Origin of the sequence: Enterobacter cloacae complex sp. SYL003, from assembly GCF_049236925.1 — a bacterium.
GTDB lineage: Bacteria > Pseudomonadota > Gammaproteobacteria > Enterobacterales > Enterobacteriaceae > Enterobacter > Enterobacter intestinihominis.
Genome location: NZ_JBMKJK010000013.1, coordinates 56,147 through 113,817 on the forward strand (window position 1 = coordinate 56,147; position 57,671 = coordinate 113,817).

Here is a 57,671-nt window from a genome sequence, read left to right on the forward strand (position 1 = left end):
TGATATGCGTGTTAATGGTTTAACCCCGCAAGATCTCAAGGCTTATGGTATTCACGACGTCCAGGAAGTGGTCTACAACCCCGATTACGATACGCTGTATCAGGAAGAGCTCAATCCGGCACTGGAAGGATACGAGCGAGGTGTGTTGACGAATCTTGGTGCTATCGCCGTCGATACCGGTATTTTTACCGGCCGTTCGCCGAAAGATAAATACATCGTCCGAGATGATACCACCCGCGATACGCTGTGGTGGGCCGATAAAGGCAAAGGGAAGAACGATAACAAACCGCTCTCTCCTGAAACCTGGCAGCATCTGAAAGGGCTCGTCACCCATCAGCTTTCCGGCAAGCGTCTGTTCATCGTCGATGCTTTCTGCGGCGCTAACGCCGACACCCGTCTCTCCGTTCGGTTTATCACTGAAGTGGCCTGGCAGGCGCATTTCGTGAAGAACATGTTCATTCGTCCGACCGATGAAGAACTGCAAAACTTCACCCCTGACTTTATCGTGATGAACGGCGCGAAATGCACCAACCCGCAGTGGAAAGAGCAGGGTCTGAACTCCGAAAACTTCATCGCCTTCAACCTGACCGAGCGTATCCAGCTGATCGGCGGTACCTGGTACGGCGGCGAAATGAAGAAAGGGATGTTCTCGGTCATGAACTACCTGCTGCCGCTGCGCGGTATCGCCTCCATGCACTGCTCGGCGAACGTCGGTGAAAAAGGTGACGTGGCGGTGTTCTTCGGCCTTTCCGGCACCGGTAAAACGACGCTGTCCACCGATCCAAAACGTCGTCTGATTGGCGACGACGAGCACGGCTGGGACGACGACGGTGTGTTTAACTTTGAAGGCGGCTGCTACGCGAAAACCATTCGCCTGTCTGAAGAGGCAGAGCCGGATATCTATCACGCGATTCGCCGCGATGCGCTGCTGGAAAACGTCACCGTGCGTGCCGATGGCTCTGTCGACTTCGACGATGCGTCCAAAACCGAAAACACCCGCGTCTCTTACCCGATCTACCACATCGACAACATCGTGAAGCCGGTGTCGAAGGCGGGCCACGCCACGAAGGTGATTTTCCTTACCGCAGACGCGTTCGGCGTGTTGCCGCCAGTTTCCCGCCTGACCGCCAGCCAGACGCAGTACCACTTCCTCTCTGGCTTTACCGCTAAACTGGCGGGTACCGAGCGCGGTGTGACCGAGCCAACCCCAACCTTCTCCGCCTGCTTCGGCGCGGCGTTCCTGTCGCTACACCCAACGCAGTATGCGGAAGTGCTGGTGAAACGCATGCAGGCATCCGGCGCACAGGCATACCTGGTGAACACCGGCTGGAACGGGACGGGCAAACGTATCTCCATCAAAGATACCCGCGCCATCATCGACGCGATTCTGGATGGTTCATTGGATAACGCCGAGACCTTTACGCTGCCGATGTTCGATCTGGCGATCCCAACCGAGCTGCCGGGCGTGGATACGCGTATCCTTGACCCGCGCAACACCTACGGTTCACCGGAACAGTGGCGCGAGAAGGCAGAATCGCTGGCGAAACTGTTTATCGAAAACTTCGAGAAGTATACCGACACCCCGGCGGGTGCTGCGCTGGTGAGTGCGGGACCAAGGTAAAAGCAAAAAGGCAACGAAAGTTGCCTTTTTTAATGTTTTCTCCCTCTCCCCGTGGGAGAGGGCCGGGGTGAGGGCATCAGGCCCCCCCTTTTTTAACTCTCTTTCACCTGCCCCCGTAAAACCGGCACCGGTAACCATGCGCGAATGCTCAAACCACCCCGTTCGCTGGTGCCAATTTCCAGCAGTCCGTTATGGTTATCAACAATACGCTGCACAATCGCCAGGCCTAAGCCGGTTCCGCTGGTGCTACGCGCGCTGTCGCCGCGCACAAACGGCTGGAACAAGTGCTTACGCTGCTCAGGCTTGATGCCCGGGCCATCGTCTTCCACCTGGAACCAGGCGCGGTTGAGTTCCGTACCGCTGCTGACTTTGATCCAACCGTTGCCATAGCGCGCCGCGTTGACCACCATATTCGCCACCGCGCGTTTGATGGAGAGCGGGTGCATACGTACCTGAATCTCGCCCGCCTGAAGGTCGGTCGCAATTTCACGTTCATAACCGCTTTCGGCGGCAACAACTTCGCCCAGAACCGCGTTCAGATCCGCCATCTCCATCGGCATCTCCTGCCCGGTGCGCAGGTAGTCGATAAACTGCTCGATGATGGCGTTACACTCTTCGATATCCTTGTTAATGGACTCTGCAAGATAACCATCCTGCTCGCCCATCATCTCTGTTGCCAGGCGGATACGTGTCAGCGGGGTGCGAAGGTCATGGCTAACCCCCGCCATCAGCAGCGTACGGTCGTCAGCCAGCTGTTTAACGCCTGCCGCCATGTGGTTAAAAGCACGCGTTACCGAGCGCACTTCCGATGCGCCATACTCGCGCAGCGGCGGTGGGATAATACCTTTACCAACCTGCAATGCCGCATGCTCCAGGTCGACCAGCGGTCGGTTCTGGATACGAATAAACAGCCATGCGCCACCGATGGCCAGCAGCATGATCGCCAGGGTGTATCGGAACAGCGGTGAGAAGTCGCCCTGATGAATCTCGGTGAGCGGAACACGCACCCAGATGTTGGGTGACAGCCAGGTTTTCAGCCAGACAACCGGCGAGCTTTTATTGACCTCAACGCGCACTTCCGTCGGGCCGCCAAGCTGCTGCGCCATCTGCTGGCTAAGGAATTCATAGTGCTGCGCCCAGCGCAGGCCGGCATCTTCCGCCGCTTCGTTCGAGTAGAGAGAAATGCCCAACTCACGGTAGATTTCCCGACGGAACGCCGGGGGGACAACCAACTGCGTGCCGTCCTCCAGTTGCAGTTTGTCGGTCATCAGCATACGCACTTCGTATGCCAGCACCTTATTAAACTGCTGAAGGCTCGGCAGGATCGCAAAGTTCAGCACCACCAGGTAGGTCGTCACCAGGCTGACAAACAGCAGGGTGACGATCAATAACAGCGTGCGGGCAAACGAACTTCGCGGCGAGAAGCGCATTCGCCTCATGCTTTAGAGCCGTCCGGGACAAACACGTAGCCCAGACCCCACACGGTCTGAATATAACGAGGATGCGCCGGATCTTCTTCCACCATGCGGCGCAGACGAGAGATCTGCACGTCGATAGAACGTTCCATTGCGGAGTATTCACGGCCGCGCGCCAGGTTCATCAGCTTGTCACGTGAAAGCGGTTCACGCGGGTGGCTGACCAGCGCTTTCAGTACCGCAAACTCGCCGCTGGTGAGCGGCATTGGCTCATCTTCACGAAACATTTCACGGGTGCCGAGGTTCAGCTTGAACTTACCGAATGCAATGACGGCCTCTTCCTGAGACGGCGCGCCCGGCAGCTCGTTCGCCTGACGACGCAGCACAGCGCGAATACGCGCCAGCAGTTCACGCGGGTTGAACGGCTTAGGAATGTAGTCATCAGCGCCAATCTCAAGGCCGACGATACGGTCAACTTCTTCACCCTTCGCCGTCACCATGATGATTGGCATCGGGTTGCTCTGGCTACGCAGACGACGGCAAATAGAGAGCCCATCTTCGCCAGGCAGCATCAGGTCCAACACCATCAGGTGGAAGGATTCACGCGTCAGCAGACGATCCATCTGTTCCGCGTTCGCGACGCTACGAACCTGGAAGCCCTGCTCGGTCAGATAACGTTCCAGCAGCGCACGCAGGCGCATGTCGTCATCTACGACCAGAATTTTGTAGTTCTCTTGCATTGTGTGTACTCCCAAAGGTTCGGATAAGCCTGGAACAGCGTATTCTAAAAAAGTGCACGGGTTCGACCAGCAAATTCTGGTATAAATTCTAGACGAAATTGTTACAAAGCATATTTAACAGCAGCTTATCTGTTCATTTCATCACATAAATCATTATTAATCTTGTCTGTTACACTGTGCGCTACGTATTGTGCGCAAAGACAGTTAACCGGCATTAAAGGCAGCACCATGAAAACGCCTCTGATCACCCGCGAAGGGTATGAGAAACTCAAAAAAGAGATGGATTACCTGTGGCGCGAAGAGCGTCCGGAAGTGACCAAAAAAGTCACCTGGGCCGCAAGTCTGGGCGACCGCAGCGAGAATGCGGACTATCAGTACAATAAAAAGCGACTGCGCGAAATCGATCGCCGGGTACGCTACCTGACGAAGTGCCTCGAGAATCTCAAAATTGTCGATTACTCCCCGCAGCAGGAAGGTAAAGTGTTTTTCGGCGCGTGGGTCGAAATTGAAAACGACAACGGCGACACCCTGCGTTTTCGTATCGTTGGCTATGATGAAATTTTCGGTCGTAAGGATTACATTTCTATCGATTCACCCATGGCCCGCGCCCTGCTGAAAAAAGAGGTGGGCGATTTAGCCGTTGTCCAGACGCCCGCGGGTGAAGCAAGCTGGTACGTCAACGAAATCGAGTATGTTAAATAGTCCGAGAGCGCCCTCCCCGGCTGGCATTTTTTGGTGTCAGCCCGTATAACTATCCCCCTGATTTTCGATCCACAAGATGAACTGACCATGATGAAAGAGTCGCTCTGCCGCATTATTGCGGGTGATATTCAGGCCAGAGCCGAACAGGTAGAAGCTGCCGTTCGTCTGCTTGATGAAGGGAACACCGTGCCGTTTATTGCACGTTATCGTAAGGAAGTCACCGGCGGTCTGGATGACACGCAGCTGCGTAACCTTGAGACCCGTCTGGGCTATCTGCGCGAGCTGGAAGACCGACGTCAGGCGATCCTCAAATCTATCGGCGAGCAGGGCAAGCTGACCAGTGACCTGGAAAAAGCCATTAACGGTACCCTGAGCAAAACCGAACTTGAAGACCTCTATCTGCCGTACAAACCGAAGCGCCGCACGCGCGGGCAAATTGCGATCGAAGCCGGCCTTGAGCCGCTGGCCGACCTGCTGTGGAACGAGCCGTCTCACGATCCGGAAACCGAAGCCGCCAGATTTATCGACGCCGAAAAAGGCGTAGCGGACACCAAAGCCGCGCTGGACGGCGCTCGCTACATTCTGATGGAGCGCTTCGCCGAAGACGCGGCACTGCTGGCCAAAGTGCGTGATTACCTGTGGAAGAACGCCCATATCGTCTCCACCGTGGTGTCCGGCAAAGAGGACGAAGGCGCGAAATTCCGCGACTACTTCGATCACCACGAACCCATTTCTACCGCGCCGTCTCACCGCGCGCTGGCGATGTTCCGCGGTCGTAACGAAGGCGTGCTGCAGCTCTCCCTGAATACCGATCCGCAGTTTGACGAGCCGCCTAAAGAGAGCCACTGTGAGCAGATCATTATGGATCACCTCGGTCTGCGCCTGAACAACGCCCCGGCGGACAGCTGGCGCAAAGGCGTGGTGAGCTGGACCTGGCGCATCAAGGTGCTCATGCACCTCGAAACCGAGCTGATGGGCACCGTGCGCGAGCGCGCCGAAGACGAAGCGATCAACGTCTTCGCCCGTAACCTGCACGACCTGCTGATGGCTGCGCCGGCTGGCCTGCGCGCCACCATGGGTCTCGATCCGGGTCTGCGCACCGGCGTGAAGGTGGCCGTGGTTGACGGCACCGGCAAGCTGGTTGCCACCGACACCATTTACCCGCACACCGGTCAGGCAGCGAAAGCGGCTGTCGTGGTCGCCGCGCTGTGCGAGAAGTACAACGTTGAGCTGGTTGCCATCGGTAACGGTACGGCGTCCCGCGAAACCGAACGTTTCTATCTCGACGTGCAGAAGCAGTTCCCGAAAGTGACGGCGCAGAAAGTGATCGTCAGCGAAGCGGGGGCATCTGTCTATTCCGCCTCTGAGCTGGCAGCGCAGGAGTTCCCGGAACTGGACGTTTCCTTGCGCGGTGCGGTCTCTATCGCCCGTCGTTTGCAGGATCCGCTGGCGGAGCTGGTGAAAATTGACCCGAAATCCATCGGCGTGGGCCAGTATCAGCACGACGTGAGCCAGACGCAGCTGGCGCGCAAGCTGGATGCGGTGGTGGAAGACTGCGTTAACGCCGTCGGCGTGGACCTGAATACCGCTTCCGTTCCGCTGCTGACCCGCGTAGCAGGCCTGACCCGTATGATGGCGCAGAATATCGTCGCCTGGCGTGATGAGAACGGTCAGTTCCAGAACCGCCAGCAGCTGCTGAAGGTGAGCCGTCTGGGGCCGAAAGCTTTTGAGCAGTGCGCGGGCTTCCTGCGCATCAACCACGGCGATAACCCGCTGGATGCCTCTACCGTTCACCCGGAAGCCTATCCGGTTGTCGAGCGTATCCTGGCCGCCACCCAGCAGGCGCTGAAAGACCTGATGGGCGACAGCAGCGCGCTGCGTAACCTGAAAGCGGTGGATTTTACCGACGAACAGTTCGGCGTGCCGACGGTCACTGACATCATCAAAGAGCTGGAAAAACCGGGCCGCGATCCGCGTCCTGAGTTTAAAACCGCGACCTTTGCTGACGGCGTGGAAACCATGAACGACCTGCTGCCGGGCATGGTGCTGGAAGGGGCGGTAACCAACGTCACCAACTTTGGCGCGTTTGTGGATATCGGCGTGCATCAGGACGGTCTGGTGCATATCTCTTCCCTCGCCGACAAGTTCGTTGAAGATCCGCACACCGTGGTCAAAGCGGGCGACATCGTGAAGGTGAAAGTGCTGGAAGTGGATCTTCAGCGCAAGCGTATCGCCCTGACCATGCGTCTGGACGAGCAGCCGGGCGACACTAACGCGCGCCGTGGCGGTAATGGCGGTGGCCGTGAACAGCAGCGTCCGGCAGCGAAAGCCGCGAAGCCACGCGGACGTGACGCACAGCCAGCAGGCAACAGCGCGATGATGGATGCTCTGGCAGCGGCGATGGGTAAGAAACGCTAATCCTGTAAATGCCCCTCACCCTAACCCTCTCCCCAAAGGGGAGAGGGAACTTGAACACCCTCGCCCCTTTGGGGAGAGGGCCGGGGTGAGGGGAAAAATTATATCGTAAAATATGAAACCGATTGCATATCCATATTTAAACCGCTATTTATCACTCCATTAACAAATACGCTTTTTATTCCTTCCCGGGTATTCCCGCAAATATTGAGCAAGGTCAAGCAGACCGCAAATTAATACGATTAACAACATCCCGTCACATTTTTATTATTGCTGATAAAAACTATTCTCATTATCATCGCAGTGTTGATTATTTAACCTCTCGTGGAATCAGGCGCTATGCAATTCACTCCAGAAAGTGCGTGGAAAATTATCGGTTTTACCCGTGAGATAAGCCCGGCCTATCGGCAGAAGCTACTGTCACTGGGCATGCTTCCCGGCTCATCATTCCAGGTGGTGCGCGTGGCGCCGTTGGGCGATCCTGTTCATATCGAAACCCGACGCGTTAATCTGGTTCTGCGTAAAAAAGACCTCGCATTAATTGACGTTGAATCTTTATCCCGTTAACAAGCCAGCGGTTTCAGTGAGTCTAAAACAATGAAAAAATTAACTATTGGCTTAATTGGCAATCCTAATTCCGGCAAGACAACCTTATTTAATCAGTTAACCGGCGCACGCCAGCGTGTGGGAAATTGGGCAGGCGTAACGGTTGAACGCAAAGAAGGCCAGTTCACAACGACAGATAATCAGGTCACGCTGGTTGATTTACCGGGGACCTATTCACTCACAACAATTTCATCTCAGACCTCTCTCGATGAGCAAATTGCCTGCCACTATATTCTGAGCGGCGACGCGGATCTGCTCATCAATGTGGTGGATGCCTCCAATCTCGAACGAAATCTTTACCTCACGCTACAGCTGCTGGAGCTGGGGATCCCCTGCATCGTAGCGCTTAACATGCTCGACATCGCCGAGAAGCAAAAGCTGCGCATCGACGTCGACGCCCTCTCCGCCCGTCTGGGCTGCCCGGTGGTTCCGCTGGTTTCTACCCGCGCGCGCGGCATTGACGCCCTGAAGCTGGCAATTGACCGCCACACGGGCAATGCCGACGTCGAACTGGTGCACTACGCCCAGCCGCTGCTGCGCGAGGCCGGGCAGCTGGCGCAGGAGATGGACAACGCCATGCCCACCAGACAGCGCCTGTGGCTTGGCCTGCAAATGCTGGAAGGCGATATCTACAGCCGCGCCTACGCAGGCGATGCGGCGGATAAACTGAGCGTTGCACAGGCTCGCTTGAGCGACGAGCTCGACGACCCGGCCCTGCACATTGCGGATGCGCGCTATCAGGCCATCGCCGCTATCTGTGACGTGGTCAGCAATGCATTAACCGCTGAACCCAGCCGCTTCACCGCCGCCGTGGATAAGATTGTGCTCAACCGCTTCCTCGGTTTGCCAATCTTTTTACTGGTGATGTACGTAATGTTCCTGCTCGCTATAAACATCGGCGGTGCATTACAACCCATCTTTGATGGCGGCTCTGTCGCTATCTTCGTGCACGGTATTCAGTGGCTGGGCTACACCCTCCACTTCCCGGAATGGTTGACCATCTTCCTTGCGCAGGGGATCGGCGGCGGGATCAACACCGTCCTGCCGCTGGTGCCGCAGATCGGCATGATGTACCTGTTCCTCTCCTTCCTTGAGGATTCCGGTTACATGGCACGCGCCGCCTTCGTGATGGACCGCCTGATGCAGGCGCTGGGGCTGCCGGGGAAATCCTTTGTGCCGCTGATTGTCGGTTTTGGCTGTAACGTGCCGTCAGTCATGGGCGCGCGTACGCTGGACGCACCGCGCGAACGCCTGATGACCATCATGATGGCGCCGTTCATGTCCTGCGGCGCACGTCTGGCGATCTTCGCGGTCTTTGCCGCGGCGTTCTTTGGTCAGGAAGGGGCGCTGGCCGTCTTCTCCCTGTATGTGCTGGGTATCGTGATGGCTATTCTCACCGGCCTGATGCTGAAGCACACCATCATGCGTGGCGAAGCGTCGCCGTTCGTGATGGAACTGCCGGTTTATCACGTTCCGCACCTGAAAAGCCTGATTATTCAAACATGGCAGCGCCTGAAAGGCTTTGTTCTGCGCGCCGGTAAGGTGATTGTAGTGGTCAGCATTTTCCTGAGCGCCCTGAACAGCTTCACCCTGAGCGGCCAGGCAGCGGACAACATTAATGACTCTGCCCTTGCCTCCGTCAGCCGGATCATTACGCCGATCTTCAAACCGATTGGCGTACAGGAAGACAACTGGCAGGCAACCGTGGGCCTGTTCACCGGCGCGATGGCAAAAGAGGTGGTTGTCGGCACCCTGAACACGCTCTACACCGCGGAAAACATCCAGGAAGAGGAGTTCAACCCGGCAGAGTTCAGCCTCGGTGACGAACTTCTGGGTGCAGTAGAAGAGACCTGGCAGAGCCTGAAAGACACCTTCAGCCTGAGCGTGCTGGCGAACCCGATTGAAGCCAGCAAAGGCGACGGCGTAATGGCGACCGGAGCAATGGGCGTGATGGGCCAGAAATTTGGCAGCGCGTCGGCGGCCTACAGCTACCTGATCTTCGTCCTGCTCTATATTCCGTGCATCTCGGTCATGGGCGCCATTGCCCGTGAGTCCAGCCGCGGCTGGATGGGCTTCTCCATTCTGTGGGGGCTGAACATTGCCTACTCGCTGGCGACCGTGTTTTATCAGGCCGTCAATTACAGCCAGCATCCGCGCTACAGCCTGGTCTGTATCCTCGCGGTGATCCTGTTTAACGTGATGGTGATTGGCCTGCTGCGCCGGGCGCGTAGCCGCGTTGACGTTAACCTGCTGGCAACGCGCAAAACCCCAACGACCTGCTGTAGTAGCCCTGCGGGCGACTGTCACTGAGGGGAAAAAAGATGGCATCGTTGATTCAGGTCCGTGACTTACTGGCGTTACAGGGACGAATGGAGGCGAAGCAGCTCAGCCTCAGCCTGCATACGCCGCAGCCGATGATCGATGCCATGCTGGAAAGGCTGGAGGCGATGGGGAAAGCCGTGCGCATTCAGGAAGAGCCGGACAGTTGTCTGTCCGGCAGTTGTAAAAGTTGTCCGGAAGGTAAAGCCTGCCTCAGGGAGTGGTGGACGCTTCGCTGATAAAATTGGACAGCGCCGAACAAAACTCAGCAGGATGAGAGATGAACGGCGCATGTGCCGCTTTGGCAACCACCATTGATTCACTCTCCAGCCACAGCGCATCCAGCAGCGGAACCACCTTGCGCGGAACCAGCCCATCCAGATAGCCATAAATACGCAGATGCGGCACCGTCAGTGACGCCAGCGGCTCACGCAGATCGGCCGTTTTCAGGATCTCCAGTCCACCGTTCAGCACCTCAACCTCCGGCATCGGCAGGGAAAGCACCGTCTGCTTCAGCATCCGCGCGTCCTGACGGGCGGTTTCAGTTCCCATCGTCTGCAACGCCAGGAAACGCTCCACCGTCCGCTGAAAATCTTCGCTCAACTGGTGCTGGAACCCGGCCAGCACCTCGGGTTTGATGCCCGGCCACGCCTCGCGGGCGCTGAAACAGGGTGATGAGGCAACGGTGATCAGCGCCTGCACCCGCTCAGGATGGCGCAGCGCAATCTGGCTTGCCACCAGCCCGCCCAGGCTCCAGCCGAGCCAGACGGCTTTTTGCGGCGCCGCTTCCAGAACCTGCTCCGCCATGTCCTCGAGCGTCATCGCGCCGTAGCCGTGGCTACGGCCATACCCCGGCAGATCCACCAGGTGTACCGTAAATTGCGAGGCCAGTTCCTCACTTATGCAACGCCACACTTCGGCGTTCAGTCCCCATCCGTGCAGCAGCACAAGATGACAATTTCCCGTCCCAACGGTCTGCCACCACAGCGTCTTCATCAGTTAACGTTCTCTTTTTTCACATGGAGGTTGCGTATGCTAACAGTGCCCGGCTTGTGCTGGCTATGCCGAATGCCACTTGCGCTGAGCGCGTGGGGCGTCTGTTCCGTTTGCACGGGAGCGCTGGGTTACCTGAAGGGCTGTCCGCAATGCGGCTTGCCTGCCGTAAGCCAGACGCTCCCCTGTGGTCGATGCCTGAAAAAAGCGCCGCCGTGGAGCGCGCTGGTGGCGGTGGATGATTACGTTTTGCCGCTGAGTCGTCTGGTTCATCAGTTTAAGTTTTCCAGCCAGTTCGCGCTGGCGCAGCCACTGGCACGCCTGTTATTACTGGCGGTATTGCAGGCGCGAAGAACGCGTGGGCTACCGTCGGTCGACACGCTCGTGAACGTGCCACTCTTTCAGCGTCGGCACTGGCGGCGGGGATACAATCAGAGCGACCTGCTGTGCCGTCCGCTCGCCCGCTGGCTGGGTTGCCGGTACCCCGCCTCTGCGCTGAAACGTATTCATGCCACTGCCGTTCAGCACCGGCTCAACGCCCGGTCGCGCAAAAGAAACCTGAAAAACGCCTTTCGCCTTGAATTGCCGGTCAACGGTCTCCATATCGCGATTGTGGATGATGTCGTCACCACGGGCAGTACCGTGGCTGAACTTTCCCGACTGCTTTTGCAAAGCGGCGCCGCGTCAGTTCAGGTATGGTGTCTGTGCCGTACCTTGTAGCCCTTCTTCAATGGGCGTATGATTATACCCAGGTAATTTAGTCAACTATTAGGCCAAAGCTATGATCCGTATTTCCGATTCTGCACAAGCGCACTTTGCCAAACTGCTGGCAAATCAGGAAGAAGGGACGCAGATCCGCGTGTTTGTGATCAATCCAGGCACTCCGAATGCAGAATGTGGTGTCTCTTATTGTCCTCCGGATGCTGTGGAAGCAACTGACACTGCCCTTAAATTTGAACAGCTCACCGCATACGTTGATGAGCTGAGCGCGCCGTATCTTGAAGATGCGGAGATTGATTTCGTCACCGACCAGTTGGGTTCTCAGCTGACGCTGAAGGCGCCAAACGCGAAGATGCGTAAAGTCTCTGACGATGCCCCGCTGATGGAGCGTGTGGAATATCTGCTGCAATCGCAGATCAACCCGCAGCTGGCCGGCCACGGTGGACGTGTTTCCCTGATGGAAATCACCGAAGATGGTCTGGCGATCCTGCAATTCGGCGGCGGCTGTAACGGCTGCTCCATGGTCGATGTAACCCTGAAAGAAGGGATCGAGAAGCAGCTGCTGAACGAATTCCCGGAACTGAAAGGCGTGCGCGATCTGACCGAACACCAGCGCGGCGAGCACTCTTACTACTAATTCAGTGCCCGTCTGTATTGCCCGGTGGCGCTGCGCTTACCGGGCCTGCTTTTTCTTGCCTCCCCCTCTATATGTTGACCTGCGTCTCATAATTCAAATTTTGCCTCCCTGGGTGATTCTCAATCACGTCATGTTACCCGTATCATTCCCATGGGCACTCAACACCCTTATAACAGCCGACTAAACTTATCGTTTTCGCAGGCATCAGTATGAGTGCCGTTAATACTCTGTTCCCAGTTGGGACAACCGGAATTTGTCGTTGAAACAATGACGTTACCCATAACAATTCAAAGGCCAGGTCAATCATGCCATTAGTCATCGTCGCTATCGGTGTTGTGTTATTACTGCTCTTGATGATCCGCTTCAAAATGAACGGATTTATCGCTCTGGTTCTGGTGGCACTTGCAGTCGGTCTGATGCAGGGAATGCCGCTGGTTAAAGTTATCAGCTCCATAAAAGCCGGTGTCGGCGGTACGCTCGGCAGCCTGGCGCTGATCATGGGCTTCGGCGCCATGCTCGGTAAAATGCTCGCGGACTGCGGTGGCGCGCAGCGTATTGCCACTACCCTTATCGATAAATTTGGCAAGCAGCACATCCAGTGGGCGGTGGTGTTAACCGGTTTTACCGTCGGTTTCGCACTGTTCTATGAAGTGGGCTTCGTCCTGATGCTGCCGCTGGTGTTCACCATCGCCGCTGCCGCCAACATCCCGCTGCTGTTCGTGGGCGTGCCGATGGCTGCGGCGCTGTCCGTCACCCACGGCTTCCTGCCGCCGCATCCGGGTCCAACGGCTATCGCCACCATCTTCCATGCCGACATGGGTAAAACCCTGCTGTTCGGTACGATTCTGGCGATCCCAACGGTTATCCTGGCCGGTCCTGTTTATGCGCGCTTCCTGAAAGGCATTGATAAGCCCATCCCGGAAGGCCTGTACAGCGCCAAAACCTTCACAGATGCAGAGATGCCTGGCTTTGGCGTCAGCGTCTGGACCTCTCTGGTGCCGGTGATCCTGATGGCAATGCGTGCCGTAGCAGAGATGGTTCTGCCGAAAGGTCACGCGTTCCTGTCCGTTGCGGAGTTCCTGGGCGACCCGGTGATGGCAACGCTGATTGCGGTCCTGATCGCCATGTTCACCTTCGGTCTTAACCGTGGTCGTTCCATGGATCAGATCAACGACACGCTGACCTCTTCCATCAAAATCATTGCTATGATGCTGCTGATCATCGGCGGTGGCGGCGCGTTTAAGCAGGTGCTGGTCGACAGCGGCGTGGATAAATACATTGCTGCCATGATGCATGAAACCAACGTATCGCCGCTCCTGATGGCATGGTCTATTGCCGCGGTGCTGCGTATCGCGCTGGGCTCTGCAACCGTTGCGGCGATTACCGCGGGTGGTATCGTTGCGCCGCTGATTGCGACCACGGGCGTAAGCCCTGAGCTGATGGTTATCGCGGTCGGTTCGGGCAGCGTGATTTTCTCCCACGTGAACGATCCGGGCTTCTGGCTGTTCAAGGAGTACTTCAACCTGACCATCGGTGAAACCATCAAGTCCTGGTCCGCGCTGGAGACCATTATTTCGGTGTGTGGCCTGGTCGGGGTGCTGCTGTTGAATATGGTGGTCTGATGCCCTAAGTCGGGTGGCGGCTACGCCTTACCCGACCTACATGAGCACGACCTGATAATAAAAAACCCGCCACTGGCGGGTTTTTAATTATTTCTTCGCGGCTGCTTTTCGCCGTTTATCCAAATCCTTAATCAGCCTGTTCACCCCGTCATCGGCGAACATCGCTTCAAGCGTAGTGGACAGCTTGCGACGCCAGTTTTTGTACTGATAGCTGGTACCGGGTATGTTTACCGGCTCCGCCATATCAATCCAGTCTTCCGGTTGCAGACCGAGCAACGCGCTGTTGCTGTCGGCAATATAGCGCTGTAAGCCACGTTTAAGCGTTGGCGTCATCGACATCAGCGACGCCTTATGCCCGGCGCGCTTCGGCAGACAGCCATGCTTATGCAGCGCATCCAGCAGCCCCTGTTTCGCCAGCTCGCGATCCTGATACAACCCACGCAGAACCTCTTCATCCGGGTAGAGACCCAGCGTTTTGCCGAGCGTCAGGTCGCCGCTTTCCCAGTAGCCTCTGAGCGTAGGAAGATCATGCGTCGTCGCGACTGCCATTGACTGTTCAGGGTACGCTTTCGGCGCGCGGAAGGTTTTCTCATGGTCGTTTTCAAAATAGAGCACTTTGTAGGAGTAAACCCCGCTGTCGCGGAGCTTGCTGACAATCTCAACCGGCACGGTACCGAGATCTTCGCCAATCACCATGCACTGATGACGTTTACTCTCCAGCGCGAGGATTGAGAGCAGATCGTCCACCGGATACTGCACGTACGCCCCGTGATCGGCCGTTTCACCGTACGGGATCCACCACAGACGCAGCACGGACATCACATGGTCGATACGCAACGCGCCGCAGTTCTGCATGTTAGCGCGCAGCAGATCGATAAACGGCTCGTAGGCACGCGCCGCCATCACGTGTGGATCCATCGGCGGCAAGCCCCAGTTCTGACCAAGCGGGCCCAGAATATCCGGCGGCGCACCGACGGAGGCTTTCAGACAGTAAAGTTCACGGTCACACCAGGTCTCCGCCCCACCTTCCGCCACGCCGACGGCCAGATCGCGATACAGACCGATCGGCATGTTATAGCCCTGGCTCACCTGCCAGCAGGCAGCAAACTGGCTGTACGCCAGCCACTGCAACCAGAGATAGAAATCCACCTCGTCGGCATGCGTCTCACAGAACGCCTTCACTTCCGGGGTATCCACGGACTGATACGCTTCCGGCCACACCGGCCAGCCCCAGCGCATCTCATCCTCCTGGACCTGATACGCATGCAGCGCATCAAACGCCGCCTGCCAGTAAAGGCTCTCGCCTTCCTGCATCACAAACTGGCGGAAGGCTGCCATCTGCTCGTCGTCACGCTTCGCAAAGCCCTTCCAGGCCAGACGCAGCGCCGCCATTTTCAGCGCGGTCACGGAGGCATAATCGACCCAGTCCGCATCGCGGGCCTGTTTCAGCATCTGTTGGGTGGTGTCCAGCTTCCACCACGCCTGCGCCTCTTTGCTGTTTTTGAAATCGTCTAACGCGTTAACGTCGATGTAGATCACGTTCAGCCAGCGGCGGGAAGACGGGCTGTACGGGCTCGCGCTTTCCGGATTCGCCGGATAGAGGGCGTGGATCGGGTTGAGGCCGATAAATGCCCCGCCGCGCTCACCAACAGATGCCAGCATCTTTTTCAGGTCGCCAAAATCGCCAATGCCCCAGTTGCTGTCTGAACGCAAGGTGTAAAGCTGCACACAGGCGCCCCACAGCTTTTTGCCTTCGAGTAGCGCCTGCGGCTCATAGCAGCGCTTCGGCGCGACGATCACCCGACAGTGGAAGCGGCTGTCATTCTGGGTGAGCGTCAGGCTGTGATAGCCCTCCGGCAGCTTCGCCGGAAGGGTGAGGGTTTTGCCGCCGGTGGCATGGCCTTTATGCTGATGCCCCTCTTCGGTGGTGAGCAGCCAGCTGAACTCGCCGCGTCCTTCCACCGCCAGCGGCATCTTTTTGCCCGCGGTAAAGACCTTCACGTTCGGCACCGGCGCTCCCGACGCTTTCGCGTCGGTTTTGTGCATGGCATCCAGCAAACGTCTTTTGGTGTCCGCACCAATAGACTGCGGTTTGCCGTGCGCATTGATGTAACTGAGGCTAATTCCCGCCGCCTGCGCGGCACTGTCCAGACGTTTACTCTCCATCGCGCTTCCTTAGCGTTTTGCCTGCCAGATACGAGCCTGATAATCACGGATTGAGCGGTCAGAGCTGAACATACCGCAGCGCGCGGTGTTCAGGATACATGCGCGAGTCCAGGCATCCTGGTCACGGTACAGCACGTCGACCTGCTTCTGCGCTTCAACGTAAGCGGTAAAGTCCGCCATTACCAGGTACGGGTCGCCGCCCTGTTTGTCCATGCTGTGCAGCATCTGGTCAAACGCGTGCTTGTCGCCGTCGCTGTACTTCCCGCTTTCCAGCTCTTTCAACACCGCATCCAGCACTTTGTCTTTTTTACGCCATTTCACCGGGTCGTACCCTTTGGCTTTGATGGCTTTCACTTCTTCAACAGTATGGCCGAAGATAAAGATGTTCTCTTCACCGACCTTCTCGGCAATTTCGACGTTCGCACCGTCCAGCGTGCCGACGGTCAGCGCGCCGTTCAGGGCCAGCTTCATGTTGCCGGTGCCGGACGCTTCTTTACCGGCGGTAGAGATCTGCTCGGAAATATCCGCCGCCGGGATCAGCATTTCAGCCGCAGAGACGCAGTAGTCCGGCAGGAACACCACCTTCAGCTTGTCGCCCACTTTCGGATCGTTGTTGACCGCCGCCGCCACTTTATTAATGGCAAGGATAATGTTTTTCGCCAGGTAGTAGCCCGGCGCCGCTTTCGCACCGAACAGGAACACGCGCGGGACGCGGTCGGCCTGAGGGTTCTCGCGGATCTCTTTGTACAGCGCCAGAATGTGCAGCAGGTTCAGGTGCTGACGTTTGTACTCGTGCAGGCGTTTGATCTGGATATCGAAAATCGCATTTGGGTTAATTTCAATTCCGGTACGCATTTTCACGAACTCGGCCAGACGTACCTTGTTCTCCAGCTTAATGGCGCGGTACTGCTCGCGGAACTTCGCGTCGTCAGCGTATTTTTCCAGGTTGATGAGCTGGTCCAGATCGTTGGCCCACTCTTTCTTCAGGGTCTTGTCCAGCAGACCGGCCAGCAGCGGGTTGCACTGTTTGATCCAGCGACGCGGCGTAATGCCGTTGGTCACGTTGTGGAATTTGGTCGGCCACAGCTGGTGGTATTCCGGGAAGAGGTCTTTCACCACCAGATCCGAGTGCAGCGCGGCCACGCCGTTCACCGCAAAGCCGCTTACCACGCACATGTTTGCCATGCGCACCTGTTTGTTGTGTACCACGGCCAGCTTCGCCCAGACGGCTTTGTCGCCCGGCCAGGTTTTCTCCACCAGCACGTTAAACTGGTCGTTAATTTTATTGATGATCTGCATATGGCGCGGCAGCAGCGTTTTCACCAGCTTCTCATCCCAGCACTCCAGCGCTTCCGGCATCAGGGTGTGGTTGGTGTAGGCGAAGGTGCGGCTGGTGATGGCCCAGGCGTCGTCCCAGCTCAGCTGATGCTCGTCGATCAGCACGCGCAGAAGTTCCGGGATGGCAATGGTTGGGTGCGTGTCGTTGAGCTGAATAACTTCGAAGTCCGGCAGCTGCGCCAGCTTGCGGCCCGCCAGGTGGTGGCGGCGCAGAATGTCCGCCACGGAACAGGCGCACTGGAAGTATTGCTGCATCAGGCGCAGCTTTTTACCCGCCAGATGGTTGTCGTTCGGGTAGAGCACTTTGGTCAGCTTCTCGGCGTCGATACCCTGCTGCTCGGCGCGCAGGAAATCACCGTCATTGAATTTAGTCAGGTTAAATGGATGCGCGTGCTTCGCCTGCCACAGACGCAGCGGCTGCGCCACGCCGTTACGGTAGCCGAGCACCGGCAGATCCCAGGCTTCACCGGTAATGGTGAACGCTGGTTCCCAGAGCCCCTGCTTCGTGACTTTCCCGCCAATCCCGACCTGCACATCCAGCTGTGCGTTGTGGCGGAACCACGGGTAAGTATTACGATGCCAGTCGTCCGGCGCTTCCATCTGGTGGCCGTCAGCGAACGACTGGCGGAACAGACCGTACTGGTAGTTCAGACCATAGCCAATGGCCGACTGGCCCACGGTTGCCATGGAATCCAGGAAGCAGGCTGCCAGACGTCCCAGACCGCCGTTACCCAGCGCCGGATCAATCTCTTCTTCCAGCAGATCGGTCAGGTTGATGTCGTGTTCTTTCAGCACGTCGCCGACGTCCTGATACCAGCCAAGGTTCAGCAGATTGTTACCCGTCAGACGGCCAATCAGGAACTCCATCGAAATGTAGTTGACGTGACGCTGGCCTTTCACAGGCTTCGTCGCGGGCTGAGCGTCCAGCTGCTCTGCGAGCGCCCCGCTCACCGCCTGCCACCACTGGTGAGGCGTCATCTCGTTTGCAGCATGAAGGCCAAAACGCTGCCACTGACGCGTCAGGGCAGCCTGGAATTGAGCTTTGTTGAAAGTAGGCTGTGACATAGGGAATCGGCATCCTGTAGAGAGAAAACACATTTGGCGCTAGTGTGCCTGGCTCATTGCGCCTCTTCCTCCTCCTGTCGGGGATTAGGCAGGGAGGAGTAGCGGGGATGAGCATAAAAGTGTGATCGAGGCCACTGTGTAAGTGTGCGCTTCGCTGAAAAAGCGATCCCGGAAGAGCGTCAAAGAAATGAAATGCAGTTTCGGAGGAAATTAATCATCGCTGAAATGATTACTTACGTAGAATAATATTTCTCACGTACAGCGGCTTTCCAGCAACACTATTAAGCCAGAGCAACTTTCCCCAAAGTTAATTAACTTCACCGTCATTATCTCTTTCTGAAACCAGTTTCAGCGCAACCGCGCGCCATGCAGACAAGCCAGTAACAGCGCGGCATCCAGCCATTTATGAAAAGTTCCACCAATGATGAGAATGTTTTGTGACAGAGTGCAAATTCAGAGCCTCCAAACCCAGACATAACTTGCAATAGTTCCTCTATTGGCCGAACTTATAGATATTAATTACGAAGCGCAAAAAAAATAAATTCTCTCGTTCCCCACAGTGAAGTGAAAACTATGTTGATTCCGTCCAAATTAAGTCGCCCGGTTCGTCTTGACCATACTGTGGTCCGCGAGCGCCTGCTGGCTAAACTTTCCGGTGCGCATAATTTCCGACTGGCGCTGGTTACGAGTCCTGCGGGTTATGGAAAAACAACGCTCATTTCGCAATGGGCGGCAGGTAAAAGCGATCTTGGCTGGTACTCCCTGGATGAAGGTGATAACCAGCAGGAGCGTTTTGCCAGCTATTTAATTGCCGCGATTCAGCAGGCAACCAACGGACACTGCGTCACCAGCGAGGTGATGGTGCAAAAGCGCCAGTACGCCAGCCTGTCCTCTCTGTTCTCCCAGCTGTTTATCGAACTGGCCGAATGGCATCGCCCGCTGTATGTGGTGATTGATGATTATCATCTGATCACCAACCCGGTTATTCACGAGTCGATGCGGTTCTTCCTGCGCCATCAGCCGGAAAACCTGACGCTGGTCGTCCTGTCGCGCAACCTTCCGCAGCTGGGCATTGCCAACCTGCGGGTGCGCGATCAGCTACTGGAAATTGGCAGTCAGCAGCTGGCCTTTACCCATCAGGAAGCGAAACAGTTCTTTGACTGCCGTCTGACTTCTCCGATTGAGGCGTCGGAAAGCAGCCGCCTGTGTGATGACGTTGCAGGCTGGGCCACGGCGCTTCAGCTGATTGCCCTTTCCGCGCGGCAAAACAATAGCCCAACGCACCAGTCCGCGCGCCGCCTGGCGGGCATCAACGCCAGCCACCTGTCGGATTATCTGGTGGATGAGGTACTCAACAGCGTAGACCTCACTACCCGCCATTTCCTGCTGAAAAGCTCCCTGCTACGTTCGATGAACGATGCGCTGATTGTGCGCGTCACCGGTATTGAAAACGGGCAGCTTCAGCTCGAAGAGATTGAACGTCAGGGTTTGTTCCTGACGCGAATGGACGATCCCGGCGAATGGTTTAGCTACCATCCGCTGTTTGGCAGCTTCCTGCGCCAGCGTTGCCAGTGGGAGATGGCCGCAGAGCTGCCAGAAATTCACCGCGCCGCCGCCGAAAGCTGGATGGCGCAAGGTTTCCCGAGCGAGGCTATCCACCATGCGCTGGCCGCCGGAGATGCCGGTATGCTGCGCGATATTCTGCTCAACCACGCGTGGGGACTGTTCAACCACAGCGAACTGACGCTGCTGGAAGAGTCGTTAAAAGCGCTGCCGTGGGAGAGCCTGCTGGAGAATCCGCGTCTGGTGCTACTCCAGGCCTGGCTGATGCAGAGCCAGCATCGCTACAGCGAAGTGAACACCCTGCTGGCGCGCGCCGAGCAGGAGATGGAAAGCGAGATGGATGCCACCCTGCACGGCGAATTTAACGCCTTGCGTGCGCAGGTGGCGATTAACGACGGCGACCCGGAAGAAGCCGAACGGCTGGCGATGGTCGCGCTGGATGAGCTGCCGCTGGCGAATTTCTACAGCCGTATTGTGGCCACCTCGGTACACGGCGAAGTGCTGCACTGTAAGGGCGACCTCACGCGTTCGCTTTCGCTCATGCAGCAAACCGAACAGATGGCCCGCCGCCACGATGTCTGGCATTACGCCCTCTGGAGCCTGATCCAGCAAAGCGAGATTTTATTTGCTCAGGGGTTCCTGCAGGCCGCCTGGGAAAACCAGGAGAAAGCGTTCCAGCTGATCCGTGAACAGCATCTGGAACAGCTGCCAATGCACGAGTTCCTGTTGCGTATTCGCGCTCAGCTGCTCTGGGCATGGTCGCGTCTGGATGAAGCAGAAAGCTGCGCCCGCCAGGGCCTGAATGTGCTTTCGAGCTTCCAGCCGCAGCAGCAACTCCAGTGCCTGGCCCTGCTGGTGCAGTGCTCGCTGGCGCGAGGCGACCTGGATAATGCCCGCAACCACCTTAACCGCCTGGAAAACCTGCTTGGCAACGGACAGTACCATAGCGACTGGGTCTCCAACGCCGATAAGGTCCGGGTGATTTACTGGCAGATGACCGGCGATAAAAAGTCAGCCGCCAACTGGCTGCGTCACACGCCTAAACCAGAATTTGCCAATAACCACTTCCTGCAAAGCCAGTGGCGCAATATTGCCCGCGTGCAGATCCTGCTGGGTGACTTCGAGCCTGCCGAAATCGTGCTGGAAGAGTTAAACGAAAACGCCCGTAGCCTGCGCCTGATGAGCGATTTAAACCGCAACCTGCTGCTGTTAAACCAGCTTTACTGGCAGGCGGGACGTAAAAACGATGCCCAGCGCGTGCTGCTGGAAGCGTTGCAGCTGGCGAACCGCACCGGGTTTATCAGCCACTTTGTGATTGAGGGTGAAGTGATGGCCCAGCAGTTGCGCCAGCTGATTCAGCTCAACACGCTGCCGGAACTCGATCAGCATCGCGCCCAGCGCATTCTGCGCGAGATCAACCAGCACCATCGCCACAAGTTTGCGCACTTCGATGAGAACTTTGTTGAACGTCTGCTGAACCATCCGGAAGTACCGGAGCTTATCCGCACCAGCCCGCTCACACAGCGTGAATGGCAGGTGCTGGGGCTGATCTATTCAGGCTACAGCAACGAGCAGATAGCCGGTGAGCTGGCGGTGGCGGCAACCACCATCAAAACGCACATTCGCAATCTGTATCAAAAGCTGGGCGTGGCGCACCGTCAGGACGCGGTGCAGCATGCGCAGCAGTTGTTGAAGATGATGGGGTACGGAGTTTAGTTTTGTGCGGCCTGATGCCCTCACCCCGGCCCTCTCCCACAGGGAGAGGGAGAACAATTTGTAGGTCGGGTAAGCGCAGCGCCACCCGACACAACCGCTAGCACAACTCCAGCTGCAAATTGTTATCCTTAATCACCTGCAACACGCCCGCCGGCGGCATCTCGTCGGTGTAGACCGCATTCACCATGCTAATGCTGCCCATGTTGACCATCGCATTGCGGCCAAATTTCGAGTGATCCACCACCAGCATCACGTGGCGCGAGTTCTCAATAATCGCGCGCTTGGTGCGCACCTCGTGGTAATCAAACTCCAGCAGCGAGCCGTCGGTGTCGATGCCGCTGATCCCCAGAATGCCGAAATCGAGGCGAAACTGAGAGATAAAATCGAGCGTCGCTTCGCCGATAATGCCCCCGTCGCGGCTGCGCAGTTCGCCGCCCGCGAGGATGATGCGGAAATCGTCTTTCTGCATCAACGTGTTGGCCACGTTCAGGTTGTTGGTCACCACGCGGAGGTTCTCGTGATTCAGCAGCGCATGGGCGACCGCTTCCGGCGTGGTGCCGATATCAATAAACAGCGTCGCGCCGTTCGGGATCTGGCTCGCCACTTTACGGGCGATACGCTCTTTCTCTGCCGTTTGCGTCGCCTTACGATCATGCCATGAGGTGTTCACCGAGCTGGACGGCAGCGCCGCGCCGCCGTGATGGCGCAGAATACGGTTCTGATCGGCCAGGTCGTTGAGGTCACGACGGATGGTTTGCGGGCTGACGGCAAACTGCTCCACCAGCTCTTCAGTACTGACGTATCCCTGTTTTTTTACCAGTTCGATAATGGCGTCATGACGTTGTGTTTGTTTCATGAAATATCCCTGGGAATTATGTTCGTTTTCGCGCATGGAGCGTATCGGCCAGCGCCATCGCCAGCCCGACCGCCAGGCCGGTAACGTGCGCACCATTGGCGATAGACATACCAAACAGATCAAACCATCCGGCAATAAGCCATATTAACGCAAAGGTTATTAATCCACGTTGTAAATAGATGCCGCTTTCCGGGTCGCGCTCGCCTCTGAGCCAGGCGTAACCCATCAGGGCGTACACTACGCCGGATAAGCCGCCAAACCACGGACCGCTGAATTTATGCTGCACATAGCCGCTTAACAGGGCGCTGATAAGGGTGATCACAATCAACTTGCCGCTGCCGAGCCGCTTCTCCACTGCTCCGCCGAGATACCACCACCACAGCAGGTTAAAGAGGATATGCATCACCGAGAAGTGCATCAGCGCATGCGTGAAGTAGCGCCAGACGTCAAATTGCAGGGAGGGATCGTACGGCCATGCGAGGGCAATCATCACGCTCTGGTCGCCCACCACGCTCATAATAATGAAGACGATGATGCAGGCTGCCATCAAAAGCAGCGTAAACGGTCCTGCGCGCTCGCGGAGGGTGGCGAGAAACGGAAAACGTTGATAGTGCAGGCCACTGTCGGTCTGGCCGGATTGCCAGCTTGCTGCCAGATAACGCGGGTCGCCCGGGTTTTCCAGGAAACGCGCCAGCTCGGCGTTCACGCGCCCAGCCTGGCTTTCGTCTGCCAGCCAGACATCCGTCTGTGTATGCTGCTGAATAGTCAGGATAATGCCCTGCGTCGCCATATAGTCGACAAACGCCTGGGCGACGCGCGGGTTGCTAAAAGAGGTGATCATCAACATGGGCAGCGGTCGCTTATTTCCACACAAAAGGGGACAGTATAGCGGGATCAGCGCTCAAACGCGTATTCAACTTCTGCCGGGAAATGACGATGCCATGCATCGAAGCCGCCATCGACGCTGTATACCGCGTCGTAACCCTGCTGGAGCAGATACTGCGCCGCGCCTTTACTGCTGTTGCCGTGATAGCACATCACCATCACCGGCGTGTCGAAGTCGTTATCGCGCATAAACGCGCCCAGCGTGTCGTTGGTGAGATGGAACGCGCCCGGCGTGTGGCCCATCGCAAAGCTCTGCGGATCGCGGATATCCACCAGCACCGCGGTTTTCTGGTGCATCTTCTGATGGGCTTCTTCTACGTTAATACATTCAAACTGATCCATGGTGTTCTCATCTTATATTCAGGTGTGGTGCGGTTTTCCCCTCACCCTACCCTCTCCCGGAGGGAGAGGGAAACGGATCACCCTCTCCCCGTGGGAGAGGGCTGGGGTGAGGGCATCAGACCGCACCATTTTACCCCGTAGTGTACGTCCTGGCGGCGGGTAAACGCCATTATGTTATCCATATCACTCTAAATTGTTTTTTTGATGTTACCAAAAGCGCGTTCCTTTGCTATTATGAGCGATATCGAACATTTTTGAGCTTTAACGAAAGTGCATGAGGGTGTTATGGAAACCAAAGATCTGATTGTGATAGGCGGGGGCATCAACGGTGCCGGTATTGCGGTTGATGCCGCAGGACGCGGTTTATCCGTGCTGATGCTGGAAGCTAACGATCTCGCCTGCGCGACGTCGTCCGCCAGCTCCAAGCTGATCCACGGAGGCCTGCGCTACCTGGAACACTACGAATTCCGCCTGGTCAGCGAAGCGCTGGCCGAACGCGAAGTGCTGCTGAAAATGGCTCCGCATCTGGCGATCCCGATGCGCTTCCGCCTGCCCCACCGCCCGCACCTGCGTCCGGCGTGGATGATCCGCATCGGCCTGTTCATGTACGATCATCTGGGTAAACGCACCAGCCTGCCGGGTTCGACCGGTTTGCGTTTTGGCTCAGAATCGGTCCTTAAGCCTGAAATCGTGCGCGGTTTCGAATATTCCGACTGCTGGGTGGACGATGCGCGTCTGGTGCTGGCTAACGCGCAGATGGTCGAGAAGAAAGGCGGCAAGGTGAAAACCCGTACCCGCGCGATCGCCGCGCGCCGCGAAAACGGCCTGTGGATCGTGGAAGCGGAAGACGTGGATACCGGCGAGAAGTTTAGCTGGAAAGCGCGCGGCCTGGTGAACGCCACCGGCCCGTGGGTGAAACAGTTCTTCGACGACGGCATGCACCTGCCTTCACCGTACGGCATCCGCCTGATCAAGGGCAGCCACATTGTGGTGCCGCGTGTGCATACCCAGAAACAGGCTTATATCCTGCAAAACGAAGACAAGCGCATCGTGTTTGTGATCCCGTGGATGGACGAGTTCTCCATCATCGGCACCACCGACGTAGAGTACAAAGGTGATCCGAAAAACGTAGAGATCGACGAGAGTGAAGTCAGCTACCTGCTGAAAGTGTACAACGCGCACTTTAAGAAACAGCTGGCGCGCGATGACGTGGTCTGGACCTACTCCGGCGTGCGTCCGCTGTGTGATGACGAGTCTGACTCACCGCAGGCCATCACCCGTGACTATACGCTTGATATTCATGACGTAGACGGTCAGGCGCCGCTGCTGTCGGTGTTTGGCGGTAAGCTCACCACCTACCGTAAACTGGCGGAGCACGCGCTGGAGAAACTGGCGCCGTATTACAAAGGCATCGGCCCGGCGTGGACGAAAGGCGCCGTGCTGCCTGGCGGCGATATCGGCAATAACCGCGACGATTACGCCGCGAAGCTGCGTCGCCGCTTCCCGTTCATTACCGAAGGAATGGCGCGCCACTACGCCCGCACCTACGGCAGCAATACCGAACTGTTCCTCGGCGACGCAAAAGAGATTGCCGATCTGGGCGAGCATTTTGGCCATGAGCTGTACGAAGCGGAACTGCGCTACCTGGTGGAACACGAATGGGTGCGCCGTCTGGACGATGCCATCTGGCGTCGTACTAAAGAAGGGATGTGGCTGAATGCCGAGCAGCAGTCTCGCGTGGCGCAGTGGTTGCAACAACATGCGGGAAAGCGTGAATTGTCACTGGCGTCCTGAGGGTGACAAAAAATGCCCGGTGGCGCTGCGCTTACCGGGCCTACAGGATCGAGTAGGCCGGGTAAGGCGGAGCCGCCACCCGGCTTTGTTTTACAACCGCACCGGATCAATATGCCAGATATTCTCGGCATACTCTTTGATGGTCCTGTCTGACGAGAAGTATCCCATGTTGGCGATGTTATGCATCGCGGCGCTGGTCCACTTCTCCTGCTGACGGTACAGTTCGTCCACCTTATCCTGACAATCCACGTAGCTGCGGTAATCCGCCAGCACCTGATAGTGATCGCCAAAGTTAATCAGCGAGTCCACCAGGTCACGATAGCGCCCAGGCTCCTCAGGGTTAAACACCCCGGTGGCGATTTGCGTCAGCACCTGGCGTAACTCTTCATCCTCTTCATAATACTCACGCGGCGAGTAGCCCTGCTTGCGAAGCGCCTCTACCTCTTCCGCCGTATTCCCGAAGATAAAGATATTCTCCGCGCCCACATGCTCCAGCATTTCGACATTTGCGCCGTCCAGCGTGCCGATGGTCAGCGCGCCGTTCAGGGCAAACTTCATGTTGCTGGTGCCGGATGCTTCCGTCCCCGCCGTGGAAATCTGCTCTGAGAGATCCGCCGCCGGAATAATCAGCTGCGCCAGGCTTACGCTGTAGTTCGGGATAAACACCACTTTCAGCTTGTCACCAATGTCCGGATCCTGGTTCACTACCTTCGCCACATCGTTGATAAGATGAATGATGTGCTTCGCCATGTAGTACGCGGAGGCCGCCTTACCGGCAAAAATTTTCACGCGCGGCACCCACTCCGCCGTCGGGTCAGCCTTAATGCGGTTGTAGTGAGTGATGACGTGCAGGACGTTCATCAGCTGACGCTTGTACTCGTGGATACGTTTGATCTGCACGTCGAACAGCGCTTTCGGGTTCGCCACCACGTTGAGATGCATCGCCAGCCAGACTGACAGCCGTTTCTTGTTCAGCAGCTTGGCTTCCCGTACGGCTTTGTTCACCGTCGGAAAATCAATGTGCTGCTCAAGCTCGCTCAGCTGGCTCAAATCGGTGCGCCAGGTGCGGCCGATATTTTCGTCCAGCACGTCAGACAGCGGCTGGTTCGCCAGCGCCAGCCAGCGGCGCGGGGTGACGCCGTTGGTCACGTTGCAGAAACGCGTCGGGAAGATCTTCGCAAAGTCTGCAAACAGCGACTGCACCATCAGGTTCGAATGCAGCTCTGAAACCCCGTTAACCTTATGGCTGATCACCACCGCCAGCCAGGCCATGCGTACGCGGCGACCATTGGATTCATCAATGATCGAGGCGCGGCTCAGCAGGCCGGTATCGTTCGGGTACTGCTCCTGCAAGGTCTTGAGGAAGTAATCGTTGATCTCGAAGATGATTTGCAGGTGGCGCGGCAGAATTTTGCCGAGCATATCCACAGGCCACGTCTCCAGCGCTTCACTCATCAGCGTATGGTTGGTGTACGAGAACACCTGGCAGGTCACTTCAAACGCGTCATCCCAGCTGAACTTATGCTCGTCAATCAGCAGGCGCATCAGCTCAGGGATCGACAGCACCGGATGGGTATCGTTGAGGTGAATCGCGGTTTTTTCCGCCAGATTCGCATAGGTTTTGTGCAGCTGATAGTGACGGCTAAGGATATCCTGAATCGTTGCCGAGACGAGGAAATACTCCTGACGCAGACGCAGCTCGCGGCCCGAGTAGGTCGAGTCATCCGGATACAGGACGCGGGACACGTTCTCAGAGTGGTTTTTATCTTCCACCGCCGCGAAGTAGTCACCCTGATTGAATTTACCGAGGTTGATCTCGCTACTGGCCTGCGCGTTCCACAGGCGCAGCGTGTTGGTCGCATCGGTGTCGTAGCCGGGGATAATCTGGTCATAGGCCACGGCGAGGATCTCTTCGGTTTCCACCCAGCGGGATTTTTTCCCTTCCTGCTGAATACGCCCGCCAAAACGCACCTTGTAGCGCGTGTTGTGGCGCTTGAACTCCCACGGGTTACCGTACTCCAGCCAGTAGTCCGGCGACTCTTTCTGACGCCCATCAACGATGTTCTGCTTGAACATGCCGTAGTCGTAGCGAATACCGTACCCGCGTCCCGGCAGCGCCAGCGTCGCCAGTGAATCGAGGAAGCAGGCGGCAAGACGCCCGAGACCACCGTTACCCAGCCCCGGGTCGTTCTCTTCGTCAATCAGCTCTTCTAAGTCCAGCCCCATCTCTTCCAGTGCGTTTTTGACGTCGTCATAAATCCCGAGCGATAACAGCGCATTGGAGAGGGTGCGACCAATCAAAAACTCCATCGACAGGTAATACACCTGTCGCGTCTCCTGCGAGAGCTGGGCGCGGTTGGAGCGCAGCCAGCGTTCGACCATACGGTCACGCACCGCAAACAGCGTGGCGTTCAGCCACTCATGTTTGTTGGCAATAACGGGATCTTTCCCAATGGTAAACATCAGCTTATAGGCGATGGAGTGTTTCAACGCCTCAACGCTGAGCGTGGGGGAAGAGTAGCTAAATGGAGCATTCATATCAGTAACTTCGCCTCGTTACATCAAGCGTTGATAAAGGTCGCGGTAGGACTGCGCCGCAACGTGCCAGCCAAAGTCCATGGACATCGCCTGACGTTGTACGTAACGCCACAGGGATGGACGGGACCACAAGACGAAAGCACGCCGGATCGCCCGAAGTAGCGACCAGGCATTACTGTCCTCGAAAACAAACCCGCTGGCGATACCATCCGCCAGGTTTTCCAGGGAGCTGTCAGACACCGTATCCGCCAGCCCGCCCGTGCGGCGTACCAGCGGCAGCGTGCCGTATTTCAGACCATAGAGCTGCGTCAGGCCGCAGGGCTCGAAACGGCTCGGCACCAGAATCACGTCTGCGCCGCCCATGATGCGGTGCGAGAACGCTTCGTGATAGCCAATCTGCACGCCCACCTGCCCCGGATGTTCCGCCGCGGCCGCGAGGAAACCTTCCTGCAATACCGGGTCGCCCGCGCCGAGCAGCGCCAGCTGCCCACCCTGCTCCAGTAATCCCGGCAGCGCTTCCAGCACCAGATCCAGCCCTTTCTGGCTGGTCAGGCGGCTGACCACCGCAAACAGCGGTACCTTGTCGTTGACCTTCAGCCCCATCGCAATCTGTAGCTGACGCTTGTTCTCCGCTTTGTCCTCCACGGAGTCGCGACCATAGCGCGCTGCCAGCAGGAGGTCCGTTTCCGGATTCCAGATCTGTTCATCCACGCCGTTCAGAATGCCCGACAGACGACCTTCACGGTGGCGCTGTTGCAGTAGCCCTTCCATACCGTAACCGAACTCCGGCTGGGTAATTTCCCGCGCGTAGGTTGGGCTGACCGCCGTGATGTGGTCGGCGTAGTACAGACCGGCCTTCAGGAACGAAATCTGTCCGTTAAACTCCAGTCCGTGCATGTTAAAGAACGACCATGGCAGATCGATGTCATTCATATGATGCGCGTAATACATGCCCTGATACGCCAGGTTGTGCACCGTAAACACCGATTTCGCCGGGTGTCCTTTCGCCGCCAGATACGCAGGAGCCAGCCCCGCATGCCAGTCGTGCGCGTGCACCACGTTCGGACGCCAGAACGGATCCAGCCCGACGGCCATCTCCGCCCCCACCCAGCCGAGCAGGGCAAAGCGCAGCACGTTATCGGTATAGGCGTACAGGTTGGTATCGTGATACGGGCTGCCGGGTCGGTCGTATAAATGCGGCGCATCAATCAGGTAAATCCCTACGCCATTGTAATGTCCAAACAGCAGGGTGATACGTCCCGCGAAGGTCTCGCGGCGGGTAACAACCTTCGCATCGGGAATACCACGCCGGATATCCGGAAAAGCGGGTAACAACACGCGGGTATCCACCCCTCCGGCAATTTGCGCCGCCGGTAATGCACCAAGAACATCCGCCAGTCCGCCCGTTTTTAACAACGGGAACATCTCAGAACATACGTGTAAAACCTGCATCATCGCTCCTGTTTGATTTGCAGCTTCCGCAACATTTCCCGTGTTACTAACACGATCCCCTCTTCCGATCGGTAGAAACGACGTGCATCTTCTTCCGCGTTTTCCCCAATCACCATCCCTTCGGGAATGACGCAGGCACGGTCGATAACGCAGCGACGCAGACGACATGAGCGCCCTACCCAGACATCCGGCAGCAGGACTGCCGAATCGATATTACAGAATGAGTTTATACGCACGCGCGGGAACAGCACGGACTGCACCACCACCGAACCGGAGATAATGCACCCGCCAGAGACCAGCGAGTTCAGCGTCATACCGTGGCTGCCGGAGCGATCCTGGACGAACTTCGCCGGCGGCAGCGATTCCATATGGGTGCGAATCGGCCAGTTCTGGTCGTACATATCCAGTTCAGGCGTCACGGACGCCAGATCGAGGTTGGCTTTCCAGTAGGCTTCCAGCGTGCCGACGTCGCGCCAGTAAGGTTCCGCATTTGGATCGGACTGCACGCAGGACAATGGGAAAGGATGTGCATACGCCATGCCAGCTTTGGTAATTTTCGGGATGATGTCTTTACCGAAGTCGTGGCTGGAGTTTTCGTCTTTGTCGTCTTCTTCCAGCAGCTCATAAAGATAATCGGCATCAAAGACATAGATCCCCATGCTGGCGAGCGATTTGGTGTCGTCTCCCGGCATGGTTGGCGGATTCGCCGGTTTTTCGACAAAGTCGATAATCTTGTCGTCGCCATCTACATGCATCACGCCAAACGCAGTTGCTTCTGCAACAGGCACCGGCAGACACGCCACGGTGCAGCGCGCACCTTTTTCGACGTGGTCGATCAGCATGTGGGAGTAATCTTGCTTGTAGATGTGGTCCCCGGCGAGGATAACGATGTATTCCGCGTTGTAGCGGCGAATGATGTCGAGGTTCTGGGTCACGGCATCCGCCGTGCCGCGGTACCAGTTCTCCCCGTGAACGCGCTGCTGCGCCGGGAGCAGATCGACAAACTCGTTCATCTCTTCGCTGAAGAATGACCAGCCGCGCTGAATGTGCTGCACCAGAGTGTGCGACTGATACTGGGTAATGACGCCAATACGGCGAATGCCTGAGTTCAGGCAGTTGGAGAGTGCAAAATCGATAATACGGAACTTACCACCAAAGTGAACGGCCGGTTTGGCGCGCTTGATGGTCAAATCTTTCAGACGGGTACCACGCCCGCCCGCGAGGATCAGGGCAACTGTTTTTAATGGTAGCTGGCGCGCCAACATTAACGGATCGTTCTTCTCTAATCTAACCATGACTAACTCCTTTTTTATCATCTTTGGAATACGCACACTCCGTGCGCAGGCCCGTGCCAGACAGCCATAACAACCGGATTATCCGCTCCGGCAAAGGGAGGAATGGCTCGCCATTCCCCGTCAGGTAAAACAATCTCTGCGACGTCATCCGTCGCGTTCAGCGTCACCAGCCACGCATCCGAAAGCAGGATTTGCAGACAGGGTATGCCGTGTTGCCACTCTTGCGCGCTTAACGGTTGCGCGTCTTTATTCAGCCAGCGAACGTTGCCGTCGCCCTCTTCCCACCAGCAATCGGCGGTGAGCGCGGGGATGTGCTGGCGAAGATGGATCAGCGCCGCGGTGAAATGGGTCAACCCGCTGTTCGCTTCTTCCCAGTTGAGCCAGGTCAGGGTGTTGTCCTGGCAATAGGCGTTGTTGTTGCCGTGCTGGCTGTGACCGTGCTCATCGCCCGCCAGCAGCATCGGCGTGCCCTGCGACAACAAAAGCGTCGTCAGCAGCGCATGAACGCTGGCGCGTCGCCGCTCGATCACATCCAGACTTCCGCCTAACCCTTCTATACCATGGTTAAAGCTATGGTTGTTGTTAGTCCCATCGCGATTCTCTTCGCCGTTTGCCTCATTGTGTTTCTGATTGAAACAAACGCAGTCGCGCAGCGTAAAACCGTCGTGCGCCGTCACCAGATTAATGGTGGCCGACGGACGTTTGCCGTCACGCTTAAAGAGATCGCTGGAGCCGGCAAAGCGACCGGCAAACTCCCCCAGCGACAGATCGCGCGTCAGCCAGAAGCGGCGGACGGCATCGCGGAAGTGGTCGTTCCACTCGGCAAACAGCGGCGGGAAGTTCCCCACCTGATAACCGCCCTCGCCGATGTCCCAGGGCTCCGCAATCAGCTTCACCTTTGAAAGCACCGGACAGTTTTTGATGGCCTCAAACAGCGGCGCCTGCTGGCTGAACGCCGGGGTGCGCCCCATTACCGGCGCCAGGTCGAAACGAAAACCGTCCACGTGGAACGTCTCAACCCAGTATTTCAGGCACGCGTATGCGTAATGCGTAACGGCCGGATGACTGAGGTTGAGGGTGTTACCGCACCCGGTCCAGTTCTCGTAATCGCCGTCGTCCCTGATCCAATAATAGCTACGGTTATCGATTCCGCGCTGTGAGAGCGTCGGGCCATCAAGATCGCTTTCTGCACTGTGGTTCAACACCACGTCCAGAATGACCTCGATACCCGCCGCGTGAAGCGCCTTCACCGCATCGCGAAACTCATCCCGCGCCTTCTCCGGATGCACCGCGTAGCGCGGGTCGAGGGCGAACATCGCCAGCGGGTTGTAGCCCCAGTAGTTGCTTAACCCAAGACGCTGCAGCCGCGGCTCGCTGGCAAAATGCGCCACGGGCAACAGCTCCAGGGCGGTGATCCCTAAGTGCTTCAGGTACGCGACCATCGTCGGATGCCCAAGCGCTTTGTAGGTGCCGCGCATCTCTTTGGGGATTGACGGATGCAGATACGTCAGCCCTTTGACGTGGGCTTCATAAATAACGGTGTTGCCCCACGGCGTGCGCGGCGGGGCATCGTCTTCCCAGTCGTAGAGATCGTGTACCACCACGCTTTTGGGCGCGACGGGTGCGCTGTCGCGGTGGTCTGGTTCGCCGTAGCCAACGTGGAACAGCGGGTCGTCTTTAAACTCGCCGTCCACGCGGTGCGCACATGGGTCAATCAGCAGCTTCGCAGGGTTAAACCAGTGCCCCTGAGAGGGCTCCCAGGGGCCGTGTACGCGAAAACCGTAGTGCATCCCCGGCCGTCCTCCGGGCAGGTAGCCATGCCAGGTATCCCCCGTGCGCGCCGGTAAATCGTAACGGTGTTCGTTACCTTCCCCGTCAAACACACAGAGTTCCACCCGCTCAGCATGGGCAGAAAAGAGCGTGAAGTTCACCCCCTTTCCGTCAAAACTCGCCCCGAGCGGTTCGGGTTTACCTGCCGAGAGCTGCGTCATTCTCCCTCCCGCACCAGCCAGATTGTGCTCAGCGGCGGCAGCGTCAGGCCAAGGGAGTTCGGACGACCGTGGCTTTCGATGGCGTCGCTCTGTACCAGCCCGCCGTTACCGGCGTTGCTGCCGTGGTAGTGCATGGAGTCGGTGTTAAGGATTTCGCGCCATTTGCCCGGCTGGTTAATGCCGAAGCGGTAGTGTTCGCGCGGTATCGGCGTGAAGTTGCTGGCGACGATGATCTCGTTACCGGCTTTATCACGTCGTACAAAGACAAACACCGAGCGCTCGTGGTCGTCCACCACCAGCCACTCAAAGCCGTACGGATCGAAGTCCAGCTCGTGCAGCGCTTTGTGGTGGCGATAGGTCAGGTTCAGGTCGCGAACCAGACGCTGCACGCCGTGGTGCCAGTTGTCCGCGCCTTCCAGCAGATGCCAGTCAAGGCTGGTGTCGTGGTTCCATTCGCGCCCTTGCGCAAATTCGTTGCCCATAAACAGCAGCTTTTTGCCCGGGAAGGCGAACATCCAGCCGTAATAGGCGCGCAGGTTGGCAAACTTCTGCCACGCGTCCCCCGGCATGCGGTCGAGAACGGATTTCTTGCCGTGTACCACTTCATCGTGCGACAGCGGCAGCATGAAGTTTTCGGTGTAGTTGTAGAGCAGCCCGAAGGTGAGCTTATCGTGGTGATACTGACGATAAACCGGGTCAAGCTTCATGTAGTCGAGCGTGTCGTGCATCCAGCCGAGGTTCCACTTGTACCAGAAGCCCAGGCCGCCCATTGCCGGTGGACGGGAAACGCCCGGGAAGTCGGTTGACTCTTCAGCCATGGTCACGGCGCCTTCCACCTGCTCGCCGATGATGCGGTTGGTGTTGCGCAGAAACTCAATCGCTTCGAGGTTTTCACGCCCGCCATACTCGTTTGGGATCCACTCACCCTCTTTGCGGCTGTAGTCGCGGTAGATCATCGACGCCACCGCATCGACGCGCAGGGCATCAATGCCGAAACGTTCGATCCAGTACAGCGCGTTCCCGACCAGGTAGTTTGACACTTCACGGCGACCGTAGTTGTAGATCAGCGTGTTCCAGTCCTGGTGATAGCCTTCGCGCGGATCGCTGTGCTCGTACAGCTTCGTACCGTCAAACTCTGCCAGCGCAAAATCATCCGACGGGAAGTGGCCCGGCACCCAGTCGAGGATCACGTTCAGTCCGGCGGCGTGCGCGGCATCAATGAAATAGCGGAAGTCATCGCGCGTGCCGAAGCGGCGCGTAGGCGCATATAGCCCGGTCGGCTGATAGCCCCAGCTACCGTCGAACGGGTGTTCGTTGATTGGCAGCAGCTCCAGATGGGTAAAGCCCATCCATTTGGCGTACGGCACCAGCTGGTCCGCCAGCTCGCGATAGCTCAGCCAGAAGTTGTTATCGGTGTGGCGACGCCAGGAGCCGAGATGCACTTCATAGACGGAGATCGGCGCATCAAAGCGGTTGGCCTGCTTGCGCTCCTCGCTCTGGACAACCTTCTCCGGCAGACCGCAAATCAGCGAGGCGGTATTCGGGCGCAGTTCGGCCTCAAAGGCGTACGGGTCGGATTTAATACGCAGCTTGCCGTTGGCATCGATCATCTCGAATTTGTAGAGCTGACCGTTGTGCGCGCCGGGGATAAACAGCTCCCAGATGCCGGTTTCCCGGCGCAGGCGCATGGGGTGACGACGACCGTCCCAGTAGTTGAACTGCCCGACGACGGAGACGCGCTGGGCGTTTGGCGCCCATACGGCAAAGCGCGTGCCGGTGATACCGTCCATGGTATCCGCATGGGCACCCAGCGTTTCGTAGGGGCGTAAATGGGTCCCTTCGGACAGCAGCCAGGCGTCCATCTCTTTTAAGAGCGGGCCGAAGCTATAGGGATCATCAATCAGGTTTTGCTGACCGTGCCAGATAACGGCAAGCTGAAAACGAAAAGGATTTTTACGGCGGGGCATGACGCCCGAGAAGAAGCCACGCGAGTCGAGGCATTCCAGATTACCCACCTTGCGGCCGGTTTTGGGTTCGATAACCCACACTTCTGTTGCATCCGGTAACAGCGCCCGAACTTCCAGTCCGGCCTCTGTACGGTGCATCCCTAGCACAGAAAAGGGGTCGGCAAAGTGACCCGCAATAAGCGCATTAATCACGTCTCTCGAAATACGATCGGACATGGTATTCATCCTGTTTTTTTATGTCGCCCTTTTTACGCGCTCCGGGACGACTTTTAATGTGACCTAAACGGTGCAGTTAATCCTCTCTGCTCCGCCCTACCCTCAGGTGAGAAATAAATCTTCCTTAAAGCATAGCCAACGTCGTGGGCCCTCCTGATAAAAAATAAGACATCTGCGTTTTACTCCATGTAGTACGCAAAAAAAGGGGGTGACATTCACCCCCGGTGTTTAACAAATTATTACGCCAGCTGGCGCAGCATGCGGCGCAGCGGCTCGGCGGCACCCCAAAGAAGCTGGTCGCCAACGGTGAACGCGGAGAGGTACTCCGGTCCCATGTTCAGCTTGCGCAGGCGGCCAACCGGAGTGGTCAGCGTGCCGGTAACGGCTGCCGGGGTCAGTTCGCGCATGGTGATATCGCGATCGTTTGGCACCACTTTCGCCCACGGGTTGTGCGCGGCCAGCAGCTCTTCCACGGTCGGAATAGACACATCTTTTTTCAGTTTAATGGTGAAAGCCTGGCTGTGGCAGCGCAGCGCGCCGATACGCACGCACAGACCGTCAACCGGAATGGTGTTCGCGGTGGCGAGGATTTTGTTGGTCTCAGCCTGGCCCTTCCACTCTTCGCGGGTCTGGCCGTTATCCAGCTGTTTGTCGATCCACGGGATCAGACCGCCGGCCAGCGGTACGCCAAAGTTATCCACCGGCAATTCGCCACTGCGGGTGAGCTGAGTGACTTTACGCTCGATATCGAGGATCGCGGACGCCGGGTTTGCCAGCTCGGTCGCGACGCTCTGGTGCAGCTGGCCCATCTGCGTCAGCAGCTCGCGCATATGACGCGCGCCGCCGCCGGACGCCGCCTGGTAGGTCGCTACGGAGACCCACTCCACCAGATCCTGTGCGAACAGGCCGCCGAGGGACATCAGCATCAGGCTGACGGTGCAGTTACCGCCAACAAACGTTTTCACGCCGTTGTTCAGGCCGTCGGTAATGACATCCTGGTTAACCGGGTCGAGAATGATGATGGCATCGTCTTTCATACGCAGCGAAGAGGCCGCGTCAATCCAGTAGCCCTGCCAGCCGCTTTCACGCAGCTTCGGATAAATTTCGTTGGTATAATCGCCGCCCTGGCAGGTCACAATAATGTCGAGTGCCTTCAGCGCTTCCAGATCGTAAGCATCCTGCAACGTGCCTGTGGTACCCCCAAAGGACGGTGCAGCCTGGCCGAGCTGGGAAGTGGAGAAGAAGACCGGGCGGATGGCGTCGAAATCGCGCTCTTCAACCATGCGTTGCATGAGTACAGAGCCGACCATACCGCGCCAGCCGATAAAACCAACGTTTTTCATAGCATTTTTTTCCTGCAAGGGGTGTGTGCTGATTGTGCAAGCCAGTATTGAACTGGGATATGCTTCACATTACAAAATGCTGCCAAAGTCGCAAGCGAAATTAATCGATGATTGCCCGGCAATCAGAAAAAGTGCTAATCATCGCAATGACCACAATAAGTATCAGGGATAATTTAAGATGAGTGAAATCATTTCCGCAGCGGTTTTATTGATCCTGATTATGGATCCGCTCGGTAATCTGCCGATCTTCATGTCGGTGCTGAAGCACACCGAGCCGAAGCGCCGTCGGGCGATCATGATCCGCGAGCTGCTCATCACCCTGCTGGTGATGTTTATCTTCCTGTTCGCCGGTGAAAAAATCCTCGCTTTCCTGAACTTACGCGCCGAAACGGTCTCCATTTCCGGCGGGATCATTTTGTTCCTGATTGCCATAAAGATGATTTTCCCGAGCGCGGAAGGCAGCAGCAGCGGCCTGCCTGCGGGTGAAGAACCGTTTATCGTGCCGCTGGCGATTCCGCTGGTCGCCGGGCCAACGATTCTGGCAACGCTGATGCTGCTGTCGCATCAGTACCCGAATCAGATGAGCCACCTGGTCATTGCCCTGCTGATCGCCTGGGGCGGGACATTTATTATTCTGCTGCAGTCGTCGCTGTTCCTGCGCCTGCTGGGCGAGAAAGGGGTGAACGCCCTCGAGCGCCTGATGGGGCTGATTCTGGTGATGATGGCGACGCAGATGTTCCTGGATGGGATCCGGGCATGGATGAAAGGGTGAAGATGTAAAAAAGCCGGGTGGCGCTTACGCTTACCCGGCCTACGGGACCTGATTTTTTTGTAGGTCGGGTAAGGCGAAGCCGCCACCCGACAAAATACGGTCTCGTTAGCTCAGCAGCGTAAACGCAATCATCCCGACAACCGCACCCGTCGTGCCGAGGATAGTTTCCATCAGCGTCCAGGTTTTAAGGGTTTGCGCTTCGGTTGCGCCGGTAAATTTACCGAACAGCCAGAAGCCTGCGTCGTTCACGTGAGATACCACAATTGAACCGCCCGCGATACAGATAGAGAGCGCCGCCATCTGCGCGCCCGAGTAGTTCAGCTGTTCAATCACCGGCATCACCAGCCCCACCGCGGTTAAGCACGCCACGGTCGCGGAGCCCTGAATGATACGCACCGCCGCGGCCAGCACGAAGCAGGTGACCGCAATCGGCAGGCCCATTCCGGTCAGCGCTTCGCCCAGCGCCGGACCCACACCGGAATCCACCAGCACCTGCTTGAACACGCCGCCCGCCCCGATCACCAGCAGAATAATCCCCGCCGGTTGTAGCGCGGCACCGCATATCTCCATCACGCGATCTTTTGGCATGCCCTGACGCATCGCCAGCCCGTAAATCGCGACCAGACACGCCACCAGGATCGCAGTGAACGGATGGCCAATAAATTCGAACCATTCGTAAGCGGTTGACCCCACCGGCACAAAGCGGGCAGCGATGGTTTTCAGGCCCACCAGCACCAGCGGCAGCAGGATCAGCGACAGACTGAAGCCGAAGGACGGCATTTTGCCCTCGCCCAGGTGCGGCTCGGAGATGTCATCCGGAATGTGCAGCTCAACGTAACGGCTAATGAAGTTGCCCCACAGCGGACCGGCGATAATCATCCCCGGGATCGCCGCACACAGGCCAATCAGGATCATCCAGCCAAAGTCAGCATGCATCTGGGAAGCCAGCAGCATCGGCGCAGGCCCCGGCAGCAGAAACGCCGCCGCCGCCGCCACGCCCGCAAACAGCGGAATGACCAGCTTCACGAGGTTGGTACCGGTATGGCGTGCCATGGAGAACGCCACGCTAATCAGCAGCACCACCGCCACTTCAAAGAACAGCGGCAGCGCGCAAATCAGACCAGCCAGACCAATCGCGTAGTGCGCACGGCTGTGTCCGAAGGATTTCAGCATCTTGACGGCAATCTGATCGACCGCGCCCGTCTCGTGCAAAATCTTGCCAAACATCGCGCCGAGCGCGACTACGATGGCCAGGAAGCCGAGCGTGCCGCCCATCCCTTTTTCCATCGTCGCCGCAATTTTGTCGAGCGGCATTCCGGAAAAGAGACCGGCACCAATAGAAACCACCATCAAAGCAACGAAGGCGTGCATACGTGCCTTCATCACTAAAAACAGCAGCAGCAATACGGAACCCACTGCTGTCAAAACTAGCGTTAATGTACTCAAAACTTACTGCCTTTTATTAATAACCTCGATGGTGCTGGCAACAACACCTTCCAGCGGCTGATCGATATCAACCACTAAGACATCCTGTTCGTCAGCCCCCGGCTCCTGCAACGCTTCGAACTGCGTTACCAGCATCTGGGTTTTGAAGAAGTGGCCTTTACGCGCCTTCAGGCGGCTTTCAATTACCCCGAAATCGCCTTTCAGGTAGATGAAAGAGAGGTTCGGGTTGCCATCGCGCAGCAGGTCGCGATAGGTTTTTTTCAGCGCGGAACAGACTATCAGGGAGACTTTATTGGTGCGCTGCATCGCGAACGCGGCATCATTCAGCGCCTGCAACCAGGGTTTGCGGTCGTCGTCATTCAGCGGCTCGCCGGAAGCCATTTTCATGATGTTGCTGCGCGGATGGAGGAAGTCACCATCAAGAAACGCAGCCTGGAGTTGATGCGCCACTTCGCTCGCCACGGCAGATTTACCGCTACCGGACACGCCCATCAGGACGTAAACGTGGTGATCGTGATTAGTCGTGCTCAAAGGGTGTCCCTCAGTCAATTGTTACGGGTAACAGTTATCGGTAACATTGTCCTGCCGGGGCATAAGAGAAGCAATATCCAAACGTGCGCGAAGTGAATAAGTGTGAGCTACTTCAAATTTGTCGGATTAAATAGATCCACCCGGTGACAAGGTGAAACCTAAATCTAACATTTTAGGGGTAACTGCCTCACCACGAATGCGCGCCAGCAGGCGTTCTGCACCAATGCGGCCCATGCGTTCACGCGGGGTCAGGACGCTTGCCAGACGCGGCTCCATCACCTGGCCAATGTCGTGGCCGTGGAAACCGGCAATCGCCATATCATCCGGGATTTTTAAACCCAGACGCTGACATTCAAACGCGGCGCCGACCGCAAGGTCATCGTTGGTACAGAAAATACCGTCCAGTTGCGGATACTCGCGTCGCGCCTGACGCATCAGCTCAATACCCGACGTATAAGAGGAAGATTGCTCCACCATCACGCTGTACGGGGTTAAACCGGCGTCGAGCATCGCCTGCTCGTATCCCTTCTGTTTGATGATAGTACGTTCATCCAGACGCGCACCCAGATAGGCCACATGGCGATGACCGCGGGCGATGATCGCCGCCGTCATCTGACGCGCCGCTTCAAAGTTATCGAACCCCACGGCGATGTCGAGGCACGGCGACTGGCTGTCCATCAGCTCCACCACCGGAATGCCTGCCACTTCAATCATTTTCAGCGTGCGCGGGGTGTGAGTACGTTCCGTTAAAATCAGGCCGTCAATGTTCCAGGAAAGCATCGATTCAAGACGTTCCTCTTCCAGTTCCGGCTTGTACCCATAGTGGGCGAGCATGGTCTGATAACCAAAGGCATCGGTCACGCTTTCGATGCCACGCAGCACTTCAGCGAAAACCTGGTTGGTTAAGGAAGGAAGCAGGACGCCCACCGCACGGCTGGTCGCATTAGAGAGAATATCGGGCGCGCGGTTGGGGATATAACCCAGTTCATCAAGGGCGGCGGCAATCTTGCCACGCAACGCCACGGAAACCTGCTCCGGGTTACGTAAAAAACGGCTGACCGTCATTTTGGTCACACCGACGCGATCGGCGACATCCTGAAGTACGGGGCGTTTCTTTTTCATCGTCCTGAGAAATCTTGAAGTGAGAGATTTGCTCAGTTTATCACGGACAAAGCTCAACCTTCCCCGTTTAAAGGGAAGGTTGAGAAATTATTTAGACCGGCGGCAGATCAAACAGCAGAATTTCACTTTCGCTGTCGGCATGCACGGAGAGCGCCTGCTCATCCCAGATTGCCAGGCCATCGGCGGTGGTGGCTTTGGTGCCGTTGATGGACACCTCGCCTTTCACCACCTGGATCCACACGCGGCGGTTGGCGGCGATCTGGTGCACAGACTGTTCATCTTTCGCCAGCGCCCAGCGGTACAGCTCCATATCCTGATGCACTTTCAGGGAACCTTCACGCGCATCCGGGGAGAGCACCAGCTGTTTACCCTGTTTCGCATCGAAGCGGCGCTGTTCGTAGCGTGGCGTGATGCCGGTCTCTTCTGGAATGATCCAGATTTGATACAGGTGCAGTTTTTCCGTTTTGCTCGGGTTGTACTCAGAGTGACGCACCCCGGTCCCCGCGCTCATAATCTGGAACTCGCCCGCCGGAACCTGCTCTTTATTGCCCATGCTGTCCTGGTGCTCAACCGCCCCTTCAAGCACATAGGTCAGGATTTCCATGTCCTTGTGCGGGTGGGTACCGAAGCCCTGGCCTGCATCAATCACGTCGTCGTTAATGACGCGCAGCGCGGAGAAGCCCATGAAGTTCGGGTCGTAGTAGTCGGCAAACGAGAATGAATGCCATGAGTCCAGCCAGCCATGATTCGCGTGACCACGTTCGTTTGCTTTGCGTAAGTAGATCATTGTTTTCACCCTCAGTTCGTTTCGATGGAGTAAGTGTGGACGCAAACGCTCAGGGATCATAGAGGGTGAAAATTGACTCCTCTGTTCAAAAATTTAGAACAAGCGCAGAGGAACCATTTTTGCTTATCTGGCGAGGGTTACCGTGGCAGGGGAAGCCTGTTCGAAGGCCCGTTCAAGGATTTCCAGGTTCGTCAGAACGTCAGATTCCTTGACGTAATTCGGCATGCCGCTGGAGAGGGTTTCATACAGCGCATCGTAGACGCGTCCATAATCGCCCGTTTCCGGCTTCAGCTCTTCCCTGACCGTCAGGCCCTCGTCGTTCACGTACTCCAGCACGCCCACGGAATCATCTGCCGCAAAGCCCGGTTCGCCCGGCATGATGTTGGCCTTCAGGCTGGTCTCCTGCTGGTCAATACCGTACTTGATAAAGGAGCCTTTCTTGCCGTGAACGATAAATTTCGGGTAGTCGATTTTCACCAGATGACTGGTTTTGACGATGGCTTTGAGATCGCCGTAGAACAGCTGTGCTTCGAAGGTATCGTCCGGATTGGCCTTATTGCGCAGGCTGCGGATGTCGTACGCCACGTGGTCCGGGCGGCCAAACAGGGAGATGATCTGGTCCATGGTGTGTACGCCCAGACCGTAGAACGAACCGTCCTGCGGCAGGCCGGGTTTGGTTTCTGCCACAGGGCGGTAGTAATCGAAGTGGCTTTCGATTTCAACGATCTCGCCGAGCTTGCCGCTTTCGATTGCCTTTTTTGCCGTCAGGAAGCAGCTGTCAAAGCGACGGTTCTGGTACGGCGTGACGGTCAGGCCTTTGCTTTTCGCCAGCGCAAAGAGTTCCTTCGCTTCGGCGATGGTCGGGGTGAACGGTTTTTCCACCAGCACGTTTTTACCTGCTTCCAGCGCGTGTTTTGCGTAGTCAAAGTGGCTGTCGGCGTGGGTACAGACCACCACCAGCTTCACCTGCGGATCATTTAACACTTCATCAAGATCGCTGGTGAAATGAATATGGGAATACTGCGGAGACTGCTCTTCTGGCTTCGCGCGGCGGCGATAGATATGGGACACGTGCCAGGTCTCTTTTCGGTTAAGAACATACGGAAGGTGGTAACGCGTGGTGCTTTTGCCAAATCCAATAAATGCACAATGTAGTGTCATGGCTCAGTCCTTTTGGAAGGTTACTGAGTCTAACCATAACAAAAAAAAAGCCAGCGAGAAGCTGGCTAAAGTAATACTGGAAGCAATGTGAGCAATGTCGTGCTTTCAGGTTCCCGTAGGAGGTCTTCCTGAATGCAGAGCAATAATAATCATTCTCATTCGCACTTGTCCAACACTTTTTGCAAAAAATAGCGATTGACTCAACTTTTAAAGTCACTGATGTTGGAAGGGACTTTTAACTGACTGAGGAACAAGGAATGAGTGAGATAGTGATACGCCACGCTGAACCGAAAGATTACGACGCCATTCGTCAGATCCACGCCCAGCCGGAGGTGTACCACAACACGCTACAGGTTCCTCATCCCTCAGAGCAGATGTGGCATGACCGGCTAACCCATCAGCCCGGTATCAAGCAGCTTGTCGCCTGTATTGATGATACCGTCGCCGGGCATCTGTGCATTGCCGTAGCCCAGCGTCCGCGCCGCAGCCACGTTGCCGATTTTGGAATTTGTGTGGGTGCGCAGTGGCAAAACCGGGGCGTCGCCAGCGCGCTGATACGCACCATGATTGATATGTGCGACAACTGGCTGCGCGTCGACCGCATCGAGTTAACGGTGTTTGTCGATAACGAACCGGCAATCGCGGTGTACAAAAAGCACGGGTTTGAGATTGAAGGCACCGGCAGGCGCTACGCCCTGCGCAACGGCGAGTACGTGGATGCGTATTATATGGCGCGTATGAAGTAACCCCTCACCCCGACCCTCTCTCCGAAGGGGCGAGGGAGAAAAGACCGCACCGTGCAATCCCCTCTCCCCTATGGGGAGAGGGTTAGGGTGAGGGGAGCCCTCAATACCCCGCCGTTAAATCATCCACCGACCGCGGATCCGACGCGCCAAACAGTGCCCCGTCCGGCCCGACCATAATGCTCTGGGTGCTGCCCATCGCCTCCTTCACCGCCACCTTCTGCCCGCGCTGCTCAAGCAGCTTGAGGGTATCCGGGCTAAAGCCCTTCTCCACGCGCAACTCGTCCGGCAGCCACTGGTGATGGAAACGCGGCGCATTGGTCGCTTCGGCGACGTTCATCCCAAAGTCGATGCTGTTCACCACCATTTGCAGCACGGTGGTGATAATCCGGCTCCCGCCCGGGCTGCCGGTCACCAGCCAGGTTTTGCCGTCTTTCACCACGATGGTGGGCGACATGGACGACAGCGGGCGCTTCTTCGGCCCGACCGCATTTGCATCGCCGCCGACCAGCCCGTAGACGTTCGGCACGCCCGGCTTGGCCGAGAAGTCATCCATCTCGTTGTTCAGCAAAATACCGCTGTTGCCCGCCACAATCCCGGTGCCGAAGGTGGTGTTGAGCGTGTATGTCACCGCCACCGCGTTTCCGTCTTTGTCCACGACCGAGAAGTGGGTGGTCTGGTTACTTTCATACGGCGCCAGCTTGCCCGGGCGGATCTCGCTGGACGGTTTAGCCTTGTTGATGTCGATCTCATCGGCAATCGATTTGGCATAGGCTTTGTTAGTCAGCGCCTGCCACGGCACCTTCACGAAATCCGGATCGCCAAGATATTCCGAGCGGTCCGCGTAGGCGCGCTTTTCCGCCTCCGCCATCACCTGCATGGCATCGGCACTACCGAAGCCGAACTTGTGCATATCGAAGTTTTCCAGAATATTGAGGATCTGCACAATGTGAATGCCCCCGGAGGACGGCGGCGGCATGGAGAAGACCTCGTAGCCGCGATAGGTGCCGCTAATCGGCTCGCGCTCCACCGCCTTATATTCCGCCAGATCCGCTTTGGTGATCAGCCCGCCGTTCTTCTGCATCTCGTCGGCAATTTGATCGGCAATCGGCCCCTTATAGAAGGCGTCCGGACCGTTTTCGGCAATCAGTTCGAGACTTTTTGCGAGGTTCTTCTGCACCAGCTTATCGCCCTTTTTCAGCGGCTCGCCGTCTTTCCAGAAGATAGCCTTGCTGTTTTCATGATTGGGAATAACTTCGCTGCCGTAGGTTTTGAGGTCGTCCGCCAGCGCGTCGTTGACGACGAAGCCGTAGCGCGCCAGCCTGATGGCAGGCTGTACCACTTTATTCAGCGGCAGCGTGCCGTATTTTTCCAGCGCCAGCGAGAACCCCGCAACGGTGCCCGGCGTGCCGGAGGCAAGGTGCGAGGTCAGGGATTTTTTACTGTCCGGATTGCCCTGATCGTCGAGGAACATATCGCGGGAGGCCTGATTCGGTGCCATCTCACGAAAGTCGATGGCCGTAGTTTTACCGTCTTTCGTGCGCAGCATCATAAACCCGCCGCCGCCCAGGTTCCCCGCCTGTGGATGCGTCACCGCCAGCGCGTACCCGACCGCGACCGCCGCATCCACCGCGTTACCGCCCTGTTTAAGAATATCGACGCCCACCTGAGTTGCCAGCGCGTCAACCGAGGCCACCATGCCGTGCGTCGCCCGCTCGGGATGAAAAACATCCTCCTCCACGCCGTAAGAGACCGGAGGAGCGGCGGGCGGGTTGGCCGCCACGGTAAATGTGCCGCCTGCCATCAGCGCAGCGATGGCGACCCAGCGCAAAAAGGTTGGTTTCATCATTATTGTTCTCCAGGTGAAGGGGCCTATATTCCCCGCTTAAGCCTGGTTCACAACTCTTAAAAAATCATCGTTATGCCGGAATCAGGATAAACTTAAGAGAAGCCTCAAAGGAGGAGATAACCATGAAACGATTACCGATCCTGATCGCGCTGCTTCCGTTCGCCGCGCTCGCACAGCCGATAAACACGCTGAACAACCCGAACCAGCAGGGCTATGTCATTCCGAGCCAGCAGCGTATGCAGACGGAGATGATGAGCCAGCAACAGCAGCAGAAAGGGATGCTTAATCAGCAGTTAAAGACGCAGACCCAGGTGCAGCAACAGCACCTGCAAAACCAGATGAACGCTAATACCCAGCGCGTGCAGCAGGGCCAGATGCGCGAGCAGCCGCTGTCAAACTCAAACGGTGGGATGTTAGGGGGCGGGGTGTCGCAAAGCAGCGGTCAGCAGCATATGCTGCCGACCCAGCAGAACGGCAGTATGCTTAATAAATAAAGTTCGGCCCGATCTGGTCAATCGCATCGGTACAGATGCTGTCCACGCCCCAGCGCAGCAGCTCGGCTGCACGCTGGGGTTTGTTGACGGTATAGACCAGTATATGCAGACCGGCCTCTTTCAACAGCGTCACGCGCGCTTCATCCAGCAGCTTATGGTTGAGGTGGATCGACACGCAACCTAAGCGGGCAGTCAGCGCGCGCCAGTCTTCTCGCCACTCATCCAGCAGCAGCCCGCGCGGCAGCTCTGGTACGGCCGCCTGTGCCGCTTCCAGCGCGTCGATGTCAAACGACGACAGCAGCGGTACCGTCATCCCTTCCCACAGCTCACGCGCGGCCAGCGCGATGACTTTGCCCGTCAGCGGCCCGGTGCCGGTGGTCGGTTTGATTTCAATGTTGGCCATCATGCCGTGCTGGCGGCAGCGGTCCGCCACTTCCGCCAGCAGCGGCAGCGGTTCACCTTTGAATTCCCCGCTGAACCAGCTTCCGGCATCCACCTTCAGCAGATCGCGCCACGGCAGTTCGCCCGCCACGCCCCAGCCGTTGCTGGTGCGTTCAAGGTTGTCGTCATGCAGCAGGAAAATTTCGCCATCCTTCGACAGCTTGGCATCGAACTCGATCATCGTGTGGCCGTAGCGCGCGCCAGCGTCAATTGCCGCCAGGGTGTTTTCCGGCGCCAGTTTACCGCCGCCACGGTGGGCGACAATGTGGGGGTAAGGCCAGTTGCTCATACTCGTTGTCCTGTTTCACCGTCAAATAAGTGCAGGTGATTTTCCGGCATATGCAGCCACAGCGTGCTGCCTGCCTTCGGGCGCTCCTGATGCGGCAGGCGCACCACCAGCTTTTGTTCGCCCCAGCGTCCGTGCGCCAGGTTGTCTGCGCCCAGCATCTCCAGCGTGTCCATCACCAGCGGCACGCCGCCGTCCGCCTGAGACGTCAAACCAATATGCTCCGGGCGGATACCGAGCGTCATCTTACGCCCGGCGTAGCCACGATAGTACCAGTTGATCGGCAACGCCATCCCGCTTTCCAGCTCAAAATGGGTTCCTGCAGCATTGATCCGCCCGTCCAGCAGGTTCATCGCCGGGCTGCCGATAAAACTCGCCACAAAACGGCTGGCCGGTTTTTCGTAGACTTCCACCGGGGTGCCAATCTGCTCGGCGATGCCTTTGTTCATCACCATCACGCGCTGGGCGAGAGTCATGGCCTCTACCTGATCGTGGGTCACGTAGAGGGACGTGGTTTTCAGGCGGCGATGCAGCTGCTGTAGCTCAAGGCGCATCTGCACGCGCAGCTTGGCGTCGAGGTTTGACAGCGGTTCGTCGAACAGAAAGACCGCCGGATCGCGCACGATGGCGCGCCCCATCGCCACGCGCTGACGCTGGCCTCCGGAAAGCTCACGCGGGCGACGCTTGAGCAGGCCGTCAAGCTCCAGAATGCGCGCGGCTTCTTTCACGCGCTCCTCGATATGGCCTTTGCCCATGCCGCGAATTTTCAGCCCCCAGGCCATGTTCTCTTCTACGCTCATGTGCGGATAGAGGGCGTAGTTCTGGAACACCATCGCGATGCCGCGATCTTTGGGTTCCATCTCGGTAACGCGCTGGCGGTCAATCCAGATATCCCCGGACGTCACGCGTTCCAGCCCCGCCACCATGCGCAGCAGCGTGGATTTCCCACAGCCGGACGGACCGACCATGACGATAAATTCCCCGTCCGCCACGTCGAGCGTCAGCGGCTGAATGACCTGGGTTTTGCCGTCCCAGCTTTTGGTTACTGCCTGTAATTTTAAACCTGCCATCTTATTTCTCACTGTCCACTAAACCACGCACAAACGCACGCTGCATGGCTAAAACGATAACGACCGGGGGGATAAGGGTGAGCAGCATCGCCGCCATTACCTGGTTCCAGAGGGTGGTGCCTTCGCCGGTGGCGATCATGCCTTTGATGCCTGCCACGGCGGTGCCGAGGTTGACGTCCTGAACGATCAGTAGCGGCCACAGGTACTGGTTCCAGCCGTAGATAAAGGTGATCACAAACAGCGCCGCAAGGTTGGTTTTCGACAGCGGCAGTACGATGTCGCGGAAGAAGCGCATCGGCGAGGCGCCGTCAATACGCGCGGCTTCAATCAGCTCATCCGGCAGGGTCATAAAGAACTGGCGGAACAGGAAGGTGGCGGTCGCCGAGGCCATCAGCGGCAGGGTTAAGCCCGCGTAGCTGTCGAGCATCTTCAGGTTGGCGATCACCTCCACCGTCGGGAAGATACGCACCTCTACAGGCAGCATCAGGGTGATGAAAATCATCCAGAAAAACAGGTTACGCAGCGGAAAGCGGAACCAGACGATGGCAAACGCCGAGAGCATCGACACCGTGATTTTGCCGACGGTGATGCCGAACGCCATGATGAAACTGTTGAGCATCATCAGCCAGAACGGCGCGCTGTTGGCCCCCACGCCCTGGGTCCAGATAGTTTTCATGTTCTCGAAAAGATGCCCGCCGGGGACGAGCGTCATCGGCGTGTCGAACACCGCCCTGGTGTCCAGCGTGGCGGCGACAAACGCCACGTACAGCGGAAACAGGATGACGAGAATGCCCAGAATCAGCAGGGTATGGCTGAAAATCGTCAGCCCGCGACGGTTCTCAATCATTGGTAGCGCACCTTACTTTCAACATAGCGGAACTGCACCACCGTCAGGATGATGACGAGGAACATCAGCACCACGGACTGGGCGGCAGAGGCAGAGAGATCAAGCCCGGCAAAGCCTTCGCGGTAGATCTTGTAGATCAGCGTCGTCGTCGCCTGTACCGGACCGCCCGCAGTGGCGGCGTCGATCACCGGGAAGGTGTCGAAGAAGGCGTACACCAGGTTTACCACCAGCAGGAAGAAACTCACCGGGGCGATCAGCGGCAGCGACAGCCGGAAGAAGCGGCGCACTGGCCCTGCGCCGTCAATCGCGGCGGCCTCCACCAGCGAACGCGGGATAGACTGTAGCGCGGCGAAGAAAAACAGGAAGTTATAGCTGATCTGCTTCCACACCGAGGCGAACACCACCAGGAACATGGCCTGACCGCTGTTCTGGGCGTGGTTCCAGTCATAGCCAAACTCGCCCAGGAAGTGGGTAATCAGCCCGCGCCCCGGGTTAAACAGGAAGATCCACAGTACGGCGGCCACGGCGGGAGCCACAGCGTAAGGCAGCAGCATCAGGGTCTGATACAGACGGCTGCCGCGCACTACGTAATCCACCAGCGCGGCGAAGAACAGCGACGCGACGAGACCGCTCACGGTGACCAGCGCGCTGAATTTGATCGTCGTCCAGAAGGAGTCCAGGTAGTAGCTGTCATGGAACAGCGCGGTAAAGTTGTCCAGCCCGACAAACTGGCTGGAAAGCCCGAACGGATCGACGCTTTGTACCGAGTACCACAGCGCTTCGCCCGCAGGCCAGATAAAGAAGATAACGGTGATGACCAGCTGCGGCGCGACCAGCAGGTACGGCAGCCAGCGGGAACGGAACACCGGACGGGATGATGACATAGGTTAGCTCAAGTAGGTTTTCGCCCCTCACCCCGGCCCTCTCCCCATAGGGGCGAGGGAGAAAAGACGGCTCCGTGCAGTCCCCTCTCCCCTATGGGGAGAGGGTTAGGGTGAGGGGTAAGGTTTTAATTACGATTTCGTCGACTGCTCAAAGCGGCGTAACAGTTGGTTGCCGCGCTCTACCGCTGAATCCAGCGCCTGCTGTGGCGTTTTCTTCCCGGTCCAGACGCTTTCCAGCTCTTCATCAACGATGGTGCGGATCTGCGGCATGTTGCCCAGACGCAGGCCTTTGGTGAACGGCAACGGCGGCTTGTTCAGCATCTGACGCGTCGCGATGTCCGCGCCCGGGTTCTTGCTGTAGAAGCCCTGCTCCCGGGTCAGGTCGTACGCGGCTTTGGTGATCGGCAGGTAGCCGGTCTTCTGGTGCCACTCGGCGGCGTTTTCCGGCTTGGCCAGGAAGTCGAGGAACTCGGCCACGCCTTTGTAGGTGCCGTTGTCTTTACCCTGCATCACCCACAGGCTCGCCCCGCCGATGATGGCGTTCTGCGGCGCGCCTTTTACATCAGCGTCGTACGGCATCATGCCCACGCCGTAGTTGAATTTGGCGTAGTGACGGATGTCCGCCAGCGAACCGGAAGACGCGGTAGTAATGGCGCAGTCACCGTTGTAGAACTTCTCGGTGGATTCGTCTTTGCGCCCGAAATAGCTGAAGTCGCCCTTCTTGTTCAGATCGGCCAGCAGCGCGATGTGCTTCACCTGCTCCGGCTTGTTAAATTCCAGAACCGCGTCGGTGCCATCGAAGCCGTTGTTTTTGGTGGCAACCGGCAGGCCGTGCCAGGCGCTGAAGTTTTCAATCTGGATCCAGCCCTGCCAGCCGCTGGCGTAGCCGCACTTCATCCCCGCCGCTTTCAGCTTCGCGGTGTACTCCGCCAGATCCTGCCAGGTTTTTGGCGGCTGTTCCGGATCTAAACCGGCTTTTTTGAAGGCATCTTTGTTGTAGTACAGCACCGGCGTGGAGCTGTTAAACGGTTGGGACAGCAGGTGGCCGGTTTTGGAATCGGTGTAGTAACCGGAGACGGTCGGCACAAACTGGGATTCGTCAAAGTTGATGCCCGCGTCTTTGAACACTTCATAGACCGGCTTGATGGCTTTGGAGGCCATCATGGTCGCGGTGCCGACTTCATAAACCTGTAACAGGGCTGGCGCATTGCCGGTACGGAAGGCGGCGATGCCCGCGCTCAGGCTCTGCTCGTAGTTACCTTTGTACACCGGCACAATTTTGTAATCCGGGTGGGTGTCGTTGAAACGTTGCGCCAGGGAGTCAACCTCTTTACCCAACTCCCCTTCCATAGAATGCCAGAACGGAATGGTGGTCACAGCCATTGCGTTCGTCGCAAAAGCCAGACCGATTGCCAGACCCAAAGCTGTGTGTCGTAACGATGTCATTGTCATCTCTCTTATTATGCCGGATGCGCGATATCACGCGTTTTGTGCTCGCGAGGTAACATGACATGCTCGAATGACAGAAAAATAACTGTTTGTTTACAGATAGGTGACAGCCAGGCGTCAGAGGGATGATGGTTGTGTGAAGGGGTTAATATGAAAAAAAGCCGGGTGGCGGCTTCGCCTTACCCGGCCTACATGGTATCCGTAGGCCCGGTAAGCGCAGCGCCACCGGGCGATACAGACGGCTTAGCCGCCCAAATACGCGCTCCGCACCGCTTCGTTCGCCAGCAGCGCATCGCCGGTATCGGAGAGCACCACGCGGCCGTTCTCCAGCACGTAGCCACGGTCAGCGAGCTTCAGCGCCTGGTTGGCGTTCTGCTCGACGAGGAAGATGGTCATCCCCTCTTTGCGCAACTGCTCGATGGTGTCGAAAATCTGCTGAATGATGATAGGCGCCAGCCCGAGCGACGGTTCATCCAGCAGCAGCAGACGCGGCTGGCTCATCAGCGCGCGGCCAATCGCCAGCATCTGTTGCTCCCCGCCGGACATGGTGCCCGCGCGCTGAATTCGCCGCTCCCACAGGCGCGGGAAGAGTTCGTATACCCATTTGATGCGGGTCTGGTATTCATCCCGGTGGGCGAAGAAACCGCCCATCGCCAGGTTCTCTTCGACCGTCATGCGCGAGAACACGCGACGCCCTTCCGGGACGATCGCTACCGCTTCACGCATAATTTTAGCCGTCTGCCAGTCGGTAATATCTTTGCCGTCAAACACAATCCGCCCGCTGGTGGCGCGCGGATCGCCGCACAGGGTGCCGAGCAGCGTGGTTTTCCCCGCGCCGTTGGCGCCAATCAGGGTGACGATCTCGCCCTGATTGATGTGCAGGCTGACGTCGTGAAGCGCCTGGATCTTGCCGTAGTGCGCATTGACCTTGTCGAACGTTAACATCGCTTTTTCCATCTTATGCCTCACCAAGGTATGCGCGGATCACGTCCGGGTTGCTGCGGATCTCTTCCGGCGTGCCGTTCGCCAGCGGCGTGCCCTGGTTAACCACGTAGATACGGTCCGAAATGCCCATCACCAGCTTCATGTCATGCTCAATCAGCAGGATGGTGGTGTCGTGATGATCGCGAAGCTCGGCAATCAGCTCGTCCAGCTCTTTGGTCTCTTTCGGGTTGAGGCCCGCCGCCGGTTCGTCGAGCATCAGGATCTCCGGCTGGGTCACCATGCAGCGCACGATCTCAAGGCGACGCTGGTCACCGTAGGCGAGGTTGCTCGCCTGACGGTTGGCGTGCTGGAGCAGGCCGATACGGTCGAGCCAGGTGGCGGCGCGATCGAGCGCCTCCTCCTGCGCGCGGCGGAAGGCCGGGGTTTTCAGCAGGCCGGAAAAGAGGCCGGTTTTGAGCTGCTGATGTTGCGCCACCAGCAGGTTCTCAATCACCGTCATCTCCCGGAACAGACGCACGTGCTGGAAGGTACGCACCACGCCCATGCGGGCAATCTGCTGGCACGGCAGCCCTTCGAGGTGCTGGTCGCGCAGCATGATGGTGCCACCTGTCGGCTTGTAAAAACCGGTCAGGCAGTTGAATACTGTGGTTTTCCCTGCGCCGTTCGGGCCAATCAGGGAGACAATCTCTTTCTTATGCAGATCCAGATTCACGTTGTTGACCGCCAGCAGGCCACCAAAACGCATCATCAGACCGTTAACGGATAATAATGGCTGACTCATGCCTGCTCTCCTTTCGCTTCCGCGCTCTTAAGCTTCAGCTGTGGACGCGTCATCGGCAGCAGGCCCTGCGGACGCCAGATCATCATCAGCACCATCAAGCCACCCAGCATCAGCATGCTGTATTCGTTAAAGTCGCGCATCAGCTCGCGCGAGACCACCAGCAGGATGGCCGCGAGGATCACGGCGAACTGGGAACCCATCCCGCCGAGCACCACAATCGCCAGCACGAAGGCCGATTCGGCAAAGGTGAACGATTCCGGGCTGACGAAGCCCTGACGCGCGGCAAACAGCGTTCCGGCGAAACCGGCAAACGCGGCGCTGATGGTAAACGCGGTCAGCTTGATACGGGTCGGATTCAGGCCCAGGGAACGGCAGGCGATCTCATCCTCACGCAGCGCTTCCCATGCGCGGCCCAGCGGCATGCGCAGCAGACGGTTGATCACAAACAGGGTAATCACCACCAGCAGCAGCGCCACCAGGTAGAGCCAGATCACGCGGTCGGACGGGTCGTATTTGATGCCAAAGAAGTTGCTGAAGGTATCCCAGCCGCCTTCGCGGGCGGTACGGCTGAACTCCAGGCCGAAGAAGGTCGGTTTCGGGATCTGGCTGATGCCGTTCGGACCGCCGGTCACTTCGGTATTGTTGAGCAGCAGGATACGGACGATTTCGCCGAAGCCTAAGGTCACAATCGCCAGGTAGTCACCGCGCAGGCGCAGCACCGGGAAGCCGAGCAGGAAGCCCGCGGCGGCAGAGACCAGCCCCGCCAGCGGCAAACAGGTCCAGAAGCCGAGGCCGTAATAATGGTTCAGCAGCGCGAAGGTGTAGGCACCGATGGCGTAGAACCCGCCGTAGCCCAGCACCAGCAGGCCAGACAGCCCCACCACCACGTTCAGACCTAGCCCCAGAATCACGTAGATCATGGTCAGGGTGGCAATATCCACCGTCCCGCGCGATACCATAAACGGCCACGCCACGGCAGCCACCAGCAGCGCCACAAGGAACAGCTTCTGTTTCACGGTTGTACCGTCGATCGCCGGAAGGACGAATTTCGGCCCGGAGACGTTCTTCAGCGTCTTCTGGAACAGCGGACGCAGCAGCTGGAACAGGAACACCACGCCAGTACCGATAAACACCCACTGCCAGCGGATATCGGGGGCGGTATCCACCACCAGCTTCGTGCCGTCCAGCCCTAACTGGACGCCCATAAAGACGCCCGCCAGGACGAAGAACATGGCGGCAGAAAGCAGCGCCATCGCAAAATGCATCGGTTTCATACTTTCTCTACCTCCGGACGGCCCAGAATACCGGTAGGCATCACCAGCAGAACCAGAATCAGCAGGGCAAACGAGACCACATCTTTATATTCGGTGCTCAGGTACGCCGAGGAGAGCGCTTCGGCCACGCCCAAAATCAGGCCGCCAATCATCGCGCCCGGAATGCTGCCGATACCGCCCAGTACCGCGGCGGTGAAGGCTTTCATCCCGGCCATAAAGCCGATGTACGGGTTGATTACGCCGTAGAACTGGCCGAGCAACACGCCCGCCACCGCCGCCATCGCTGCACCGATCACGAAGGTCAGGGCAATCACGCGGTCGGTGTTGATCCCGAGCAAGCTCGCCATCTTCAGGTCTTCCGCGCAGGCGCGGCAGGCGCGTCCCATGCGGGAGTAGCGGATGAAAACGGTCAGGGCCAGCATCGCCAGGAAGGTCACAATCCAGATAACCAGCTGCATGGTGGTGACAGAGGCAGAGAAGTTTTCGCTGGCCCCCACAATCCACTGGCCGTTAAACAGGCTTGGCAGCGCCACGTCACGCGAACCTTCTGTCAGGCTGACGTAGTTTTGCAGGAAGATGGACATACCGATGGCGGAGATCAGCGCAATAAGGCGCTTGGAGCTGCGCACCGGCCGGTAGGCCACCCGTTCGATGCTCCAGCCGTAGGCGCTGGCAATCACAATCGCGCCGACAAACCCGGCGGCCACCAGCAACCAGCTGCTGTCGATGCCCATCATCATCAACGCGGCGATGATCATAAAGGAGACGTAGCTACCGATCATGTACACCTCGCCGTGGGCGAAGTTGATCATGCCGATAATGCCGTAAACCATCGTGTAGCCGATGGCGATCAGCGCGTAGGTGCTTCCCAGCGTGACGCCGTTAAACATCTGCTGCAAAAAGTAGAGAAACTGCTCGGACATATGCAAACCTTTTTATATCCGCCCGGTAAACCGGGCGGTGGGATTATTATCTGGCGACCGAGGACGAACCGTCGGCGTGCCACTTAAAGACACCAAATTCAAATCCCTTCAGATCGCCTTTCTCATCCCAGTTCAGCGGCCCAATCACGGTGTTCGCCCCGTGTGCTTTTAAATCTTTCACCAGATCCAGCGGCTCTTTGCTGCCGGTGCGATCCATGGCCGTGGCCAGCGACTGCACGGCCGCGTAGGTGATCCAGACGTATGGGCCACTCGGATCTTTCTTCTGTGCCTTGAGCGCATCCACGATAGCTTTATTCGCCGGATCCTGGTCATAGCGTTTTGGCATCGTCACCAGCATGCCTTCGGCAGAATCGCCCGCGATGTTCGACAGGGAGGCATTACCGACGCCCTCAGGCCCCATAAACTGGGTTTTCAGACCGGTGGCGCGCGCCTGGCGCAACATCTGCCCCATTTCCGGGTAGTAGCCGCCGTAGTAAACGAAGTCGATATTCTCTTTTTGCAGGCGGGCGATCAGCGCGGAGAAGTCTTTCTCACCGGCGGTAATGCCGTCGAAGAAGACGATATTCGCCCCGCCTTTTTTCAGGCCGTCCTGTACGGAGCGCGCCAGGCCTTCACCGTACTGCTGTTTGTCATGAATGATGGCAATGCGCTGTGGCTTAACGGTCTCGAGGATGTATTTGGCGGCGGTTGGCCCCTGCGAGGAGTCCAGACCGGCGGTACGCATAATGTGCTGGTAACCCCGCTGGGTCAGTTCCGGGTTGGTGGCGCCCGGGGTGATCATCAGGATGCCTTCGTCTTCGTAGATATCAGACGCAGGCTGCGTGGAGGAGGAACACAGGTGCCCGATGACGTACTGGATACCGTCGTTAACGATTTTGTTGGCGACCGCGACGGCCTGTTTTGGATCGCAGGCGTCGTCATACTCTACGCCCACCAGCTTGTCGCCTTTGATGCCGCCTTTAGCATTGATATCTTTGATGGCCTGACGCGCGCCGTTGAACTCCATATCGCCCCACTGGGCAACGGGGCCGGACATCGCACCCACTACCGCAACTTTAATGTCGTCTGCCATAGCGGCATGCGAGATCGACAGTGCGACCATCCCCGCGATTAACGTCTTCGCGTTCCTTTTCATCTCAGAATCCCCATTCGTGAAGTGATGTATATATTTTGTTTTATTATGGTTAAAAAGCATTCTGTACTTTTAATGAACAACGCTATTTTTACCAGTGCCTTTAATGGTTTAGCGCAGGTTTTTAACAAAAACCAGACTAATATCTCTATTTTTCAGGCGATTAAGCAAAGATAATATTCTGAAATCAGACGGAGATAAACAAATAAAAGCGCAGTTAGCAGCATAAAATAACGGTACAAAGCGCCGAATAAATCACTACCATTCAGGTTAAAATTCTGCTTATTTTTCGATCCATGTGTTTTCAAACTGCCCATCGCGTTGCCAAAAAACTAATCACCTGGTAAATGGGAAGAAAAAGAGAAAGTGCCTGAGCAATTAAATTGAGTACACTGGCCGTACTCTTTTTGATTTGGACAAGCAGCTAATGAAACTGACTATCGTGCGTCTGGTGACCTTTAGCGACCAGGATCATATCGACCTGGGCAAGATCTGGCCGGAATATTCTTCTTCATCGCTGGCCGTCGATGAGAACCACCGCATCTATGCCGCGCGCTTTAACGAGCGCCTGCTGGCCGCCGTCCGCGTAACGCTGAGCGGCACGGAAGGGGCGCTGGACTCCCTGCGCGTGCGCGACGTGACCCGTCGTCGCGGGGTCGGGCAGTATTTGATTGAAGAGGTGATCCGCGAAAACCCGAGCGTGACCTCCTGGTGGATGGCCGACGTGGGCGTGGAGGATCGCGGCGTAATGGCGGCGTTTATGCAGGCGTTAGGGTTTACGGCGCAGGCGAACGGGTGGGAGAAGCGCTAAAAGAAAGCCGGGTGGCGGCTGCGCCTTACCCGGCCTACATTCATTATCTGCCGCATTTTCCCAGGCTGATTGTAGGCCCGGTAAGCGAAGCGCCACCGGGCAAAAGCGGGGCTGTGCGGCCTGATGCCCTCACCCCGGCCCTCTCCCACGGGGAGAGGGAGAAAACATTAAAAAAGGCAACTTACGTTGCCTTTTTGCTTTTATTTGGCGTCTGTCGCCGTGCCGTTGGCATGCCAGTCAAACACGCCGAACTCGAAGCCCTTCAGGTCACCCTTCTCATCCCAGGACAGCGGCCCCATCACGGTTTCCACCGAGTTCGCTTTCAGCCAGGTGGCAATCTCCGCCGGATCGGCTGACTGGTTCAGGCCCGCTTGCAGAGACTGCAACGCTGCGTAAGTGGTCCAGACGAACGCACCGCTTGGATCCTGTTTCTTCGCCTTGATGGCATCTACAACAGGTTTGTTCGCAGGCACCTGGTCGTAGTTTTTCGGTTTGGTCACCAGCAGCCCTTCAGCAGACTCACCCGCGATGTTAGACAGGGAAACGTTCGCCACGCCTTCTGGCCCCATGAACTGTGTCTTCAGACCCGCCGCACGCGCCTGACGCAGGATCTGCCCCATTTCCGGGTGGTAGCCGCCGTAATAAACGAAATCGATATTTTCTTTCTTCAGACGCGCTACCAGAGTCGAGAAGTCTTTCTCACCGGCGGTAATACCGTCAAAGAACACCACGTTGGCATTCGCTTTTTTCAGGTTATCCTGCACCGCACGGGCCAGGCCTTCGCCGTACTGCTGTTTGTCATGAACAATCGCGATGCGCTGCGGCTTCACTTTTTCAACAATGTATTTCGCGGCGGTTGGCCCCTGATCCGAGTCCAGACCGGTGGTACGCAGGATCAGCTTATAGCCGCGCGCGGTCAGCTCTGGTGCCGTCGCAGCCGGCGTGATCATCAGAATGCCTTCGTCTTCGTAGATGTCAGACGCGGGCTGGGTGGAAGAGGAGCACAGGTGACCGATAACGTATTTGATCCCGTCATTTACCACTTTGTTCGCCACCGCGACCGCCTGTTTCGGGTCACAGGCATCGTCATATTTTACGATTTGCAGCTTTTCGCCCTTGATGCCGCCCTTAGCATTAATGTCTGCAACCGCCTGTTCCGCGCCCGTAAATTCCTGGTCGCCGTACTGTGCTACCGGACCGGACATCGCGCCCACCACGGCCACTTTAATATCGGCCTGCGCCATAGTGCTGAATGCCAACGCGATACATCCTGCCAGTAACGCTTTACCCTTCATGTTCATCCTGAGATTCCCCATTATTATGGTTATAACGATTGTTGTGATGTTGTTGTGTAGCGCTTTATTTCAATTATAGGCGTGCTGTTCGCGCTTTTTCAGCATACTCTGCTAAAACATACCCCATTTTTATGATTTTGGAATAGCTAATTTGAAATGAAAATATGATAAGCCCGACCTTCATTTCAGCCGGGCTTTTGGCTTTATCGTGTCAGCGAGGCGGAAATAATATCCAGCGCTTTACGGAACTGCGCTTCGGGGATGGTGAGCGGGTAGAGGAAGCGGATAAC

At 57.3% G+C, this 57,671-nt stretch carries 47 protein-coding genes (1 of these 47 cut by a window edge); 15 read left to right on the forward strand and 32 right to left on the reverse strand.

Translation table 11 applies throughout. The features are described from left to right. Positions 1–4 precede the first annotated feature (4 nt). Positions 5–1,621 (forward strand): phosphoenolpyruvate carboxykinase (ATP), encoded by a 1,617-nt coding sequence (gene pckA, locus ACOT1A_RS16840; RefSeq protein ID WP_022649630.1) that lies wholly within the window; start codon positions 5–7, stop codon positions 1,619–1,621. A 92-nt stretch (positions 1,622–1,713) separates the two neighbouring features. On the opposite strand, the gene envZ is transcribed toward pckA, so the two are convergent. Continuing rightward, positions 1,714–3,060, reverse strand: a complete 1,347-nt coding sequence (gene envZ / locus ACOT1A_RS16845; RefSeq protein WP_003861615.1) for a two-component system sensor histidine kinase EnvZ — start codon at positions 3,058–3,060, stop codon at positions 1,714–1,716. Next, positions 3,057–3,776 carry a two-component system response regulator OmpR gene (ompR, locus tag ACOT1A_RS16850; RefSeq protein WP_001157751.1) on the reverse strand — a complete coding sequence of 240 codons (720 nt, stop codon included), beginning with the start codon at positions 3,774–3,776 and terminating at the stop codon, positions 3,057–3,059. Before ompR ends, envZ begins: the two co-directional genes overlap by 4 nt. A 228-nt stretch (positions 3,777–4,004) precedes the next feature. Between ompR and greB the strand changes: the two genes are divergently transcribed. The 5 genes from greB to feoC all read left to right on the forward strand — a co-directional run bounded on the left by greB (position 4,005) and on the right by feoC (position 10,057). Further along, positions 4,005–4,478 (forward strand): transcription elongation factor GreB, encoded by a 474-nt coding sequence (greB, locus tag ACOT1A_RS16855; protein ID WP_022649631.1) that lies wholly within the window; start codon positions 4,005–4,007, stop codon positions 4,476–4,478. Positions 4,479–4,565: 87 nt separating this feature from the next. Then, complete coding sequence (locus tag ACOT1A_RS16860) at positions 4,566–6,896, forward strand: Tex family protein (protein ID WP_276170019.1); 2,331 nt, start codon at positions 4,566–4,568, stop codon at positions 6,894–6,896. A 336-nt stretch (positions 6,897–7,232) separates the two neighbouring features. After that, on the forward strand, positions 7,233–7,460 hold the full coding sequence (gene feoA, locus ACOT1A_RS16865) for a ferrous iron transporter A (RefSeq protein WP_058677303.1): 228 nt from the start codon (positions 7,233–7,235) through the stop codon (positions 7,458–7,460). A 30-nt stretch (positions 7,461–7,490) separates the two neighbouring features. Beyond that, a complete protein-coding gene (gene feoB, locus ACOT1A_RS16870) occupies positions 7,491–9,809 on the forward strand; it encodes a Fe(2+) transporter permease subunit FeoB (RefSeq protein WP_058677302.1) in 2,319 nt (772 codons plus the stop codon). Between the two features lie 11 nt (positions 9,810–9,820). Then, on the forward strand, positions 9,821–10,057 hold the full coding sequence (gene feoC, locus ACOT1A_RS16875) for a [Fe-S]-dependent transcriptional repressor FeoC (RefSeq protein WP_015571443.1): 237 nt from the start codon (positions 9,821–9,823) through the stop codon (positions 10,055–10,057). Here feoC and bioH read toward each other — a convergent pair. Then, the gene (gene bioH / locus ACOT1A_RS16880; RefSeq protein WP_032626813.1) at positions 10,032–10,814 is read right to left on the reverse strand and encodes a pimeloyl-ACP methyl ester esterase BioH; all 783 of its coding nucleotides are present in this window, start codon (positions 10,812–10,814) and stop codon (positions 10,032–10,034) included. The genes feoC and bioH overlap by 26 nt on opposite strands. A 36-nt stretch (positions 10,815–10,850) precedes the next feature. Here bioH and gntX point away from each other — a divergent pair, with 36 nt between their 5' ends. The 3 genes from gntX (at position 10,851) to gntT (ending at position 13,790) form a co-directional block, all read left to right on the forward strand. Then, a complete protein-coding gene (gene gntX, locus ACOT1A_RS16885; RefSeq protein ID WP_023298787.1) occupies positions 10,851–11,531 on the forward strand; it encodes a DNA utilization protein GntX in 681 nt (226 codons plus the stop codon). 61 nt (positions 11,532–11,592) lie between these two features. Further along, positions 11,593–12,168, forward strand: coding sequence for a Fe-S biogenesis protein NfuA (gene nfuA / locus ACOT1A_RS16890; protein ID WP_003861601.1), 576 nt, complete (start codon positions 11,593–11,595; stop codon positions 12,166–12,168). A gap of 305 nt (positions 12,169–12,473) precedes the next feature. Further along, a complete protein-coding gene (gene gntT, locus ACOT1A_RS16895; protein ID WP_022649637.1) occupies positions 12,474–13,790 on the forward strand; it encodes a gluconate transporter in 1,317 nt (438 codons plus the stop codon). A gap of 87 nt (positions 13,791–13,877) precedes the next feature. On the opposite strand, the gene malQ is transcribed toward gntT, so the two are convergent. Together malQ and malP are read right to left on the reverse strand one after the other, a co-directional pair. Next, positions 13,878–15,956 (reverse strand): 4-alpha-glucanotransferase, encoded by a 2,079-nt coding sequence (malQ, locus tag ACOT1A_RS16900; RefSeq protein WP_276170013.1) that lies wholly within the window; start codon positions 15,954–15,956, stop codon positions 13,878–13,880. Positions 15,957–15,965: 9 nt separating this feature from the next. Further along, the gene (malP, locus tag ACOT1A_RS16905; protein ID WP_058645898.1) at positions 15,966–18,359 is read right to left on the reverse strand and encodes a maltodextrin phosphorylase; all 2,394 of its coding nucleotides are present in this window, start codon (positions 18,357–18,359) and stop codon (positions 15,966–15,968) included. A gap of 573 nt (positions 18,360–18,932) precedes the next feature. Here malP and malT point away from each other — a divergent pair. Continuing rightward, on the forward strand, positions 18,933–21,638 hold the full coding sequence (gene malT / locus ACOT1A_RS16910; RefSeq protein ID WP_022649640.1) for an HTH-type transcriptional regulator MalT: 2,706 nt from the start codon (positions 18,933–18,935) through the stop codon (positions 21,636–21,638). Positions 21,639–21,735: 97 nt separating this feature from the next. On the opposite strand, the gene ACOT1A_RS16915 is transcribed toward malT, so the two are convergent. From ACOT1A_RS16915 to glpE, 3 genes are read right to left on the reverse strand one after another with little or no spacing between them, the layout of a single operon-like run. Then, a complete protein-coding gene (locus ACOT1A_RS16915) occupies positions 21,736–22,494 on the reverse strand; it encodes a DeoR/GlpR family transcriptional regulator (RefSeq protein ID WP_022649641.1) in 759 nt (252 codons plus the stop codon). 16 nt (positions 22,495–22,510) lie between these two features. Further along, positions 22,511–23,341 carry a rhomboid family intramembrane serine protease GlpG gene (gene glpG, locus ACOT1A_RS16920; RefSeq protein ID WP_022649642.1) on the reverse strand — a complete coding sequence of 277 codons (831 nt, stop codon included), beginning with the start codon at positions 23,339–23,341 and terminating at the stop codon, positions 22,511–22,513. A 47-nt stretch (positions 23,342–23,388) separates the two neighbouring features. Then, a complete protein-coding gene (gene glpE, locus ACOT1A_RS16925) occupies positions 23,389–23,721 on the reverse strand; it encodes a thiosulfate sulfurtransferase GlpE (protein ID WP_022649643.1) in 333 nt (110 codons plus the stop codon). 285 nt (positions 23,722–24,006) lie between these two features. On the opposite strand from glpE, the gene glpD reads away from it, so the two are divergent. After that, positions 24,007–25,515, forward strand: a complete 1,509-nt coding sequence (glpD, locus tag ACOT1A_RS16930; protein WP_276170012.1) for a glycerol-3-phosphate dehydrogenase — start codon at positions 24,007–24,009, stop codon at positions 25,513–25,515. 90 nt (positions 25,516–25,605) lie between these two features. On the opposite strand, the gene glgP is transcribed toward glpD, so the two are convergent. The 6 genes from glgP to asd form a co-directional block, all read right to left on the reverse strand. Next, on the reverse strand, positions 25,606–28,053 hold the full coding sequence (gene glgP / locus ACOT1A_RS16935; RefSeq protein ID WP_023307123.1) for a glycogen phosphorylase: 2,448 nt from the start codon (positions 28,051–28,053) through the stop codon (positions 25,606–25,608). A gap of 18 nt (positions 28,054–28,071) precedes the next feature. Next, complete coding sequence (gene glgA, locus ACOT1A_RS16940) at positions 28,072–29,505, reverse strand: glycogen synthase GlgA (RefSeq protein ID WP_022649646.1); 1,434 nt, start codon at positions 29,503–29,505, stop codon at positions 28,072–28,074. Further along, positions 29,505–30,800, reverse strand: coding sequence for a glucose-1-phosphate adenylyltransferase (gene glgC / locus ACOT1A_RS16945; RefSeq protein WP_003861582.1), 1,296 nt, complete (start codon positions 30,798–30,800; stop codon positions 29,505–29,507). Before glgC ends, glgA begins: the two co-directional genes overlap by 1 nt. 17 nt (positions 30,801–30,817) lie before the next feature. Next, entirely contained in the window at positions 30,818–32,791 is a 1,974-nt protein-coding gene (glgX, locus tag ACOT1A_RS16950) for a glycogen debranching protein GlgX (protein WP_023307124.1), read from the reverse strand. Next, positions 32,788–34,974, reverse strand: a complete 2,187-nt coding sequence (gene glgB / locus ACOT1A_RS16955; RefSeq protein ID WP_276170011.1) for a 1,4-alpha-glucan branching enzyme — start codon at positions 34,972–34,974, stop codon at positions 32,788–32,790. The genes glgX and glgB overlap by 4 nt, the downstream gene beginning before the upstream one ends. A 239-nt stretch (positions 34,975–35,213) precedes the next feature. Then, the gene (gene asd, locus ACOT1A_RS16960; protein WP_022649649.1) at positions 35,214–36,317 is read right to left on the reverse strand and encodes an aspartate-semialdehyde dehydrogenase; all 1,104 of its coding nucleotides are present in this window, start codon (positions 36,315–36,317) and stop codon (positions 35,214–35,216) included. Positions 36,318–36,495: 178 nt separating this feature from the next. Between asd and ACOT1A_RS16965 the strand changes: the two genes are divergently transcribed. Continuing rightward, positions 36,496–37,089: a YhgN family NAAT transporter gene (locus ACOT1A_RS16965; RefSeq protein WP_368958420.1), complete on the forward strand. Its 594-nt coding sequence runs from the start codon at positions 36,496–36,498 to the stop codon at positions 37,087–37,089. Between the two features lie 105 nt (positions 37,090–37,194). On the opposite strand, the gene gntU is transcribed toward ACOT1A_RS16965, so the two are convergent. The 5 genes from gntU to ACOT1A_RS16990 form a co-directional block, all read right to left on the reverse strand. Further along, a complete protein-coding gene (gntU, locus tag ACOT1A_RS16970; protein ID WP_017693851.1) occupies positions 37,195–38,535 on the reverse strand; it encodes a gluconate transporter in 1,341 nt (446 codons plus the stop codon). A gap of 3 nt (positions 38,536–38,538) precedes the next feature. After that, entirely contained in the window at positions 38,539–39,066 is a 528-nt protein-coding gene (gntK, locus tag ACOT1A_RS16975; protein ID WP_003861569.1) for a gluconokinase, read from the reverse strand. A 126-nt stretch (positions 39,067–39,192) separates the two neighbouring features. Continuing rightward, positions 39,193–40,188: a gluconate operon transcriptional repressor GntR gene (gene gntR, locus ACOT1A_RS16980; RefSeq protein WP_003861567.1), complete on the reverse strand. Its 996-nt coding sequence runs from the start codon at positions 40,186–40,188 to the stop codon at positions 39,193–39,195. 91 nt (positions 40,189–40,279) lie between these two features. After that, positions 40,280–40,975, reverse strand: a complete 696-nt coding sequence (locus ACOT1A_RS16985; protein ID WP_000639796.1) for a pirin family protein — start codon at positions 40,973–40,975, stop codon at positions 40,280–40,282. A 123-nt stretch (positions 40,976–41,098) separates the two neighbouring features. After that, on the reverse strand, positions 41,099–42,136 hold the full coding sequence (locus tag ACOT1A_RS16990) for an oxidoreductase (protein WP_276170010.1): 1,038 nt from the start codon (positions 42,134–42,136) through the stop codon (positions 41,099–41,101). 257 nt (positions 42,137–42,393) lie between these two features. On the opposite strand from ACOT1A_RS16990, the gene yhhY reads away from it, so the two are divergent. Further along, positions 42,394–42,882, forward strand: a complete 489-nt coding sequence (gene yhhY / locus ACOT1A_RS16995; protein ID WP_276170009.1) for an N-acetyltransferase — start codon at positions 42,394–42,396, stop codon at positions 42,880–42,882. A 100-nt stretch (positions 42,883–42,982) separates the two neighbouring features. Here yhhY and ggt read toward each other — a convergent pair whose 3' ends face one another. Then, positions 42,983–44,728, reverse strand: a complete 1,746-nt coding sequence (gene ggt / locus ACOT1A_RS17000; protein WP_276170008.1) for a gamma-glutamyltransferase — start codon at positions 44,726–44,728, stop codon at positions 42,983–42,985. Positions 44,729–44,850: 122 nt separating this feature from the next. Between ggt and ACOT1A_RS17005 the strand changes: the two genes are divergently transcribed. Further along, complete coding sequence (locus ACOT1A_RS17005) at positions 44,851–45,222, forward strand: DUF2756 family protein (protein ID WP_023298798.1); 372 nt, start codon at positions 44,851–44,853, stop codon at positions 45,220–45,222. Here the strand turns inward: ACOT1A_RS17005 and ugpQ are convergent. The 10 genes from ugpQ to livK all read right to left on the reverse strand — a co-directional run bounded on the left by ugpQ (position 45,212) and on the right by livK (position 55,278). Then, entirely contained in the window at positions 45,212–45,952 is a 741-nt protein-coding gene (ugpQ, locus tag ACOT1A_RS17010; RefSeq protein ID WP_038416862.1) for a glycerophosphodiester phosphodiesterase, read from the reverse strand. The genes ACOT1A_RS17005 and ugpQ overlap by 11 nt on opposite strands. After that, positions 45,949–47,019, reverse strand: coding sequence for a sn-glycerol-3-phosphate import ATP-binding protein UgpC (locus ACOT1A_RS17015; RefSeq protein WP_022649656.1), 1,071 nt, complete (start codon positions 47,017–47,019; stop codon positions 45,949–45,951). The genes ugpQ and ACOT1A_RS17015 overlap by 4 nt, the downstream gene beginning before the upstream one ends. A 1-nt stretch (position 47,020) precedes the next feature. Next, positions 47,021–47,866 carry a sn-glycerol-3-phosphate ABC transporter permease UgpE gene (gene ugpE, locus ACOT1A_RS17020; RefSeq protein WP_063841875.1) on the reverse strand — a complete coding sequence of 282 codons (846 nt, stop codon included), beginning with the start codon at positions 47,864–47,866 and terminating at the stop codon, positions 47,021–47,023. After that, positions 47,863–48,750 carry a sn-glycerol-3-phosphate ABC transporter permease UgpA gene (gene ugpA / locus ACOT1A_RS17025; protein ID WP_003861551.1) on the reverse strand — a complete coding sequence of 296 codons (888 nt, stop codon included), beginning with the start codon at positions 48,748–48,750 and terminating at the stop codon, positions 47,863–47,865. The genes ugpE and ugpA overlap by 4 nt, the downstream gene beginning before the upstream one ends. Before the next feature lie 129 nt (positions 48,751–48,879). Next, complete coding sequence (gene ugpB, locus ACOT1A_RS17030; RefSeq protein ID WP_022649659.1) at positions 48,880–50,196, reverse strand: sn-glycerol-3-phosphate ABC transporter substrate-binding protein UgpB; 1,317 nt, start codon at positions 50,194–50,196, stop codon at positions 48,880–48,882. Between the two features lie 246 nt (positions 50,197–50,442). Continuing rightward, positions 50,443–51,156 (reverse strand): high-affinity branched-chain amino acid ABC transporter ATP-binding protein LivF, encoded by a 714-nt coding sequence (gene livF, locus ACOT1A_RS17035; RefSeq protein WP_023298801.1) that lies wholly within the window; start codon positions 51,154–51,156, stop codon positions 50,443–50,445. A gap of 1 nt (position 51,157) precedes the next feature. Next, complete coding sequence (livG, locus tag ACOT1A_RS17040; protein ID WP_276170007.1) at positions 51,158–51,925, reverse strand: high-affinity branched-chain amino acid ABC transporter ATP-binding protein LivG; 768 nt, start codon at positions 51,923–51,925, stop codon at positions 51,158–51,160. Then, a complete protein-coding gene (locus tag ACOT1A_RS17045) occupies positions 51,922–53,199 on the reverse strand; it encodes a high-affinity branched-chain amino acid ABC transporter permease LivM (protein ID WP_006812275.1) in 1,278 nt (425 codons plus the stop codon). Before ACOT1A_RS17045 ends, livG begins: the two co-directional genes overlap by 4 nt. Continuing rightward, on the reverse strand, positions 53,196–54,122 hold the full coding sequence (livH, locus tag ACOT1A_RS17050; RefSeq protein ID WP_022649662.1) for a high-affinity branched-chain amino acid ABC transporter permease LivH: 927 nt from the start codon (positions 54,120–54,122) through the stop codon (positions 53,196–53,198). The genes ACOT1A_RS17045 and livH overlap by 4 nt, the downstream gene beginning before the upstream one ends. A 46-nt stretch (positions 54,123–54,168) precedes the next feature. Continuing rightward, a complete protein-coding gene (gene livK, locus ACOT1A_RS17055) occupies positions 54,169–55,278 on the reverse strand; it encodes a high-affinity branched-chain amino acid ABC transporter substrate-binding protein LivK (RefSeq protein WP_023307130.1) in 1,110 nt (369 codons plus the stop codon). A gap of 424 nt (positions 55,279–55,702) precedes the next feature. Between livK and panM the strand changes: the two genes are divergently transcribed. Beyond that, positions 55,703–56,086 (forward strand): aspartate 1-decarboxylase autocleavage activator PanM, encoded by a 384-nt coding sequence (gene panM, locus ACOT1A_RS17060; RefSeq protein ID WP_022649664.1) that lies wholly within the window; start codon positions 55,703–55,705, stop codon positions 56,084–56,086. 200 nt (positions 56,087–56,286) lie between these two features. Here panM and livJ read toward each other — a convergent pair whose 3' ends face one another. Further along, on the reverse strand, positions 56,287–57,387 hold the full coding sequence (livJ, locus tag ACOT1A_RS17065) for a branched chain amino acid ABC transporter substrate-binding protein LivJ (RefSeq protein ID WP_015571474.1): 1,101 nt from the start codon (positions 57,385–57,387) through the stop codon (positions 56,287–56,289). Between the two features lie 197 nt (positions 57,388–57,584). Further along, positions 57,585–57,671: the 3' end of a 4-aminobutyrate--2-oxoglutarate transaminase gene (locus ACOT1A_RS17070; protein WP_276170006.1), read on the reverse strand. Its footprint extends 1,179 nt past the window's final position; 87 of the gene's 1,266 nt are visible here — the last part of the coding sequence; its start codon lies beyond the right edge, outside the window; it ends in the stop codon at positions 57,585–57,587.

What these genes read in the sequence shown, in the direction of transcription:
- pckA (WP_022649630.1), top strand. Translation starts at nt 5, where the DNA reads ATGCGTGTTAATGGTTTAACCCCGCAAGATCTCAAGGCTTATGGTATT.
- envZ (WP_003861615.1), bottom strand. Translation starts at nt 3,060, where the DNA reads ATGAGGCGAATGCGCTTCTCGCCGCGAAGTTCGTTTGCCCGCACGCTG.
- ompR (WP_001157751.1), bottom strand. Translation starts at nt 3,776, where the DNA reads ATGCAAGAGAACTACAAAATTCTGGTCGTAGATGACGACATGCGCCTG.
- greB (WP_022649631.1), top strand. Translation starts at nt 4,005, where the DNA reads ATGAAAACGCCTCTGATCACCCGCGAAGGGTATGAGAAACTCAAAAAA.
- ACOT1A_RS16860 (WP_276170019.1), top strand. Translation starts at nt 4,566, where the DNA reads ATGATGAAAGAGTCGCTCTGCCGCATTATTGCGGGTGATATTCAGGCC.
- feoA (WP_058677303.1), top strand. Translation starts at nt 7,233, where the DNA reads ATGCAATTCACTCCAGAAAGTGCGTGGAAAATTATCGGTTTTACCCGT.
- feoB (WP_058677302.1), top strand. Translation starts at nt 7,491, where the DNA reads ATGAAAAAATTAACTATTGGCTTAATTGGCAATCCTAATTCCGGCAAG.
- feoC (WP_015571443.1), top strand. Translation starts at nt 9,821, where the DNA reads ATGGCATCGTTGATTCAGGTCCGTGACTTACTGGCGTTACAGGGACGA.
- bioH (WP_032626813.1), bottom strand. Translation starts at nt 10,814, where the DNA reads ATGAAGACGCTGTGGTGGCAGACCGTTGGGACGGGAAATTGTCATCTT.
- gntX (WP_023298787.1), top strand. Translation starts at nt 10,851, where the DNA reads ATGCTAACAGTGCCCGGCTTGTGCTGGCTATGCCGAATGCCACTTGCG.
- nfuA (WP_003861601.1), top strand. Translation starts at nt 11,593, where the DNA reads ATGATCCGTATTTCCGATTCTGCACAAGCGCACTTTGCCAAACTGCTG.
- gntT (WP_022649637.1), top strand. Translation starts at nt 12,474, where the DNA reads ATGCCATTAGTCATCGTCGCTATCGGTGTTGTGTTATTACTGCTCTTG.
- malQ (WP_276170013.1), bottom strand. Translation starts at nt 15,956, where the DNA reads ATGGAGAGTAAACGTCTGGACAGTGCCGCGCAGGCGGCGGGAATTAGC.
- malP (WP_058645898.1), bottom strand. Translation starts at nt 18,359, where the DNA reads ATGTCACAGCCTACTTTCAACAAAGCTCAATTCCAGGCTGCCCTGACG.
- malT (WP_022649640.1), top strand. Translation starts at nt 18,933, where the DNA reads ATGTTGATTCCGTCCAAATTAAGTCGCCCGGTTCGTCTTGACCATACT.
- ACOT1A_RS16915 (WP_022649641.1), bottom strand. Translation starts at nt 22,494, where the DNA reads ATGAAACAAACACAACGTCATGACGCCATTATCGAACTGGTAAAAAAA.
- glpG (WP_022649642.1), bottom strand. Translation starts at nt 23,341, where the DNA reads ATGTTGATGATCACCTCTTTTAGCAACCCGCGCGTCGCCCAGGCGTTT.
- glpE (WP_022649643.1), bottom strand. Translation starts at nt 23,721, where the DNA reads ATGGATCAGTTTGAATGTATTAACGTAGAAGAAGCCCATCAGAAGATG.
- glpD (WP_276170012.1), top strand. Translation starts at nt 24,007, where the DNA reads ATGGAAACCAAAGATCTGATTGTGATAGGCGGGGGCATCAACGGTGCC.
- glgP (WP_023307123.1), bottom strand. Translation starts at nt 28,053, where the DNA reads ATGAATGCTCCATTTAGCTACTCTTCCCCCACGCTCAGCGTTGAGGCG.
- glgA (WP_022649646.1), bottom strand. Translation starts at nt 29,505, where the DNA reads ATGCAGGTTTTACACGTATGTTCTGAGATGTTCCCGTTGTTAAAAACG.
- glgC (WP_003861582.1), bottom strand. Translation starts at nt 30,800, where the DNA reads ATGGTTAGATTAGAGAAGAACGATCCGTTAATGTTGGCGCGCCAGCTA.
- glgX (WP_023307124.1), bottom strand. Translation starts at nt 32,791, where the DNA reads ATGACGCAGCTCTCGGCAGGTAAACCCGAACCGCTCGGGGCGAGTTTT.
- glgB (WP_276170011.1), bottom strand. Translation starts at nt 34,974, where the DNA reads ATGTCCGATCGTATTTCGAGAGACGTGATTAATGCGCTTATTGCGGGT.
- asd (WP_022649649.1), bottom strand. Translation starts at nt 36,317, where the DNA reads ATGAAAAACGTTGGTTTTATCGGCTGGCGCGGTATGGTCGGCTCTGTA.
- ACOT1A_RS16965 (WP_368958420.1), top strand. Translation starts at nt 36,496, where the DNA reads ATGAGTGAAATCATTTCCGCAGCGGTTTTATTGATCCTGATTATGGAT.
- gntR (WP_003861567.1), bottom strand. Translation starts at nt 40,188, where the DNA reads ATGAAAAAGAAACGCCCCGTACTTCAGGATGTCGCCGATCGCGTCGGT.
- ACOT1A_RS16985 (WP_000639796.1), bottom strand. Translation starts at nt 40,975, where the DNA reads ATGATCTACTTACGCAAAGCAAACGAACGTGGTCACGCGAATCATGGC.
- ACOT1A_RS16990 (WP_276170010.1), bottom strand. Translation starts at nt 42,136, where the DNA reads ATGACACTACATTGTGCATTTATTGGATTTGGCAAAAGCACCACGCGT.
- yhhY (WP_276170009.1), top strand. Translation starts at nt 42,394, where the DNA reads ATGAGTGAGATAGTGATACGCCACGCTGAACCGAAAGATTACGACGCC.
- ggt (WP_276170008.1), bottom strand. Translation starts at nt 44,728, where the DNA reads ATGATGAAACCAACCTTTTTGCGCTGGGTCGCCATCGCTGCGCTGATG.
- ACOT1A_RS17005 (WP_023298798.1), top strand. Translation starts at nt 44,851, where the DNA reads ATGAAACGATTACCGATCCTGATCGCGCTGCTTCCGTTCGCCGCGCTC.
- ugpQ (WP_038416862.1), bottom strand. Translation starts at nt 45,952, where the DNA reads ATGAGCAACTGGCCTTACCCCCACATTGTCGCCCACCGTGGCGGCGGT.
- ACOT1A_RS17015 (WP_022649656.1), bottom strand. Translation starts at nt 47,019, where the DNA reads ATGGCAGGTTTAAAATTACAGGCAGTAACCAAAAGCTGGGACGGCAAA.
- ugpE (WP_063841875.1), bottom strand. Translation starts at nt 47,866, where the DNA reads ATGATTGAGAACCGTCGCGGGCTGACGATTTTCAGCCATACCCTGCTG.
- ugpA (WP_003861551.1), bottom strand. Translation starts at nt 48,750, where the DNA reads ATGTCATCATCCCGTCCGGTGTTCCGTTCCCGCTGGCTGCCGTACCTG.
- ugpB (WP_022649659.1), bottom strand. Translation starts at nt 50,196, where the DNA reads ATGACATCGTTACGACACACAGCTTTGGGTCTGGCAATCGGTCTGGCT.
- livF (WP_023298801.1), bottom strand. Translation starts at nt 51,156, where the DNA reads ATGGAAAAAGCGATGTTAACGTTCGACAAGGTCAATGCGCACTACGGC.
- livG (WP_276170007.1), bottom strand. Translation starts at nt 51,925, where the DNA reads ATGAGTCAGCCATTATTATCCGTTAACGGTCTGATGATGCGTTTTGGT.
- ACOT1A_RS17045 (WP_006812275.1), bottom strand. Translation starts at nt 53,199, where the DNA reads ATGAAACCGATGCATTTTGCGATGGCGCTGCTTTCTGCCGCCATGTTC.
- livH (WP_022649662.1), bottom strand. Translation starts at nt 54,122, where the DNA reads ATGTCCGAGCAGTTTCTCTACTTTTTGCAGCAGATGTTTAACGGCGTC.
- livK (WP_023307130.1), bottom strand. Translation starts at nt 55,278, where the DNA reads ATGAAAAGGAACGCGAAGACGTTAATCGCGGGGATGGTCGCACTGTCG.
- panM (WP_022649664.1), top strand. Translation starts at nt 55,703, where the DNA reads ATGAAACTGACTATCGTGCGTCTGGTGACCTTTAGCGACCAGGATCAT.
- livJ (WP_015571474.1), bottom strand. Translation starts at nt 57,387, where the DNA reads ATGAACATGAAGGGTAAAGCGTTACTGGCAGGATGTATCGCGTTGGCA.